This window comes from Mycobacterium sp. AZCC_0083 (assembly GCF_014202335.1).
GTDB lineage: Bacteria > Actinomycetota > Actinomycetes > Mycobacteriales > Mycobacteriaceae > Mycobacterium.
The window spans coordinates 1-56,727 of sequence record NZ_JACHGP010000015.1 but is presented as its reverse complement, the minus strand read 5'-3'; the positions used below and the strand labels follow the sequence as shown (position 1 = coordinate 56,727).

The window sequence follows — 56,727 nt, the reverse complement described above, 5'->3', positions numbered from 1 at the left end:
ACGGCCTGAACACCCTGCCACTACCCGGCACCGCCGGCGGCGGTCCTGGCGCCTTCACGATTCAGGCCCAGTTACCCAATGTCACGAACCTGCAACCCAATTCACGTGTCCGGGTGAACGACGTGACGGTCGGCAACGTCACCAAGGTCGAGATGCAGGGCTGGCATGCACTGCTGACCATGACGCTCGACCGCGACGTCGACCTGCCTGCCAACGCGACGGTGAAGCTGGGCCAGACGAGCCTGTTCGGCTCGCTGCACGTCGAGCTGGCTTCGCCGACCGACGCTCCGCCGCAAGGCAAATTGCACGACGGATCGCTGATCCCGCTGGCGGCCGCCAGCACCTACCCGAGCACCGAGCAGACCTTGGCGGCGATCTCGCTGGTCCTCAACGGCGGCGGGGTTGGCCAAGTGCAGGACATCACCGAAGCGCTCAGCACGGCGTTCGCCGGCCGCGCCGGCGACCTGCGCAGCCTGATCGTGCAGCTCGACAAGTACGTCGGTTACCTCAACGATCAAAAAGACGACATCATCGCCGCGGCAGACAGTCTCAACAACCTCGTCGGTCAGATCGCCGCGCAGAAGCCGGTCGTCGACAAGGCACTCAAGACGATTCCGGATGCGTTGGCCGTACTCAGCGACCAGCGCAAGACCATCTCCGACGCCATCACGCAGCTGGGCAACTTCTCCGCGCTGACCGCCGACACCGTCAACCAGACCAAGGGCGCGTTGGTGCGGGAGCTCACCGACGTCGGTTCTGTGCTGAAATCGTTGGCCGACGCCGGGCCGGCACTGACCAGGGCGCTGGGTGTGCTGCCGACGTATCCGTTCCCGAAGGACACGCTCACCAAGTGGAATCGCGGCGACTACGCCAACCTCACCGCGGTCATCGACCTCACGTTGAGCCGGCTCGACTCGTCGTTCTTCACGGGAACCAGATGGGAGGGCGACCTCACCGAGCTCGAACTGCAGTGGGGACGGACCATCGGGCAACTCCCCAGTCCCTACACCGCAGTGAACCCGCTGGTCGTGCCCTACAACTTCGACCAGGGGTCCTAGCATGTATCTGCCAAGACGCGTCGTCTCGCAGATGGCGATCTTCACGGTCGGCACGCTGATTGCGGTGTCGGTCATGGCGTTTCACTACATGCAGCTGCCGAACTACCTGTTTGGTGTTGGGCATTACCGCGTTACCTTGAAGCTGCCGACCGCGGCCGGTCTGTATTCCTCCGGCAACGTCACCTACCGTGGCACCGAAGTCGGTCGCGTCGAGAGTGTCGCGCTCACCGACACCGGCGTCGACGCGGTGCTGTCACTGAACTCGGATGTGGCCATCCCCGCCGACCTGGATGCCGAAGTGCACAGCCAAACCGCGGTCGGCGAACAGTTCGTGGCACTGCGCCCCCGCAGCGGCAACGGTCCGGTGCTGAAGAACGACGACGTCATCCCCCTCGACAGGGCATCGGTTCCCCCCGACATCAACTCGCTACTGGCCGCCACGAACCGGGGCATTCAGGCGATCCCGCACGACAATCTCAAGACCGTCATCGACGAGGGTTACACGGCCGTCGGCGGCCTTGGTCCCGAGCTGTCCCGGTTGGTGAAGGGGACGACGTCGCTGGCGATCGATGCGCGCGAGAACCTCGACGCGTTGATCACCTTGACCGACCAGTCCCAGCCGGTGCTGGATTCTCAGACCGACACCTCGGCCTCCATACAGGCCTGGGCGGCGAACATCGCGACGGTTACCGGAGGACTCAAGACGCAGGACTCCGCCGTGTCACGGCTGTTGGACATTGGCCCTGCGGCGGCCGACGAGACACGGGCGCTACTGGATCGGCTACAGCCGTCCCTGCCGATCCTGATGGCCAATCTGGCCAGCCTCGACCAAGTTGGCATCACCTACCAAAACGATCTCGAACAACTCCTCGTCCTTCTGCCGCCGGGCATCGCTATCCTCCAAGGTGCCGGTCTGGCCAACCGAAACACCAGGCAGGCTTACAAGGGTGGATATCTGAGCTTCAACCTGAACCTGAATCTGCCGCCTGCCTGCACCACCGGATTCCTGCCGCCCCAGCAGCAGCGGGTGCCGACCGACGTCGACTACCCGCCGCGCCCGCCGGGCAACGTGTACTGCCGAGTGCCCCAGGATGCGCCATTCAACGTCCGTGGCGCCCGCAACATCCCGTGCGAGACGAAGCCAGGCAAGCGCGGCCCGACTGCCGCGATGTGCGAAAGCGACGAGAATTACGTCCCGCTCAACGACGGCTACAATTGGAAGGGCGACCCGAACGCGACCATGTCCGGTCAAGCGATCCCGCAATTGCCGCCGGGCACACCAGATTCCGCCGCCTTACCGCCTGCGCCGCTCGCGGTGGCCGAATATGACCCGGCCACCGGTACCTACGTCGGGCCCGACGGCAAGACCTACACCCAAAGCGATCTGGCGCGCGGTGCGGACCAACACCGAACGTGGCAGGACATGCTGCTGCCGCCGAAGGGACAGTGATCGCGATGTCGTCGACGGTTGACATCGAAGCCGAGTTCGACCGATTCGCGGCTGCGATGACTTCGCTGGCCACGCGGCAAGCGGATGGGCGTGGTTGTGGCGCACCCGGCGACGGAAGGCGACGCGGTCCCCAACCGTCGATCTCCGCGGAGACCATTTACGCGCACACGCTCGTCCTCCTCGATGCGGAGGGTGCAGGGGCGGTGACCGTGCGACGTCTCGCCGCGGACCTCAAGATCTCGACACGGACTCTCTACAAGCGGATCGGCAGCCGCGACAACCTGATCCGAAACGTCGTCGAACTCCACCTTGCGAAACTCAGTCTGAACTTCAGTGAATGCGGGTCATGGGAGTCGACCGCATCGAACTGGTGTCTTGGACTGCATGGCACGTTGTGTGCTCATCCGCACCTCACCGATCTGATGACCGACGACGACGTGCTGATCCTTGGCGATTACGTCAACGCTCTCGCCAAAGCCACGGTTCAAGAAGGTATTTCACGAGATACCGCGGCTGAGTGCTGTCTGGCATTGGCCAACGTCACCGTCAGCGATGCCATCAGGGAGGTCCGCGGTACGCGCCGCTCCAATGGTGCCCCGCAGGCGGACCGCAAGGCGCTGGGGCCGTCGCGGAGTTTCCGTGAGTCTGTCAGGTTGATCCTCGCCGGCGTCCGCGCAGAAGCATCGGATCGCCGTCGGGTGGAGTGAGCAGAATTCATCCGCGGTGACGCCGAGAGTGGGCGCGACCCCTACGGGACGCTGAGCCGACGACGGGAATGAAGGAGCGCGCCTGTGCCACTAGGGCTTTGGCAACGCGGTCGAGATGTTGGTCACGGCCAGCAGCATCGCTGCGACGAGGTCGGCGAGGTGTTCGCGGCTGATGGCGTAGTCGCCCCGGAGCCAGGCGGCGACGAGTTCCAGGGTGCCGCTGACGAGGGTGAATGCGGCAAGGTCGGTGTCCAGTGGTGTGGGTGCGGAATCGCCAAGCAACTCTCGTGTCAGCCCCGCCATGGAATTGGCGATGGCACGGGTGCTCGTCAAGCGGGCATTGTGCAGGACTTCTGTGGTGTGCGAACCCAGGAGCAGCGCGCTCCTGCGGGGGTCGGCGATCAGGAAGTCGACGGCAGCGTCGGAGGCGGCGTGCACCTGGGCGCGGATGCCGGACGGAGCAGCCAAGGTGGCGGTGGTGACCGCGTGCAGGCCTTGGCCGGTGATCTGCTGGGCGGACCCGCCGCCACGACGTCGAATTCGCCATCGCGACCGCGGGCCTCCGCATTGCCTATCGGCGGCTCCCCGCCAGGCTCACCGACACGCCGCCGGCCCGCAATCGCCGTCAGTACGAACGAATCATGAACAAGTACAAGGGAATCGGGTTGACCTCCTTCGCCCCCGACCGGCCTGGAGGTACGCGGTAACCGTGAAGACAACAGATCGACGCAGAGCGGTCACCGAGGACCGCAACGTCGATTCCACTGCGTAGATGCCCAACGCGCGATCGCGACGGCCATATAATCGAATGGTGCCTAAAAAATTGCAGGCCGCGCCCACCGCGCGCCCCGAGGTCGCCGACTCGAAGTCTGCACGCACCCGGGCCCGCATCCTCGACGCCGCGGCGCACGTCCTGAGCGTCAAGGGCTACGCAGGCACACGACTCTCCGACGTCGCCGAGTACGCCGAAATTCAAGCGCCCGCCATCTACTACTACTTCCCCTCCCGGGAGGACCTCATCGAAGAGGTGATGTTCAGCGGCATTGCCGACATGCGCAAACATCTCGTGAAGGTCCTTGCCGCGTTGCCGCCCGAGTCGTCAGCGATGGACCGGATCATGGCCGCAGTCGAGGCGCACCTGCGCCACGAACTGGAGATCTCCGACTACACGACCGCGTCGATCCGCAACTCCGGACAGCTCCCCGAGCGGCTGCGCACCAGGCAACTCAAGGAGGAAGCCGGCTACAACGCGCTCTGGAGCCGACTCTTCGACGACGCCGCCGCCGATGGTCAGCTCCGCTCCGACCTTGATCCACGGATGGCTCAAGCGTTGGTGCTGGGATCGCTGAACTGGACGGTCGAATGGTGGAATCCCCGGCGGAGCTCAATCGAGCTGATCGTCGAGAATGCGCAATCCCTGGTGCGGAACGGGCTCAGCCCCGCCGTCGAGCCGCCGCGCGCACGGCGCAGCACCACACGACGGGCCTCCGTCCGGCGCTGACGGCCCATCGCAGGGACCGTGGCTCAGTAAGCGTCCGGATTCGCTTGGACGGCCGCGGGCACGGGATGCTGATAGAGCCGCGAGGCGTTCTCCCACGTCACCTTTCGGATGATGTCGTCGGGCAGCCCGTTGATCTCCTCGTGGATCTTGCGCTGGGTGTACGGCCACGTGGAGTCGCAGTGTGGGTAGTCCGCCTCCAGCAGGATGTTGTCCTCGCCGATCCGGTCGTACTGGATGAATGACGACTGGTCCTCCACCGCGCAGAACCAGAAATTCCGCTTGAAGACCTCGGCGGGGGTGAGCGTCTCGCCGAGATTGCGCCAGGTGCCATACATCTCGTGGTAGCTGAGCATGTGGTCGAGGCGATCGAGAAGCCCAGCCACCCAACCGATCCCGCCTTCCGACATACAGATCTTCAGGTCCGGGTACCGGGTGCACACCCCGGAGTACAGCCAGTCCACTGCGGCAGAGATGGCGTAGGCGAAGAACAACACGCCCTGCACGTCCGGCGGAGCGTCGTCGGTGGTCGACGGCGACGTGCCCGACGAACCGATGTGCAGGTTCACCACCGTCCCGGTCTCGGCACAGGCCGCCAACAGCGGTTCCCAGTACCCCGAGTGGATGGTCGGTAGGCCGAGCATCGCCGGGTTCTCACTGAACGTCACGGCGTGGAATCCGCGCTCGGCGTTGTCGTGGATCATCTTCGCGCCGACCTCGGGGTCGAGCAGCCACGGCAACTGACACGGAATGATCCGGTCGGGGTAGGCGCCCGCCCATGCCTCGATGTGCCAGTCGTTCCACGCCCTGACCGAGGCCATCGCGAGATCGTGGTCGGTCGTCACCTGTTGCAGCCGCTGGCCCGCGAAGCCCGGCAGGAACGACGGGAAGTTCAGCGATGCATACACACCGTTGAGGTCCATGTCCTTGACCCGCGCGTGGATGTCCCAAGCGCCGCGCCGCATTTCGTCGAACCGGGTCGGCTCGAATCCGTACTCGGACACCGGCCTCCCGACGACCGCGTTGAAGCCCACGTTGGGCAGCGACTGCCCGTCGTAGATCCAGGTCTGCCCACCGTCGTCGGTGTCGACCACCCGTGGCACGCGGTCGGCGAACTTCTGCGGGACGCGCCCTTCGAAGGTGTCGGGTGGTTCGACGATGTGGTCGTCGACGGAGATGACGGTGTACTTGCGTTCGGCCCGTTCGGGTTCGGGTAGGAACGTGACGGTGCGGTCGGCACCGGTCTTCGCAGTGGTGAAGCTCAGGTTCGCCGACATCTCGTCGATGGAAGCCATGGGTCCAATCTCCTTCTCTCGTCGTCGATTCAGTCAGTTCAGAACGCTGTGATCGGCCTTGATGGTCATGCGTGCCGCGCCGGCCCAGTACACGTCGGCGGCGCGTTCGATCAGCGACGCCTGCATGCCCACCATGTCGCCGCGGTTCATTGGCGACGGGGTCCGACCGGTGAGCATCACGTCGTAGGCCAGCCGGCACACCCGCTCTATCGACGCCGCGCGGTAGACCGCCTCGGCAAGGTTGCGCCCGGTGATGATGGCGCCGTGATTCGCCAGGATCGCCAGGTTGGCCGAGCCGATCTGGGTGGCGAGTTCGACTGCACGCCAGGGTGCGTCGATCTCACCGTCGTACTTGTCGAGTAGGTACATGTCGTCGAGGAACAGCGAGCCGGTCTGGTGCACCAGTTCGGGCAGCATGCCGAGGGCAGCGATCAGGCTGACGTAGTACGGGTGGTTGTGGATCACCACGCGGGCGTCTGGCCGAAGCCGGTGCAGTTCGGTGTGGAGGTGAATGGCGGGTGTGACGTCCCAGCGGCCACGGACGACCCTGGCGTCCTCGTCGACGACGCAGATGTCGGATGCCGTCAGTTCCTGCCACCACAGTCCCCACGGATTCACGAACATGTCAGTTTGCCCGTCGAGCTGCCAGGTGATGTGTCCTGCCATGTTCTCGGCGATGCCGTTGTCGGCGAGGTGGCGGAACGCCACCGCCAGCTTCTGTTCGTCGGTGAGGTCGACGCCGATGGGTGGCACCTTCGACGGCGCCCAGACTTCCAGGCCGCCGCGCCGCACTTCGCTTGTACTCATGATGGCTCCAATATCAATCGGATGTCTTCGCGTAGTTGGCCCTTGGCGACCTTGCCGCCGGACGAGCGGGGAAGTTCGTCGAGCACTTCGAGTCGTTCTGGCAGCAGTTCCTTGGAGACGCCTTGCTGCAGCAGGTGCTCGACGAGCGTGTCCAAGTCGATGGTGGTGCCCTGCTTCAACTCGACGAACGCACACACCCGCTCGCCGAACAAGGGGTCGGGCATCGCAACCACCGCCGCCACCGCCACGGCGGGATGCGTCGCCACGGCCTCTTCCACGGCGACGGCACTGATGTTCTTCCCACCGCGCAGGATGAAGTCCGACGTTCGACCCGTGAGGGTCAGATAACCATCGGCGTCCAGCTCGCAGACGTCGCCCATCCGCATCCAGCCGTCCTTGGTGAACAACTTGTCGTGGTCGGTGCCGCCGAGATAGCCAAGGCTGGTCGCCGGACCACGGCAAACAGGTCGTCCACGACCGGATTCCGTGACGTCCCGGTCGCCGTCGAACAGTCGCACGGCCATCTCCGGCACGATGCGCCCCGCGGTCCGAAGCCGGCGGTGCAACGTGTCGGCGACGGTGGTCGCACTCAACATGCCGGTCTCGTTGGACCCGTAGAACTGCAGGATCTTCACCCCGGTCAACTCTTCGAACTGCGCCGCCTGCGTGTACGGCAGCGGTTCACCGCCGGTGAAGACGACGCGCAAGCTGGCGAGGTCGAACTCCCTGGATGCGGGGCTCGCCAGGATCATCGCCAACTGCGTACTGACGCAACACAATACCGTCACCCGGTGCTGCGCTATCGCAGCGCACGTCGCAACGGGATCGAAGCGTTCGGTCCTGACCGTCGTAGCACCCAGGTAGATGGGCGTGGTGTGTGAAGTCCAGATGCCGAAGCCGAAGGGTGTCGGAATGACCGGAAGGAAGACGTCGTCGGCGGTGAGTTCGCCGTTGGCGACTGCCTTCTGGTGGAAGTAGTACCAGCGATTCTGAGTGTGGACAACGCATTTGGGCATGCCGGTGGTGCCCGACGTCGAGTTGATCAGAAAGGGGTCGTCGGGCCCGACGGGGGACAGGTCTGCCGCCGCGTCCGGGCGCGGAAGGGTGTCGATGAACAGTTCGTCGGAACGGTCCCCGAGCACGACGGCGCGCAGGGGTGGGTCCGAGTCGGCGGCTGCCTGGGCTGCCTGCTGGCGTCGCGCTACGTCGCTGACCACCAACGACGGTTGCGTCGTGCGCAGGATCTGGGTCACCTCGCGCACGCCCGCGCGCGCTCCGAGCCCCACCGCGACGGCGCCGCAGCGTTCGATCGCGACCAGGAGAACGTGAATCTCCGAGCTGTCGCGGTGCCACACGGCGACACACTGGCCGGGCGTCACCCCCAACCCCTGCAGCTGCGTGGTCAGGTTGGCGGCAGCGCGGTCGAACTCGGACCAGGTCAGCATGCGATCGGGGGAGTCGATGGCGAAGTCGACGTAGGCCGGCTTGTTGGGCGATGAGGTGGCATTGCGCCGAACGCAGTCGGACAGCGTGGTGTCCGACCACCAGCCAGCGGCCCGGTATCGAGCAGCCTCGGCACTCGTGAAGGCGGCTGCATCGACGTCCATTACCAAATCATATGAAAATGACGCCGTGCGTCAATGGTCTAAGTAGAGAGCCCGGTCAGCTCGGGCTTGACGGGTCGTGTGCCCAGTTGCGCACCATCGACGGATCGACGATCCCGGAGGATCCCGGGTAGTGCTGCGCGTCGATCAGGTGTGCCGCGGCGAGATCGCGAGCGCGCCGCGCGTCGCCGTCGTCGATCGCGTCGATGACCTGACGATGGTCCTCGAGGACCGTCAGGCGCTCGGCGACGGGGACGATGCTGTGATCCCTGACCCGCGCCGACCAGGCTTGTTCGTGCGCCGACCAGAGCATTTCGAGGGCACCCGCCAGCATGATCATGGTCTGGTTGCCGCAGAGGGAGACGAGCGCCTCGTGGTAGCGCCGGCTCGCCGACGTGGCGCGCTGAAGGTCGTCGACCGAATCGACCGACTCGGCGTGCAGTTGGCGCAACTCCGGCACGACGGCACTCTTGCGGTCGGCCCGCTCGGCGCACAGCGCCGCGCACGCCGGCTCGACCTGACGCAATGCGCTGCCGACGTCGGACAGGCCGACCTCCTGCGACCCCAGCACCAGGCCGATCGTGTAGGCCACGTTCGCGGCATTCGGCCGACGCACCACCGCGCCACCGAGCTTTCCGCGACGCACGCGCAGTAGCCCCTCGGCCTCGAGGATCCGCATGGCTTCGCGCAACGATGGCTTGCTGACGGGGAACTCGAGGAGAAGCTCGTCCTCCTTTGGCAGGATGCTGCCATCGGCCAGTTCGCCGAGCAGAATGCGCCGCCGGAGTTGGTCGGCGACCTGCTCGGCGAGACGGCGGAACTGGATGGTTGGCTCTGCCACGGACCGGCTCTCTATCGCGCTTCCAAATGATTTGCATCGTAGTGGCGCGACCGGCATCACCAATACCGCCAATGGCCTGGACCCCGTGCGTGAGGCTGTACGACATGGGGAGCCCCCGCGACACGTCTGCAGAGCTGGTGCCGGTCGACGACGTCGGCGTTGTCGTCACGGAGTCGGCAGAAGACGTCAGCCTGCCCGGCTCGACGTGTTCGAGCCGGGGCCGCTGGGCCGGGCGGCGTGCGCGGTCGTGGTGACGTTTCGGTCGGTGCGGAGCTGACCGGTTTTCGGGAGCAGGTGATCGACGCGCTGCATGACGCTCTGCGCAAGGAGCAGGTTCTCGAGCGGAGACTGATCGCGGCCAAGCAGGCGCTGGTTCAGATCGCCGACCTGGTCTCCGAGCAGCGAACACGTCTGGCGGAACGGCATGCCGACGAGTTCTTACTGGCGGAATTGGACGCGGAGCTCGGCTACAAGGCGCTGGTCTGGGTGCTCGGTGGCGGCGGGGGCGCGGGCTACGTCTACATCGGCGCGATGGACGAGATGGTCGAGCACGGCGCGATCCCGTCGTACCTAATCGGATCGTCGTTCGGGGCGATCGTGGCGGCAATCATTGCGCGGACCCTCCCGATTCCGACCGAGGAGTACATCACATCGCCTGGGCGAAGACCGTCACCTACGTTGGCATCCTCGGTCGCGAAACGCTGCGCCGCAGGCATGGTCTGCCTGGCCTGTTCTCGCTGAAGTTCGGCACGTTCGCCGACGAGTTGTTCCGCTGCGAGGACGGTGAGCGGATGCGCATGCAGGATCTGGCGATCCCGTGCGAGACCGTCGTGGCAGGCGTGCGCAAGCAGTCATTCGACCAGTTGCCGAGGCGTTTCCGAGGCGTCGCGACGTCTGCTCTGCAGCCGCGCACTCTGCCATTCCTGAGGATCGGGATCGGTCCGGTGGTGGCCGCCCGGCTGTGGCAGGTGGCCGCCTTCATCGACAGCCGCGTGGTCAAGCCGATCATCGTCGGTGGCGACGATTTGACTGAAGCGATGAACGTCGTTGACGCAGTAGCGTTTTCGTGCTCAATCCCCGGGGTGCTGCACCATGAGACCAACGACCGCACGATGGATCCCCTGCTCGACGATTTGATGCAGGTCAAGGACGTCGCGGCGCTGGACGACGGTGGCGCCGCGAGCAACGTGCCGGTGGAATTGGCGTGGAGACGGGTGCAGGACGGTCGGCTCGGCACACGCAATGCCTGCTACTTCGCGTGGGACTGCTTCCATCCGCAGTGGGATCCCAAGCATCTGTGGCTGCAACCGGTCACCCAGGCGGTCCAGATCCAGATGGTGCGCAATGCGCCGTTTGCGGATCGGATCGTGCAGTTCAGTCCGACCCTTTCGCCGGTGACCCTGGCCGCATCCGAGGGCGCGATCGACCGCGCGCTGGAGTGGGGTCGCAGGTCGGTCGAGCCTGCGCTTCCGATGATCAAGCGGTTGATGGAGCCGGTGTGGTGGGAGGGCGACGGGCCGCCGGTCGTCGAGCACGAGTCGAGGCCGTCGGCGAAGGCCGGCGCGAAGCCGATGAGTGCCATCATCGCCGCGGCCCGCAGCGCCGCCGCCCGGATGTCTCGCAGGCAACGGCTCGGTCAGGCAGCGGAGCGACTCGCCAGGAAGACGTGAGTCACCCGATCAGCCACCGGCAGACCACGGGATTCTGCATGCACGCGGCGTTGATGTCGGGCAGGGCACCCGAACACGGCATGCCGTTCTCCTGCACGCAGCCAGCTGGCATGGGCGGACATGGGGTCCCGTCGGGCCGCACGCACGCCTGGTCTAGTGGGCCTGCGTATGCCGGTATTGCGCTGGTGAATGCCATGCTCAGAGCAACGGTCGCCGCTGCGCACAGTAGTTGGCTGAACTTCATGATTTACTGCCCCTCTCAGCGAAGCAATCCTGGCCACCAGTTGCCTGATATTCACGGTTAGCTCGCTCAGCAAAAACTCGTTGATCAATCGAGGCTAACTCTCGGCAGGCCCCTTCGAAGCGGTATTCACGAGTTGATGCTCGGGACCTGTCACTGCCACCCACTACGTTCGACCCGCTGACGACGTTCGACGTCACCAATCTCCAGGAGGTTTCGAGTGGTCGAGAACATGGGCGACTTCCGCGCACTGGATCATCGAGGACGGCCTCGAGGGGCTCGTCGACGGTGAGCACTTCTTCGATCTGCTTGCCGAGGACGTGATCTTCGACTTCATCATCACGGTGCCGGACTACCCGCGCCACGTCGTGGGCCGCGACAACCTCGTCGAGCTCTACCGGGGTTACGGCTCGACGTTCTTCCTCGACCGCTGCTACGACCTTCGTGTGCACCGGTCGCCGTCGACGTCGACCGTGGTGCTCGAATACTCCTCGGAGGGAAGGATCGTGGCGACCGGGCAGCCGTACTCCAACCGGTACATCTCGGTGGTCGTCATCGAGGATCGCAAGATCGCCGAGTGGCGCGACTACCTCGATCCGCTGCGTGTCTTCGCCGCCCTCGAGGGGCGCCCCTTCGAACCCTGATCAGCCATCGTCGGACCGGCGGGCACGGGCGCGGCGCTTGCCCTCGTGCATGGCCGCCACGCGGGCGACCGGAATGGTGCGGCCCTGTTCGATCAGCTCGGTGGGCAGGCGCTGCGGGGCGGGCATCGACTCGGCCCACGGGTCGCGGCCGGCGAGTGCGTCGATCGCCGTGTGCACCGTGAAGTCGGCGGGCGTGATCCGGTCCAGGTCCGACCAGTCCAGCGGGAACGACACCGGCGTCCCCTTGCGCAGCCGCGGGCTGTAGGCAGCGGCGATCGTCGCGCCACCTGCCCTGGTGGAATCGACGAACACCTTGCCACCGCGGTCCTCCACGATGAACGCCGTCGTCGCGATGTCCGGGTCGAGCGCTTCGGCGCGGGCGGCGAGTGCGCGGGTGGCACCTGCGACGTCCTCGACCGGGGCGTGAGCGTCGATCGGCACGAACACGTGCACGCCCTTGGCGCCGCTGGTCTTGACCGCACCCGCAAGGCCGCAGTCGGCAAGCGCACGACGGACCAGGTGCGCGACGGCGACCACGGCGGCGAAGTCGTCGTCGGTGGGCGGGTCGAGATCCAGCACCAGATGCGTAGGGCGGTAGATGTTCTCGGCGAGGCCCAGCGTCGGGTGGTATTCGATGGCGCGTTGGTTGGCGAGCCACAGCAGAGTGCGCCGGTCGTCGCACAGCGCGTAGTGCACCTCGCGTTTGGACGCCTCGGCCCAGATCGGCACCGTACGTACCCAATCCGGCGTGTACTTGGGCACGTTCTTCTGCATGAACGGTGCCCGTCCGCGCAACACCCGCAGCACGGTGAGGGGGCGGCCGACGAGCCCGGGCAAGATCCGGTCGGCCACCGCGTCCAGGTAGTCGACAAGATCACGCTTCGTAGCGCCGGCGTCGGGCGCGAGCGGCTGGTCGAGGTTGGTCAGGTCGACTCCGTCGCGCTGCTCGGCCTTAGCGGAACTGCGGTTTGGGGTCATGTGCTCACGATAAGCACCTGACGATTCCGCGGCCTCGCTTCGGCCAGCGTTTAGCGGTTGAGCTTCTCGCGGATCGTGTCGGCGACGAAGCGGCCCATCGACACCGGCCGGAACGCGCGGGCAGCCTCGGTCAGTGCGTCGCGGGAATCCGTGCTCAGCTCGATGTCGGCGGCAGCGACGTTGAATTCGAGCTGGTCCACACTCGACGCGCCAGGAATCGCGACGACGCCGGGCAGGCTGATCAGCCAGGCCAGCGCCACCTGTGCCGGCTTGGCGTCGACCTCCGTTGCGACGTCGCGCAGCGTCTGCAACAGCGGCTCGACCCGGCGCAGGTTCTCGGTGCCGAACAACCGGTTCACCGCGCGGACGCCACCGGGCCGGTTGTCGAGGCCGTACTTGCCGCCCAGCAGCCCCTGCGCCAGTGGGCTGTAGGCGATCACGATCCGGTTCTCCCGCTCGGCGAACGGGACGAGGTCATCGAGCGGCTGTGGGTGGGCGAGGGAAAACTGCACCTGGTTGCTGATCACCGGCCGCCCGAGGGCGGCATCGGCCTTCTTCCAGCGGGCGAGCGAATAGTTCGATACCCCGGCCGCCCCGATGCGCCCTTCGTCGAGCAGGCTGCGCATCCCCGGCATGATCACCGAATCGGGGACGACGGGGTTCGGCTGGTGGACCTGGTAGAGGGGGATGCGGTCGAGCTGCAACCGGCGAGCACTGGCGAGGGCACGCTGCTTGACCACCGCAGGGAACGGTGCGATCGGGAAGATCTTGCTCGCCACCGCGACGTCGGCGCGCTTGTCGCCAAGAGCGTCGCCGAGGATGCGCTCACTCTTGCCCGTTCCGTACACCTCGGCCGTATCGAACAGCGTGACGCCAAGGTCAAGGGCGCGCTGCACGATGTCGCGCGCGGCGCCCGAGGCGTAGTCGTCTCCGTAACCCCACTCGCGTGAGCCGAACTGCCATGTGCCCAGACCGATCCGGCTGACCCGTCCTACTCCGTCGACATCGAGATACTTCATACACCCACGGTACTGCCGTCACGGGACGTGGCGAGGGTCGCGTTCAAGCCACATTCGTCGACAAGGGCGCAGCCGGGCCGACCATGACGAAAGCCGCCCCGGCTCGCACCGGGACGGCTTTCGTGCCCTTCGATCAAGGGCCGCCTACAGATCAGACGGTGGCGGTGTACGACCGTGCGCCGACGCCGGCGAGCGCGCCACCGTCGACGATCAGGTACTCGTCGCGGATCGGGGTGCCGGAGAAGTAGCTCTCCAGGATCTCCCGAGTGCCTGCCGCGTAACGGGTTTGCGCCGAGAGCGATGACCCCGAGATGTGCGGCGTCATGCCGTGATGCGGCATGGTGCGCCACGGGTGATCGGCCGGCGCCGGCTGCGGGAACCACACGTCACCCGCGTAGCCCGCCAGCTGACCGCTCTCCAGGGCGCGGACGATCGCATCGCGATCGCAGATGAGTGCGCGCGCGGTGTTGATGAGGTAGGCACCCCGCTTCATGGTCCCGATCAGTTCGTCGTTGAACAGTCCACGCGTCTCCGGGTGCAGCGGCGCGTTGATGGTCACCACGTCGAGCTCCGGCACCATGTCCTGCACCGACGGGTGATAGGTCAGGTTGAGCTCGGCCTCGACCTCGGCGGGCAACCGGTGCTTGTCGTAGTAGTGCAGGTGCACGTCGAACGGTGCCAGGCGGCGCAGCACGGCAAGGCCGATCCGGCCCGAGGCGATGGTGCCAACGTGCATGCCCTCGACGTCGTAGGACCGCTGCACGCAGTCGGCGATGTTCCAGCCACCGTTGAGTACCTGCTGATAGGACGGCAGGTAGTTGCGGACCTGCGAGAGAATCATCATCACGACGTGCTCGGCGACGCTGATGCTGTTGCAGAACGTCACCTCCGCCACGGTGATGCCCCGCTCGATCGCGGCGTCCAAATCGACGTGGTCCGAACCGATTCCGGCTGTCAGGGCGAGCTTGAGCTTGGGGGCACGCGCGATCCGCTCCGCGGTGAGGTAGGCGGGCCAGAACGGCTGCGAGATGACGACCTCGGCATCTTCGAGGTGCTGATCGAGTACGGAGTTGTCACCGTCCTTGTCCGACGTCACGACCAACTCGTGGCCGAGGCCCTCGAGGTACGCCCGGAGGCCGAGCTCTCCCGAGACACTGCCGAGCAGTGCGCCAGGCGTGAAGTCGATCGCCGACGGCGTCGGCAGGGATTGCCCGTCGGGGTAACCGTCGAGGTGGGGGAGACCGTCGCGCGCGTAGCTGGTGGGGTAACCGTCGATCGGATCGTCGTAGAGTACGCAAACCACTTTTGCCATGATTCTCGATTCCTTTTTCTCGTTTGCGCCCGACGGGTTCGGCCATGCGGTCATGGAAAGGCGCGGATAACCGACATTCGCCCTCTTGCGTGTGAAAGAGGTTCGTCACCAATCGTTTTGGCGGCTCGTCGTGTCGATGTAACCGACGCTACAACCGCTGCCAGCTCTGGACAATGGATTGGTCTTTGCGATCTGACATGCTGCGATAGTCTTTCACTATCGGGGTTGGCGATGGAGTGGGTGAATGCACGGCGAGGTGGTGATCCAGCAGCTGGAGTACCTGGTGGCGCTGGCCCGCGAGCGCCATTTCGGCCGAGCCGCCTTGGCATGCCACGTCAGTCAACCCACGCTCTCGGTGGCAATTCGCAAGCTCGAACACGAACTCGACGTCGTGATCGTGTTGCGGGGTCAACGATTCGAGGGGTTCACCGCCGAGGGGCAGCGCGTCGTCACCTGGGCCCACCGGATCCTCGCCGAACGCAACGAGCTCCTGGCTGACGTCGAGCGGATGCGCGGTGGGCTGACCGTGACGGCCCGCATCGGGGCGGTGCCGACCTCGGTTCCGACGAGCCCATTGGTCACCAGCCGGTTCCTCGAACGGTACCCGGGCGCACGAGTCCGCGTCGAGGCGTTGTCGTCTCGCGAGATAACCCGGCGGCTTGGCGAATTCGAGCTCGATGCCGGTCTGACGTATCTGGACAACGAGACACCTCCCGGCACCAAGCGGGTCGAGCTCTACCGGGAGCGCTACGTCCTGGTGGCGCCATCGGAGCACCCGCTGATGCAACAGTCCGAAGTGCGGTGGGGGGAGGCGGCACAGCTTCCGTTGTGTGCGTTGACCACCGCGATGCGAAACCGCCGCATCCTCGACGCGAACATGGCTGCCGATGGCGTCCAGTTCAACCCGGTCGTCGAGACCGACACGGTCGGTGCGCTGTACACGCACATGAAGACGCTGCGCATGGCGAGTGTGGTCGCACACACCTGGCTCGACGCATTCGGCATGCCCGACGGCCTGGCGATGCGGCCGATGGTCGAGCAGGGGCCAGGCCCTGCCGTCGGCCTCATCGTGTTGGACCGTGAGCCGAATTCCCTGGTGGCCCAAGCGCTTCTCGAAGCTGCCGCCGACGTGGGGCGCGCGAGCCCCTAGCGTTGCGCGGTCACAGTGCCTTGAGTTCTTCGATGACTCCACTGACGGACTTCTTGGCGTCGCCGAAGAGCATGGAGGTCTGGCCGAGGAAGAACAGCGGGTTCTCGATGCCGGCGTATCCGGAGGACATCGAGCGTTTGAGCACGATGACCGAACGGGACTTGTCGACGTCGAGGATCGGCATCCCATGGATCGGGGACGAGGGGTCGTTGCGGGCGGCGGGGTTGGTGACGTCGTTGGCGCCGATGACGATGGTGACGTCGGTACGGCCGAATTCGCCGTTGATGTCGTCCATTTCCTTCATCGCGTCGTAGTCGACGTCCGCCTCGGCAAGCAGCACGTTCATGTGCCCGGGCATCCGGCCGGCGACGGGGTGAATCGCGTACTTCACCTCGACCCCCTTGGCTTCGAGGAGGTCGGCCATTTCCTTGACGGTGTGCTGGGCCTGCGCGACGGCCAAACCGTAGCCGGGCACCACGATGACCTGGTTGGCATACGCCATCTGGATCGCGGCGTCCGCAGCGGAGGTCGCCTTCACGGTGCCCTGATCGGTGACGGTTGCTGCGGCGCCGGCAGATCCCGCGCCGAAGGAACCGAACACGATCGCGGGGATGGAGCGGTTCATCGCCACGGCCATCAGGTTGGTCAAGATGCTGCCGGAGGCGCCGACGATCATGCCGGCCACGATCATCGCGGTGTTGTTGAGCGCGAGACCGGCCGCGGCAGCGGACAATCCGGTCATCGCGTTGAGCAGGGAGATGACCACGGGCATGTCGGCGCCGCCGATGGGGAACACCACGAACAATCCCATGACCCCGGCGAGGACCAACACGACCACGATCAGCCAGATCGGGGTACCGGTGCCGGCGTGCAGGCCCAGGTACACCGAGACGGCGATCGCGGCGATCAGCAACACCACGTTGGAGGCCTGGAAGATCTTGGCGGACTTGACCAGTGCCTTCTCGATGTTCTTGGGGATCGATTCCTGAAGCTTGAGGAACGCCACCAGCGAGCCCCAGAACGAGACGGAGCCGATGATCGCGGCGAACAGCGATCCGACCACCAGGGCCACTGAGGGGGTTTCGGTGATGTGGGCGAAGCCGTCGGTTTCGATGAACTCCGCCCACGCGATCAGGGCGACGGTGCCACCACCGACGCCGTTGAACAGGGCGACCAGTTGCGGCATCGCGGTCATCTTGGTCTTCTTGGCCGGCGGCACCCCCAGCGCCACCCCGATGGCCAGGCCGGCGGCGATCAGGATCCAGTTGATCGACGCGGTATCGCGCACCGAGATCAACGTGGCGATCACGGCGATGCCCATGCCGGTGGCGGCGATCCAGTTGCCGCGCACCGCGGTCTTGGGTCCGGTCAGGCCGGACAGTCCGAGGATGAACAGGCCGAACGCCAGGATGTAGAGGCCGTTGACGAGATAGGTCACTTCCCGGCCTCGGCTTCCGCGCGCACAGGTTCGGGCTTCTTGCTCTTGAACATGCTCAGCATCCGGTCGGTGACCAGGAACCCGCCGATCACGTTCAGGGTGCCGAAGATCAGGGCGATGAACGCGATGATCCGCACGCCCCAGGAGGCGTCGGCGGGCAGGTTGCCAAGCACGATCAACGCGCCAAGGACGACGATGCCGTGGATGGCGTTGGTGCCCGACATCAACGGGGTGTGCAAGGTGTTGGGGACTTTGGAGATCACGGCGAATCCGACGAACCCGGCAAGGACCAGGATCGCGATATTGGCCAACAATTCGTCATACATCGGTCAGTTCACTCCCTCACGGGTGACACAGGAGGCCGCGACGACTTCGTCGTCGAAGTCGGGGGCCAGGGCGCCGTCGGTGATCAACAACTCCAACAGTGCGGTGATGTTCTTGGCGTACAACTCACTGGCATGCTCGGGCATCGTGGCAGGCAGGTTGAGCGGCGACGCGATCGTCACCCCATGTTTGACGACCGTCTGGCCGGGTTCGGTGAGCTCGCAGTTCCCGCCGGTCTCACCGGCCAGGTCGATCACCACACTGCCCGGCTTCATGCCTTCGACTGCGGCAGCAGTCACCAAACGCGGTGCGGGACGGCCGGGGACCAGCGCGGTCGTGATGACTACGTCGAACTTCGTAATCGCCTGTTCCAACGCCTCTTGTTGTTGGGCGCGTTCGGATTCGGTCAACTCCCGGGCGTAGCCGCCCTCGCCTGCCGCATTGATACCCAGGTCGAGCCACTGCGCACCGACCGAACGGACCTGATCGGCTACCTCCGGACGCACGTCGTAGCCGGTGGGTTTGGCACCGAGTCGTTTCGCCGTGGCCAGGGCTTGCAAGCCGGCGACACCGACACCCAACACCAACAGGGTGGCGGGTTTCACCGTGCCCGCCGCGGTGGTCATCATCGGGAAGAACCGGGTCGACTCCGAGGCGGCCAACAACACCGACTTGTAGCCCGCCACGTTCGCCTGCGAGGACAGCGCATCCATCACCTGCGCCCGCGAAATCCGCGGAATTGCCTCCACCGCAAACGCGGTGACGTTGGCTAGGCGCAGCCGCTCCACGATTTCCGGCTGCGCACGCGGCGCGAGGAAGCCGATGAGGACCGAACCTGGCTTCAGCAGGCTGGTTTCGTCGGCGGTCGGCGGGTTGACCTTGACGACGACGTCGGCGGGCCAGGGATCACCGATGGTGGCGCCCGCCTTCTCGTAGTCCTCGTCGCTGATCATCGTTCCGTCTCCGGCCCCGCTCTCGACGACGACCTCAAGACCGAGGGCTCGCAGCCGCTCGACGATCTTGGGGACCAGCGCGACGCGGCGTTCACCCTCCGCGGATTCCCGCGGCACTCCGATGAGCGTCATATTCCTCTTCCTGGCTGTTGCCGACCCGCACGTTTCGGCGGCTTTGGTCGGTGCCTCCGGCGGCCACGCCGTGCCGGGACGTGGTTCAGGATAGGTAGATCGCATATTGTATGCAACCCCCATTTGGGGGAGGCGGAAGAGGGGAGGCTTGCGTTACCGTCGGTCGGGCGCTGCGGTAGCGCCGCGAATTACGTTGGCGGCGGACCATTCTGCGGCCAAGGCGGGCGCCACCCGCACTCCCGTGCCCTGTCCGCAGGATCGACGCTCGGGGAGCAGTAGGCGCGCGCAATCGTCCGCTGGACCTAGACAGCAGACGGAATAGTTGCATACAGTATGCGATCAAAGGGAGGTTGCCGTGAAGATTGCAGTTGTTGGAGCCGGGGCGATTGGCGCCTACTGGGGCGCCGCGTTGCAGCGCGGTGGTGCCGACGTGCACCTCATCGCCAGGAACGCACACCTGCACGCGATGCGAGAGAACGGTGTGCGGGTCCTCAGTGACCGCGGTGACTTCGTGGCGTATCCGAATGCCACGGATGACCCAACCGAGATCGGACCCGTCGACTACGTCTTTCTCGGCCTGAAGGCGCACAGCTATCCGTCGTGCGGCCCCCTCGTGGAACCGCTACTCGGCCCGAACACCGCAGTGTTGGCCGCGCAGAACGGAATTCCGTGGTGGTACTTCCACGAACTGCCAGGGCCGTACCGTGGGCGTCGGATCGAAGCCGTCGATCCCGGCGGCGCCACCAGCGCCGTGTTGGCACCGGAGCGGGCGATCGGTTGTGTGGTGTATCCGGCCACGACCATCGAAGCCCCAGGTGTGATTCGACACCTGGAGGGCACCCGCTTCTCCATCGGCGAGCCGTCGGGGGAGATCTCCGATCGCTGTAAGGCGTTGAGCGAAGCCATGATCGCCGGGGGATTGAAGGCGCCGGTCGAGGCCGATCTACGCAGTGACATCTGGATCAAGCTCATGGGCAACGTCGCGTTCAACCCGCTCAGCGCACTCACCAGAGCGACGATGGTCGAGATTTGTCAGCATCCGCTCACCCGGCAACTGGTGATTCAGCTGATGGAGGAGACGCTCGACATCGCCGCCAAGGTCGGCTGTACCCCGGACATCTCCATCGAGAAGCGGCTGCGCGGAGCCGAGAACGTCGGCCACCACAAGACCTCCATGCTGCAAGACCTCGAGGCGGGCAAGCAGCTGGAACTCGACGCCATCGTGGCTGCGGTCGTGGAGATGGCAGATCTCACCGGCGCAGCCGCTCCAACGCTTCGCACCATCCACGCCGCCACCGACCTCCTCGCGCGCACGTGCGAGCCAGGAGCGTCGCATTTCGCTCGCATCCGCGAAGCGGAAACCCAACCGGCTCTGACGACCTAAGGAGAACACAGTGAACCGTCGCGCCAAGATCGTCTGCACGCTCGGACCCGCCACCAGCACCGCGCCACGCCTCGCCGAACTCATCGACGCCGGAATGGACGTGGCGCGCTTCAACTTCAGCCACGGCACCCGCGCCGACCATTCGGCGGTGTACGGCATGGTCCGCCAGATCGCCGCGGAGAGCGGTCGCGCGGTCGGCGTGCTCGCGGACCTCCAGGGCCCGAAGATCAGGCTGGGCGGCTTCGCCGCCGGACCGGTGGTCTGGGCGGACGGTGAGCAGATCGTGATCACCACCGCGGATTGTCCAGGTGACCACGACCGGGTCTCCACGACCTACGGCGGGCTGTCGAAGGACGTCCGGACCGGCGATCGGCTACTGATCGACGACGGCAAGGTCGACCTGCGGGTGCTCGACGTCAACGGCGACGACATCAGGTGCGAGGTCGTGCACGGCGGCCCGGTCAGCGACCACAAGGGCATATCCCTGCCAGGGATCGACGTGAGCGTTCCGCCCCTGTCCGAGAAGGACATCGAGGATCTCAAGTTCGCACTCGAGCTGGGTGTGGACATGGTCGCCATGTCCTTCGTTCGGGCCCCCGAGGAAGTGAAGCTCGCACACGCGATCATGGACGAGGTCGGGCGGCGGGTGCCCGTCATCGCGAAACTGGAGAAGCCCGAAGCGGTTTCGGACCTGCCTGCAATCGTCGAGGCCTTCGACGGTCTGATGGTCGCGCGCGGTGACCTCGGTGTGGAGATGCCGCTCGAGCAGATACCACTGGTGCAGAAGCGCGCCATCCGCTTGTGCCGTCAAGCGGCGAAGCCCGTCATCGTGGCGACCCAGATGCTCGACTCGATGATCACCGATCTGCGTCCCACCAGGGCCGAGGTCTCCGACGTGGCCAACGCGGTCTTCGACGGCGCGGACGCCGTGATGCTGTCCGCCGAGACCAGCGTCGGGGAGTATCCGGCGCACACCGTGGCCACGATGGCGCGCATCGTCGAGGCCGCCGAGGGCGGGGCGAGCCTCGGCGACACGTCGGACTGGACTACCTGCGAAGACGGCCAGGATGCCGTCTTCGGTGACGCGATCGCGGCCGCGGCGTGCGAAGTCGGCAGGCGACTCGGCGCCGCGGCGCTGTGCTGCTTCACGCGGACGGGCAACACCGCGCTGCGCCTGGCTCAGCAGCGATCCCCGTTGCCGCTGTTGGCCTTCGTGCACGACGAGTCCGTGCGCGCGCGGTTGGCCTACTCCTGGGGCATCGAGTCCGCCGTGGTGGCACCCGCCGCCAAGGCCGAGACCATGGCGACCGAGGTCAGCGAGGCGCTGGTGGCCATGGGGACCTGCCATCCCGGCGACGTGGTCGTCGTGGTGTCCGGAAGCCGGAGCGGCGTGGCCGGCTACACCGACTCGGTGCGCGTACTGCGCATCGAATGACGTTGCCAGGCGATCGGGTCGGTCACGCCGACCCGACGCGGGCTTCGAGCTCGGCGATCTTGGTACGCAACTCGCGCTCGGCGTTGCGGCGCTCGGTCACCTCGCGCATGATCGCCGAGATCCCGACGATGTCGCCGGCCTCACCCCGCAGCAGGGCCACGCTGAACTCGATCGACAGCCGATGCCCGTCACGGTGCAATGCGGGCACGGCCAACAACGAGTCCCCGTAGCGGGTGTACCCGGTTGCCATCGTCTGCTCGTACCCCTTGGAATGCCGCGCCCGCAGCTTCTCCGGGATGATCAAGTCGAGGTCGCGCCCCACCGCTTCATCGGCGGAATACCCGAACATGCGCGTCGCCCCGCCGTTCCACAGACGAATGATCCCGTCCGGATCGCTCACGACGATGGCCTCGGCCGATTCGGTCACGACCGCGTGGGCCAGCCACGCCTCGCTCATGGTGCCGGTGCTGTCAGCCACGTCGCTGCTCCTTCATCCAGTTGATTGTCCTGCGAAGATTGCGCTAGCGTACAGGATAACGCATACTGCATACACACAGGTTTGACGCGATGTGACGGTAAGGAGGAGTGCTCATGCTGCTACGTCAGCTGGAGTACTTCGTGGCCGTCGCAAGGGAACGACACTTCGCCCGCGCCGCGGAGGCGTGTTACGTCTCGCAGCCCGCGCTGTCGACGGCGATCGCCAAGCTGGAGCGCGAACTGAACGTCACGCTGATCTATCGCGGGCAGAACTTCGAAGGTCTGACGCTGGAGGGCGAACGCCTCGTCGTATGGGCCAAGCGGCTGCTCGCCGAGCACGACGGTCTCAAGGCCGAGGCGGCTGCCATGCGGGCAGGCATCTCCGGGACGTTGCGTCTCGGTACGGGGCCGACGGTATCGACGACGACGGCGCTACCCGTCGCCGCGTTCTGCGCGCTGCACCCCTTGGCGAAGGTGACCATCTGCTCACGGCTGTCGTCAACGGAGTTGCTCCGCCAACTGCGCGACTTCGAGCTGGACGCCGCCATCGCCCACTTCGGCCCCGACGACCAGTCGGGACTGGAGGTCGTGCCGCTGTACCGCGAGCGGTACGTGCTGCTCGTCTCCGGTGACCAGATCCTTCCCGGTGCGCGCACCATCACGTGGAACGAAGCGGCCCAGCTACCACTCGCATTGCTGATGCCGCACATGAGATTTCGCCAGTTCATCGACAAGGCGTTCGCGGAGAACGGCGCAGCCGCGCTACCTCAGATCGAGACGGATTCGGTCGCGTCGCTCTACGCCCACGTCGCCACCGGTGCATGGGCGAGCGTGGTGCCCCACACCTGGTTGCGCTCGATCCCGCTGACCGGGGCGGCGAGAGCGGTCCGCCTCGTCGAGCCCGAGACGACGGCGCAGATCTCCATGGCGATCCACGCCGGCTCCGGCTCGGTTGCGGCAAGAGCGTTCCTGAACGTCGCCGCAGGCGCGCGGCTCGACGAGGCCTTCGACCTGGAGCGGCGAGACTTCGCCGCTGACCTGAGCAGGCCCTAAATGTCCATCCAACGACGCGGGATGACGGCGCACCACGTGATAACTGGCGTTTATCGGCCGGTTGACGACAGGTCTTGGACGCGCCTGTCCGCAACGTGAAAAGTCGTCATACGTAAGGCAAATCATCATCGTCCAGGAAGGGTCCACATCATGACCGTCGCTCCCATGCGAGACACGGAGGCCGGGAGTACCGACGAGCCAGCTGCTCTCACCGATGGGATCCACCTGGTCGTCGATGCGCTGAAGCTCAACGGCGTAGAGACCATCTACGGGGTGGTCGGCATCCCGATCACGGATCTCGCCCGGCTCGCGCAGGCTTCGGGCATCCGCTACATCGGCTTCCGGCACGAGAGCGATGCCGGCCACGCGGCCGCCGCTGCCGGGTTCCTCACACAGAAGCCGGGCATCTGCCTGACCGTGTCCGCTCCTGGCTTCCTCAACGGGCTTGTCGCGCTGGCCAATGCCACCACGAACTGCTTCCCGATGGTCCAGATCTCCGGATCCAGCGAACGGCATCTCGTCGACCTTCAGCGGGGCGACTACGAGGAGATGGACCAGCTGCCTGCGGCCAAGATGTTCGCCAAGGCCGCTTATCGAGTATCGCGGGCCGAGGACATCGGCCGCGGTATCGCGCGGGCGATCCGCACCGCGGTATCCGGCCGCCCAGGAGGGGTCTACCTCGACATCCCGGCCGCCGTGCTCGGCGAGGTCATCGATGCCGAAGAGGCCAAGTCGACACTGTGGCGGCTCGTCAACCCCGCCCCGCGCCAGCTGCCCGAAATCGAAGCGGTCGACTCCGCAATCGACCTGCTCGCCAACGCCAAACGACCGTTGATCGTGCTCGGCAAGGGCGCCGCCTACTCCCAGTCCGACGAGCAGATCCGCGAGTTCGTCGAGACCACCGGCGCACCGTACGTGCCGATGTCCATGGCCAAGGGCCTGCTGCCCGACGACCACCCGCAGTCGGCGGCCACCGCCCGATCCCTTGCGCTGAAGAAGGCCGACGTCGTGATGCTCGTCGGTGCGCGCCTGAACTGGCTCCTCGGCCATGGCGATGCACCGCAGTGGAACCCCGACGCCAAGTTCATCCAGGTGGACATCGCCGCAGCCGAGATGGACAGCAACCAGCCCATCGCCGCCCCGCTCGTCGGCGACATCGGTTCGGTGATGGAATCCCTCCTCGAACGGGCCAAGCCAGGTCAGATCACGGTCCAGACCGAATGGCGCGAGGAGCTCGCGGCCAAGTCGGCGCAGAACGTCGCCAAGATGGAGGTCCGCCTCCAGGCGGCGCTGACCGCGCACCCGATGAAGTTCCTCGGCGCGCTGCAGGCGATCCGCGACGTCCTGCATGACAACCCCCAGGCCTATGTGGTCAACGAGGGCGCGAACGCGCTTGACTTGGCGCGCAACACGATTCCCATGCAGGTACCGCGCCATCGGTTGGACAGCGGGACCTGGGGCGTGATGGGCATCGGCATGGGCTACGCCATCGCCGCCGCCGTCGAGACCGGCGAACCCGTCGTCGCGATCGAGGGTGACAGCGCCTTCGGGTTCAGCGGAATGGAACTGGAGGCGATCTGCCGCTATGACCTGCCAATCGTCACCGTCATCCTCAACAACGGCGGCGTATACCGCGGTGACGACCCCTCCACCTCCAGTGACCCGGCGCCGACCGCGTTGCGGGCCCGCCACGAATACATGATCAAGGCCTTCGGCGGCAAGGGATATCAGGCCACCACGCCCGAGGAGGTCGCCGCCGCGCTTCGTGAGGCCCTGGCATCGGGCAGGCCCGCACTCATCGACTGCGTAATCGACCCGTCGGACGGCACCGAGAGCGGCAACATCGCGCACCTCAACCCCAAGGGCATCACCGTCAAGCAGTGAGTACGGCCGAAACATCCACTCCAAACGACAAACGCACAGAGTCACAAACAGAGGAAAGGAAACGTCACATGACTGAACTGCCGCTCTCCGGGATCAAGGTGATCGACTTCACCGGTGTCCAGGCGGGCCCGGCGTGCACTCAGATGCTCGCCTGGTTCGGAGCCGACGTCCTGAAGGTCGAGCGCCCGAAGGGGGGTGACGTCACGCGAAACCAGTTGCGCGACATCCCCGACGTGGACGCCCTCTACTTCACCATGCTCAACAGCAACAAGCGTTCGCTGGCGATCGACACGAAGTCGCCCGAGGGTGTCGAGGTGATGGAGAAGTTGGTTCGCGAGGCCGACGTGCTGGTGGAGAACTTCGCGCCCGGTGCCATGGACCGGATGGGGCTGTCGTGGGAGACGCTCCAGGAGTGGAACCCGCGGCTGATCTTCGGCTCGGTCAAGGGCTTCAACGACGACTCGACGTGGAACGACCTCAAGGTCTACGAGAACGTGGCCCAGTGCGCAGGCGGCGCAGCGTCCACGACCGGATTCTGGGACGGCCCGCCGACCGTCAGCGGGGCGGCCCTCGGTGACAGCAACACGGGCATGCACCTGCTGATCGGGATCCTGACCGCGATCATCCAGCGCGACAAGACCGGCAAGGGCCAGAGAGTGTCCGCGTCTATGCAGGACGCCGTGCTCAACCTCTGCCGCGTCAAGCTCCGCGACCAGCAGCGTCTGGACGCGATCGGCTACCTCGAGGAGTACCCGCAGTACCCGAATGGCGAGTTCGGCGAAGCCGTTCCGCGCGGCGGCAACGCCGGCGGCGGCGGCCAGCCGGGCTGGGTGGTCAAGTGCAAGGGCTGGGAGACCGACCCCAACGCCTACATCTACTTCACCATCCAGGAGCAGAACTGGAAGCGCACGGCGGAGGCCATCGGCCACCCCGAGTGGGTCGAGGATCCGGCGTACAGCACCGCGCGTGCTCGCCAAGACAAGATCTTCGACATCTTCGGTGAGATCGAGAAGTGGCTTGCCGACAAGACGAAGTGGGAGGCAGTCGACATCCTGCGCGTCTGGGAGGTGCCCTGCGCACCGGTCATGTCCATGAAGGATCTGGCCGCAGATCAGTCTCTGCGCAAGAGTGGCAGCATCGTCGAGGTCGATCAGAAGGGCCGCGGAACCTTCCTGACCGTCGGCAGCCCGATCAAGTTCTCGTCGTTCAAGCCCGAGATCAAGGGCGCACCGCTGCTCGGTGAGCACACCGACGAGGTCCTAACCCAACTCGGCTACGACGCGGACACGATCGAGGAGTTCCACAAGAAGAAGATCGTCGTCTAAATGGTGGAAGCCGGCCCCAGGACACCTTCCCGGGGCCGGCTTCGCCCCATTCTCCCGTCCGTTGACCCCAGGAGGAATGCCATGAGTCCCACCACGACGGGGGAAACGAGCACGACCGTCGAATCCGTGGTCCGAGGGATCGCAGCCGACCATCGCGCACACCGCGGCGCCCTGCTGCCCATCCTGCACGCAGTTCAGGAGGCCCTGGGTTGGGTTCCGCCCGAAGCGATTCCGGTCCTGGCCGACGAGCTCAACCTGTCCCGCGCCGACGTCCACGGTGTGGTGACCTTCTACCACGACTTCCGTTCCAAGCCCGCAGGCCGCACCGTCGTCCGCGTCTGCCGCGCCGAGGCGTGCCAGTCCGTCGGCGCCGGCCGACTGGTGGATCACCTGAAGGACACGTACGGCCTGTCGATGGGGGACACCCGTTACGACGATTCGGTGACCGTGGAACAGGTCTTCTGCCTTGGCAACTGCGCTCTTGGTCCGGCCGTGCAGGTCAACGATCGGCTGCTCGGCCGGGTGGACGAGGACCGATTGTCGGCGATTCTCGACACGGCGATCTCACGATGAACGCACCGGTCACCGTCTACGTGTCACGCGATTCCGCGGCGAAGTCAGTCGGCGCGGACGAGGTGGCGTACGCCCTGCAACGCGCCGCCGATCGCGTTGGGCAGCCGATCCGGCTGGTACGCAACGGGTCCCGAGGAATGTTGTGGCTCGAACCGTTGATCGAGGTGACGACACCGGACGGACGGATCGGCTACGGCCCGGTCACCCCCGGTCAGGTCGATGACCTCGTCGAGGCCGGCCTGTTCAATGCTGCCGAACACCCGTCGCGGGTGGGCGTGGTCGAGGAGCTGCCCTGGATGGCGACGCAGGATCGGGTCACCTTCGCGCGGGTGGGCGTCACCGATCCGTTGTCTCCCAACGACTACGTGAACCACGGCGGCCTCGCCGGGCTGCGCCGGGCATTGGCGATGTCACCGGAGGACGTGGTCGCCGAGGTCACCGACTCCGGCTTGCGCGGACGCGGCGGCGCGGGCTTCCCCGCCGGAATCAAGTGGAAGACGGTGCTCGGATGCACCGACGAGCTGAAGTTCGTCTGCTGCAACGCCGATGAAGGAGACAGCGGGACGTTCGCCGACCGGATGGTGATGGAAGGCGACCCGTTCCTGCTCATCGAGGGCATGACGATCGCGGCCCATGCCGTCGGCGCCACCGAGGGCTACGTCTACATCCGGTCCGAGTACCCCGACGCGGTGGCCACCATGCGATCGGCGATCGAAATCGCAAGGGCGCAAGGCTGGCTGGGGGAGGGCGTGCTCGGCTCGTCGCTGAACTTCGAGCTGCACGTGCGGGTCGGCGGCGGCGCCTACATCTGCGGCGAGGAGACCTCCATGCTGCAAAGCCTGGAGGGCAAGCGCGGCGAGGTCAGGGCGAAGCCGCCGATCCCGGCCATCAACGGCCTGTTCGGCAAGCCGACGGTGGTGAACAACGTGCTGACCCTGACCAGCGTGCCGACGATCCTCGCCGACGGTGCACAGGCCTATCAGCAGCTCGGCGTCGAGCGATCCCGTGGCACCCAGGTCTTCCAGCTCGCCGGCAACATCCGGCGCGGCGGCGTCGTCGAGAAGGCCTTCGGGGTGACGCTTGGCGAACTGGTCAACGACTATGGCGGAGGTTCGCTTTCGGGACGTCCGGTGCGTGCCGTCCAGGTCGGCGGCCCGCTTGGCGCATACCTGCCGACGTCGCGGTTCGACCTGCCGATGGACTATGAGGGCTTCATTGCAGCGGGTGCGATGGTCGGCCACGGTGGCATCGTCGTGTTCGACGACACCGTCGACATGGCCTCCCAGGCCAGGTTCGCGATGGAGTTCTGCGCTGCCGAATCGTGCGGCAAGTGCACGCCGTGCCGGGTGGGCTCGGTGCGCGGCGTCGAGGTGATCGACCGGATCACCGCGGGCGAGCACCGCGACGAGAACCTGGCGCTGCTCGAGGACCTCTGCGACGTCATGACCGAGGGATCACTGTGCGCCATGGGCGGCCTCACGCCAATGCCGGTACGCAGTGCCATCCAGCACTTCCCAGACGACTTCTATGCCAGGCACGCAAACGCGAAGGCGGAAGGTAAACCATGAGCCTGCTCAAGGAACCCGACTACGGCACCCCGGCCAAGAACGGTCCGGCGACGGTCTCGGTGGAGGTGGACGGGCTACGCGTCTCCGTTCCCGACGGCACGTCGGTGATGCGGGCGGCCGGGCTTGCCGGCGTCGACATCCCCAAGCTGTGCGCCACAGACACGCTCGACGCGTTCGGTTCCTGCCGGCTCTGTCTGGTGGAGATCGACGGCCGCCGAGGCACTCCCGCCTCCTGCACGACCCCGGTCGCCGACGGCATGGTCGTGCACACGCAGACGCCGAAGGTCGCCAAGCTCCGCGAGAGCGTCATGGAGCTCTACATCTCCGACCATCCGCTGGACTGCCTCACCTGCCCGGCCAACGGCGACTGCGAACTGCAGGACATGGCAGGCGTCGTCGGGCTGCGTCAGGTCAGGTACGGCTACGAGGGTGCCAACCACCTGGACGCGGTGAAAGACGTCAGCAACCCCTACTTCGACTTCGATCCGTCCAAGTGCATCGCCTGCTCACGCTGCGTGCGGGCCTGCGGTGAGGTCCAGGGCACGTTCGCGCTGACCATCGAGGGCAGGGGCTTCGATTCGAAGGTGTCGCCGGGTGCCGGTGAGTCGTTCATGGACTCGGAATGCGTGTCCTGCGGCGCATGTGTGCAGGCGTGCCCGACCTCGACGCTGCAGGAGCGTTCCGTCGTCGAGCTGGGGGTGCCGACCCGATCGGTGGTCACCACCTGTGCGTACTGCGGCGTCGGCTGCTCGTTCAAGGCGGAGTTGCGCGGCGACGAAGTGGTCCGCATGGTGCCCCTCAAGGACGGCGGCGCCAACGAGGGGCACTCCTGTGTCAAGGGACGCTTCGCCTTTGGTTACGCAACGCATCCGGACCGGGCGCTGCGCCCGATGGTTCGCGAGAAGATCACCGACCCGTGGCGCGAAGTCGAGTGGGACGAGGCGATCGGTACCGTCGCCCGCCGGATGCTGGAGATCAAGGCACGGTACGGCACGGGAGCGATCGGTGCGATCACCTCGTCGCGATGCACGAACGAAGAGGTCTACGTCGTCCAGAAGATGGTGCGCGCGGCCTTCGGCAACAACAACGTGGATACCTGTGCGCGAGTGTGCCACTCGCCGACGGGATATGGGCTCAAGCAGACTTTCGGGGAGTCGGCGGGCACGCAGGACTTCAAGTCCGTGGCGCAAGCCGACGTCATCATGGTGATCGGGGCCAATCCCACCGACGGCCACCCGGTCTTCGCGTCCAGGATGAAGCAACGGCTGCGCGAGGGCGCGAAGCTCATCGTGGCCGATCCACGTCGCATCGACCTGGTGCGCTCACCCCACGTCGAGGCCGATTACCATCTGCAGCTGAAGCCGGGAACGAACGTGGCGATCGTCAACGCGATGGCCCACGTGGTGGTGACCGAGGGTCTGGTCGACCAGGCTTTCGTGGCCGCCAGGTGCGAGGGATTCGACGAGTGGGCGGAGTTCATCTCACGCCCCGAGAACAGCCCAGAGGCCGTCGAGCCGATCACCGGCGTGCAAGCCGAGGACGTGCGCGCAGCTGCCCGGCTGTACGCGCAGGGCGGCAACGGGGCCATCTACTACGGCCTCGGGGTCACCGAACACAGCCAGGGCTCGACGATGGTGATGGGCATGGCCAACCTGGCGATGGCCTGCGGCAACATCGGCCACGAGGGTGTCGGCGTGAACCCGCTGCGCGGTCAGAACAACGTGCAGGGCTCCTGTGACATGGGGTCCTTCCCGCACGAGCTCCCCGGTTACCGGCACGTGTCGGACGACGCAGTGCGCCAGACCTTCGAAAACCTCTGGGGAACAGTTCTTTTGCCCGAACCCGGGTTGCGGATCCCGAACATGTTCGACGCCGCGATCGAGGGCACGTTCCGGGGGCTGTTCGTGCACGGTGAGGACATCGCGCAGTCCGACCCGAACTTCCACCACGTCTCGGCCGCGCTGAGCGCAATGGAGCTGGTGGTGGTGCAGGACCTGTTCCTCAACGAGACCGCGAAGTTCGCGCACGTGTTCCTGCCCGGTGCGTCGTTCCTCGAGAAGGACGGCACGTTCACCAACGCCGAACGCCGGATCAACCGCGTCCGTGCCGTGATGAAGCCCAAGAGCGCGAGGCACGAGTGGGAGATCGTCTGTCAGATCGCCACGGCGATGGGCTATCCGATGGGCTACGACCATCCGAGCCAGATCATGGACGAGATCGCCTCGCTCACACCGACATTCACTGGTGTGTCCTTCAAGAAGCTTGACGAAGTGGGCAGCATCCAATGGCCATGCAACGAGGGGTCTCCTGACGGCACCCCCATCATGCACACCGAGACGTTCACCAGGGGCAAGGGCAGGTTCGTCCCGACGATGTTCGTGCCGACCGACGAGCGCAGCACGCGCCGCTACCCACTGATCCTCACCACGGGCCGAATCTTGAGCCAGTACAACGTCGGAGCGCAGACCCGCCGCACGGCCAACATCGCCTGGCACCCCGAGGATCTGCTGGAGATTCATCCTCACGACGCCGAAGTGCGGGGCATCACCGACGGCGACGAGGTCACGCTGGCCAGCCGAGTCGGCGAGACGACGCTGCACGCGCAGCTATCCGACCGGATGCCCACCGGGGTGGTGTACACCACGTTCCATCACCCGATCTCGGGCACGAACGTCCTCACCACCGAGAACTCCGACTGGGCGACGAACTGCCCGGAGTACAAGGTGACGGCCGTCCAGGTCGCGCTCACCCACCCGACTGCCGCGATGCTGGGGGAGTCGGAGGCAGATCGTGTCCTGGCGTGGGGACTGGTGGACTGACATGTCGCACAACGAACCTGCCGAGATGAGGATGGTCAACGACATCGTCGTCAACCTCGGCTACCTGCCCACCGACCAGGTGGCAGCGGCGGTCGCCGATCACGTCAAGAGGTTCTGGGACCCACGCATGAAGCGGCGGCTGGTCGAACTGGTCGCCGCCGAAACGGAGCGTGTGGACCCCGTGGTGGTAGCCGCGGCAGCGCTGCTGCCGTAACTCGTTGCGCGGTGGTCCCGTAGGCCCGGATTGGGGACCGCAGCCAGTCGTGTACTGGCAATATCGCGTCGTGCTGTTGTCACTCATTGCGGTCTCGGGCGTCGTCGCCGGCTGGTCGCTGCTGGCCCGCCGGCTCGAGCAGTGGAGGATAACCGCCCCGATCTTCTTGGTGCTGGCCGGAGTGGCGGCCAGCTTCACCATCGAACGTGGGCTGGCGGACGCACTCGCCGAGCGCGTCGCCGAACTGATCCTCGCGGTGGCTCTGCTGGGGACGACGTTCTCCTGGCACGACCGGCTTCTCATCGGTTGGCTCGGACCCGCGGGGCACGACGTCGATCGTGTTCGGCCTGCTCGCGTTCAACGCCCTGGCCGACCACGAGCAAGCGGACTCGCTGACGATGGTGGTCGTCGTGGTGCTCGGCAGCGTCGTGCTGCACGGCCTCGGTGCGCCGGCGGCCGCGCACGCACGATCCCATCCTGGCCAAACCGGACCGCCTGTGTGAGGTCCTTGGCGGGTCAGCTGGCCCGCTGACCGCCGACGCCTTCGTGGTCGACGTCCCGCCAGAAACCGTGGTCGTAGTCGGTGTCCGGGATCTGGATCATCGCGGCGCGCCCCTTGGACAGGACGAGCCCACATGCCATCTCCAGCTCTTCGGTGTCGATGCCGAGGCGGTCGATGCCGTTGAGGATTCGTTCGGCGTCATTGACGATGCGACGCATGGCTGGGGCGTCACCGTACGTCGTCTCCAGCGATGCAACGCACCGCAGTAGGTTGCCGATCAGCTGGTGAAGTTCATCGAGTTCGGAAGTCGTGGACATCGAAATCTCCTTGGGCGTTGGGTGTTCGGTCACCGTGGCAAGCACACCTTTGGGAGCCCGGGGCGGTGGATGAGCCGCGTCATGACCGCGGCGAGCAGGCTGAGCAGACCGGCGGCGACGAATGGAGTCGCGAGCCCGTGCGATGACACCAGCAACGCGGGCAGGCCGACTCCGATGACGCCTCCGAAAAGCTTTGCACTGTAGACGAGTCCGAAGTTGCGCACGGCGTTGGGCTCGCCGAAGTAGTCGGCGACGAGGCTTGCGAACAGCGGGTAGAAGGCGCCGCCGGCCATCCCGCTCAGGGCCGCGAAGGCGACGAACGCCCATGCCTGGCCGATCGACGCGGAGTAGACGAGCCCCAGTTGGGCGCAGCCCTCGAGTAGCAGCGCGGCGCTCAAGGTCTGGCGTCGGCCGAACCGGTCGGAGATCCGGCCTGCGACGCTGCGGCCCGCGCCGTTGACGACGGCGAGCAGGCCAACGGCCAATGCGCCGATCCCCAGCGAAAAGCCTTGGTGCATGGCGACGATCGGAATGTAGGCGATGGCCAGCAGGGAGGCCGCGGCGGCGATGACCAGGATGAGGTACATGACCAGGAAAGCCGGCGTCCTGACGGCCTCACCGGGCGGGAACTGTCGTACTGCCCGGACGTTGTGGGCAAGGCTGCGGTTCAGCCGCTTGTCGACGGCCCACACCTTGGGGTCGATGTCCTGCGGCCACCAGCCCGTCGGCGGATCCCGCAGGAAGGCGCCACACGCGCCGACGCCGATGAGCATGCACAGACCGACTCCGACGAAGACCTCCGTACGGTTCGCCGGTGTGAGGAACGCGGCGAAGAGCGCAATGAACGGCACGGCGCCGAAGCCGAACGCCCCGGTGACGAATCCAACCCGGACGCCGCGCTGCTCCGGGTACCACTTCGCGACCGTGGAGGCGCATGTGGCGTACACGATTCCGGCGCCGGTACCCGACAGCACGGAGTAACCGAGCACCGCGAGCCCGAGGCTGTCGGTGTACGCGAGGGTCACGGGGCCTGCGGCACACAGGACGGCGCCGAGCAGGACTGCGCGCGGGGGAGACAGGGCCATGCGGTGGCTCAACGCGGCGGTGGGTGCGGCCGCACCGGCCTGGAACACCACCCAGAGGGCGAGCACCCAGAAGGCGCCGGCGGCAGTCGATCCGTTGGTGGCATCCAGCGCAGCGACGGCGACGCCGTAGCCGTACTGAAGGACGCCGATCCCAGCCATGGCGACCCAGGTCAGCCAGAGCATCCATCTGCGGGAGTGGCCCATGATGTCGTGCGGCCGTTCACCGACTCGGTACGAGCGGCCATGAAGATCTCGGACCTCGACCACTCCGACGTCGCTCTGAGTCATGACTGCCTCCTGATTGCATACAGTATGCGATCATGATAACTATGACTTGGATCACTTGTCTAGAGGAATGTAGGTTCTATTTTTCCGTGGCGGATGAATGGCGGATCCGCCATAAACTCTGGAATTGTCGGCGACCCCCGTTGGTTCCTCAGGTGGCCTGTACCGGTCGTATCCGCACATCCAACTCCGCGGCCACTGTGACCACGTGCCGCGGGCACGGTCGGTAGGGGAAACCGCACGCTTCCAGGTACTGCTGGAGCGGCATGAACCCCACCTGCCGCCAGGCCCGGATCAGGTTCGCCGCCTCAAACCCGGGCGTCTCTGCCATGCCCTCAAGCAGCAGGAGGTCGGCGATCGAGACGACAGTGGGCGTTAGCATCTTGCCCCCGTGCGCCGCCATCATCTCGCGAGCACTAAGCCCGACGAGCATCATCGACATCGGCGTGCTCGGTAGTCCGACATCTGGCACGACTACGAAGGGCGCGAACGTCGTATCAGTGAAAGATGCTCCGTCCCAGCCACGTTCGGTCAGGTGGTCGATCACGGACTCGAACTGATGGGCCTTCTTGCTCGTCAGGAACGCTTCGAGGTTGGAGGCGAAGTCCACTCCGCTGGCCACACCCTCAGCCAGCGGCGAGCGCAGCGGGCGGTGGGTCGCGTCGATGAGCAAGGTGAACCCTCTGTTGGTCGGCAGCATCCAGTCGCACGCCTTCGGTTGCTGTCCTTTCTTCACTGTCCACGCGGCCTGCATCTCCTCTTCGCCGACGATAGAGCCGAACACCGCACTGTTCGCGGCGATTCGGGCGACTATGCGACCGACGATCTGCTCGAACTGATGCTTGACCGCATCCTGGAATTGCTTCGCCCGCTCCGACTTTTCCTGCCCTACGAAGCCCTGCTGAACATCGAACTCGGGAGCGTTCCCGAAGAACCGGTCCATGCCCCACTGAGCCCGGAGCGCCAGCACGGTGCCGTCGCCGAGATCGAGGAAGGGGAACCGCGTGAACGTGTACCGCTGCGCTCGCACATCGCCGCGTCCCCGATCGTGCTGCGACATGGCGCGAAACTCGTCCAGGTCGCGGACCATGGTCCGCTGAATGTACTGCACCACCTCGTCGCTGACGCCGTGCTCGCGGAGTGTGCCCAGGCCGAAGCGTGCGCTCCCGGTCCGCAGCACCGACGTGATCACATCGCCCGCCCACAGGAACTCGTCCATGCCGATCCCCGTGGCTTCAAAGAAAGTGTCGGCGGGACTCGCACCGAGCTGATCTCCAACCTTCTCCGCCCACGGCTGGTACCAAAACTCATGGATCATGCACTTCATTTGCTCGGGTAGAGACGAAGCGTTGAACATCATCGACGCCGCCTCGTCCACCGCTACCTCGTTGGCGAACGCTATGAGCTTGTCTTCTGACATGGACCGCATCTCGGCGTCGACCTGGTGAATGTCCATCGCGTTGAACCGAGCAACCAAGCCGCTCTGGGTGTCGTGGTCCTCGTTCACCGACAACAACAGCTCGAGCAAAGCATCGTCGTCCTCGATATCGAGCCGGGACCCCTCGCCAGCTTCGATGATCTCCCGCATGAGCCGGACCATCGTCTGCGGCGGCGCTAGCCGATGCCCGGCTGCGAGGTGCTGCCGGACCGGCTCGTACCACTGCGAATCCACGATGCGCATCGCCTCGACCGGCAACGTCGGCGTACTGCTGAGCATCGCCGCATCGAGTTCGGCTTGCATCTCACCCAGCGCTACCAGCACGGCCGTGCTGTCGATACCGGAGAGCAGCGCAAGGCGCTGCTCTCGATCCAGCGGCACCAGGCCCACAGATGTCGCGGTGATCGTGTGCCGTGCCATCCCGTACATCGCCTCCACGACACGCTGGGTCCCGAGGGGGAGGTCACTCATGTCGGGCAGCTCCATCGCCGCGGGTTGAACGGGAGACCTGTCCGAAGGCGTAGCTGTATTGCTCCCCGATTGCCTTGTCCGCTGCGTGATGCGCCGTTGGCGCCGTGCATGTTTATCCTGCCGATTCCCCATAGCCGTTGATAATCGCACCAAAGACCGACAACCCCGCCCCGCTGAGACATGGCACGTACCGCTCCGCCCGGCGACGCAGAAACCCGTACCCATTCTTGGAGAGACTGAGTCGATCCCGACATTGATAGATCCGGACCGAGCGCTCGCCGTCGGAGCCAACTATTGCAGCCTCTATCAAGTTGCAACCCTGCAGTTTTCAAAACCGACATGCCAGTGCCTAAGCCAGATCGACGGGGCACTGCAGGTTTCGTATCACAGCGGGTCAGACTTCGGCGTTCACACCAACCAGTCGCGTCGTGACGATGTTCGACACGACTGTTTCGAAGTCCTTTCGGGGTCGGTGGGGTGTCGCCATCCAGGTCGACCTGACACAGAGGCGCCGATCTCAAAGACACAGATCGTTCGGCGGACGTTCGAGGAGAGGACTCCAGCGGGTCCCATGAGGGAGCAACCTTATCGATGCTCTCCGCCGCGACTCACGGGTGATTCCACAGAGCCGAGGCCACCGCATGCGCGGCCGGCCTGAACCAGGCCGCCGTGGCGAGCCAACAGCGGGGGCGCCTCACCTGTATCGACTGCCGCCGCCGAGCACTCGGTCGATGCAGTAGCCGCAATCGAGGAAGGTGGCGTCGCAGGTTCCGAAAGCGGTTAAGCCCTTCCCGCCGGCGGCCTCACCATGGGGCGCAAAGCGCACGTAGTTCTCGCACGCTAGACGTACGGGGTACTCGCGAGTGAGAGGTGCCAATAGTGGCCATCAGCGCAAGCGAAGCGCGGCAGCGCCTCTTCCCGCTCCTCGAGCAGGTCAACGCTGACTACGAACCCGTACGCATCACGTCGAAAGTCGGTGATGCCGTACTGATGTCGGCAGAGACTACGACGCATGGCAGGAAACGGTCTACCTCTTGCGTTCGCCGGAAAACGCACGCCACCTTATGGAATCGGTCGCCCGCGACAAGGTGTGCCAGCCACAGCCTCACCCGGCCGATTACACCAAATCGCGCCGCGGAAGGCACTAGGGCGACCGGGACCCATCCCGGAACGCTGCCGTGCAAACTACGTGACATGACTCACCAGGGTCCGAAATGTCGTCAGCGCGCAGGGGCGAGGGCAGCTCCCGCGATTGTGTTCGGAGATCGCGAAACTGGTAGCCAAATTGCTAAAAGCGTTGAAACACATTGCCTGCTGGCAGTCTGCGACGCTGGCCCGTCGCCCTTTACGCTGCCCATAGCGTGGCTTACGCCACACCGTATGTTGCGCCGTCGGCTCTTAGAAGGAGCCTTAGCCGGCTAACGCTCACAATTCTACTGGCTATGAGAGGCACTGTGTGACAGTAATTTCCGCACATGAACCCGTTCGCGGTGTCGTTGGTCGGAGATCGCCGAATCTTCCACAAAAGCGGTCTCGGCGGTGTCACGATGTCTACGCGGCGGTTAACGGCGTGGAGTAATCAGTGGCGGATGCGGTCAGAGTTGATTCGGATTCCGCGGTCGTTTCGTATCGGCCAGCGGCGGGAGAAGAACGCTCCGTGTCTGCGATGGACGCATCGCTAGCGGCATTGTTTGACGCGGTTCCGTGGCGCACGTTCCGTTGGTATTTTGGTCAGCCTCATTACTCGGGCACATATTGGGCGGCCACGGAACGCGACCATGTCATCTACGAGTCGCGCCTGGAGCTGGCGAATCTGCTGTTGGCCGATTTCGATCCAACGGTCCATCGCATCATGGCTCAGCCGTTCTCCTTGCGCGCCGAGGTTGACGGGCAGATGCGCAGACATGTCCCGGACTATCTATGCGACAGCGACGATGGACCCGTCGTGATCGATGTCGTCCGTGCTGAACGGATGGCTCACCCGAGAATCGTCTTGGTGCTTGGCTGGACGAAGTCGATCGTTGAATCGTTGAACTGGACTTACCCTCGTTGTGAACGAGCCACCGAAGATCCGTCTGGCGAACGTGCGCTTCCTGTCGGGCTATGGGCGTGAGTGGTTAGTCAATCAGGACGTTCTGGGTGAGATGTGCTCCTGTATTGGCCAATTCGCCGGGACGTCGATCGCCGACGCTGAGCGCAGCGTTCATGGGTATCAATGGCCATTGATACGCCCGGCGTTGATGCATCTGCTATGGCGTCACGACTACTTTGTGAATCTAAATGAATCACTGTGTACTTCAATGATATTGGAGATAGATCGATGAAACATGCTGGTGTGCGGGTAGGTATCGGAACACGGTTCGCGTACGACGGAGAAGTATTCGAAGTCGTCGAGCCCGACCAAGAAATGTATGAAGTTGTCGAGCTGCACGGTGTGGGCGGGATACCCGAAGTGCTGGCTCGCAACCTCCGGACCCAGACGGTCCGGAGGTTCAGTCTCAGCGAGGTGATGTCGGAGCGATCGCATCTGCTCAGCGAAGACCTCGTCGTCGACGTTGCGGACACGGGAGGTGACACTGCCGCGGTGAAATGGGCTGCTGTACCCGAGTCTGCGCGGTGCCGGGCGCGTGAGCGTGCAGCCCACGTGCGCGAGATTCTCACCGGGTATCGCTTCGGGGTCGCAGAGGCTGCGCTGCCTGGTGAGCCCCGGGCCCGTTACAAGGCCACGGTACCCAAGCAGGTCCGGGTGAAAGCCAAGGCGGAGGAACTCGGTAAGGGATTCCGGACTATTGAGCGATGGGTCAGTCTCTACGAAGCGGAGGGCGAAGTGGGGTTGATACCCGACAGAGCGGTTCAACCAGCCCTGGGCAGCAAGCATTTCCAAATCTTCAGGATGGCGGCGTTGGACGTCATGACCGAGTACGTCGAGATGTCTAAAAGGACCAAGGGATTTGTGATTCAACATGCGCGGGCGCGCGTTGTTGCCACCTATGGTGTCGGCGGGGCACCGTTGCCGGAACGGGCGATGGCGTATGAGATCGTCAACGCGCTCGAAGTGGAGTGTCCGACGCTCTCGTCGAAGAGTATGAAACGGATCCGAGACATCGCCGCTCGACCCGTACTTCCGTACGGGAAGCTGCATCCGTCGCGGCCCGGTGAGTACATGTTGATGGACACGACCCCTTTGGATGTGTTCGCGATGGATCCGCATACGTTGCGGTGGGTCGGTGTGGAGCTGACGGTCGGGATGGACTGGTACTCCCCGTGTATCACCGGGCTACGTCTGACTCCGGTGTCGACGAAGGCGATCGATGCGGCATCGGTGCTGTATCAGTCGTTTCGGCCGATGCCGGCGGGTCGGGATTGGCCGGCCAATGCTGTTTGGCCACCGCACGGGGTACCGCGGTCGGTTCTGGTCGAACAGGAGGTGCTCGATCCTGCGAGTGTCTTCGCGGCGACGCCGGCGGTCGTTCCCGACACGGTGGTGATCGATCACGGGAAGATTTGCCGCCCAACTCCATCGCCGAGCTCACGACCGTGCGTGCCGCGTGTGCCAACAGAGTCCGACCCACTTCGGTCGACTCGGTGAACGACACCTTCCGCACACGCTCGTCGTCGAGCAGCCGCGACGCGAGCGCATCCGAGCGGCGTGTAGGCACCACGTTGACGACGCCAGCTGGTACGCCGGCATCGCTCATTAGTGCAGCTATCGCCAGTGCCGTCAGTGGCGTCTCAGATGCAGGTTTGAGAACGACCGAGCAGCCCGCCGCCAGTGCTGGTCCGATCTTGCGGGTGGCCATGGCGGCGGGAAAGTCCCACGGTGTGATCAGGAGCGTCACCCCAATCGGCTTGCGTAGCACCACTATCCGGTTCGCTCCGGACGGTGATTCACCGATCTCGCCGGATAGCCGTACCGCTTCCTCTGAATACCAGCGGAAGAACTCCGCAGCGTAGCGGACCTCAGCTCGGGCGTCCCTCTGCGCCTTCCCGTTCTCCAACACGGTCAACTGGGCAAGCGCTTCGGCGCGGCTCACCATCAGATCGAACGCTCGCCGCAGGACGTCGCTGCGTTGACGCGGACTCCGCGTGGCCCACTCGGCCAGGGCTGACTACGCCGCACCCACGGCCGCCGGGGCGGTGTCGACGTCCCCAGCGGCGATTTCGGTGATGACGTCTTCGGTCGCGGGGTCGACGACTGCGATCGTGTCGGGTCCGCTGAGCACCTCGCCGCTGACGATCGGGCCCCGGTGCACCGCCCCCAACTGCTGCTCGAGATCTCGCAGGTAGGTCATGAAGGTTTCTCCGCTCGCTGATGGTCCGGGGACACGTCCTTCTCGGCGCACTCGGGGGTTGACGCCCGGGTTATCTGACCCGGGGCTTGCTGGCCGCCGAGTAGTACACCTGGACCGTGTAGGTTCCCTCGTTCAACATCCACTCGCGAACCGTGAACGCCCGTGCCCCACTGCCGTGCATCGGATCGGCCCCGGCGAACTGGCGCGCTTCGTCGATGGATTCGGCGCGGTACATGAACAGGCCCTCGCCCAGCCACTCGGTCAGGTCGTCACTGGCGAGGGGTCCTGCGGCGAACATGATGCCGTCGCGCTCGAGTTTGGTCTGGTAGGCGATGTGCTCCTCGAGATTCTGTAGAACCGGCCCCAGCCCGTTCGTTGGCTTCGATGAGATGACATAGAGGCGCATCCCGAGAAGGTCATGCCTGTCCGCGAATTCGACCATCTCGGACCACTTCATCGTGTGTTCTGTTGTCACTGATTCCTCCGTTGTTCGTTCTCTTGTCATCGAGGTCTCCTCGCCGTGCGACCCGTACCTGGGACCCAGCCAAAGAGACTGCTCTTGAGTCGTTCGGCTGCCGCGATCTGGCCACCGAAGGCGACCCGGTGAGAGTCACACTATGTCCGTGCCGTGCCGTGCCCAAGCCAGTTTGCGAACGAGTTGGGCCAGTTCTCGAACGCACAGCCCGCCGTTGCATCGATGCGCGCCACCGCGAGTAGTGACTTTGCGACGCCATCTTCATCGATACTCCGCGTCAGCCGTGCGCTAAACCGGTTCTCTGCCGCGCCTGAGACTTAGCCTGCGCCGGCGGAGACATCCGCGCAGCCGACGCGATGCCGCCCGGTGCCCGTCCGCTCGACCGGCAGCGGATTCAGGCGGGCCTTCGTCTCCCAGGATGGAGATCGGGGCGCCCCACGCCAATGCCTGTGCAAGCGACGCCTGGATCGGTCTCGGCGTGTCTTCGTCTTTCATTGTGTACCAAAATTTTCCCGTTGACCGCGTCGCTAAGGCACGGCGCCGGTCAGATCACTGCTTTGCTGATGCCGCCGTCAACGTCCAGCACACTGCCGGTCAAGTAGGACGCCTGGTCCGACGCTAAAAATACGACGGCGCTGGCGATTTCGGACGGCTCCGCCCAGCGTCCGGTGCGGATACCCAGGCTCGCGGTCATACCGTCGCGGACCTCGGTCGCGGTCTTGTTCTGCTCCTTGCCGATCGTCTCGTGCTTCTCCAGCCAGCCCTCGGTGAGGGTCATGCCCGGAGAGATGGCGTTCACCAGCACGTTTCGGCTGGCGGTCTCGGTTGCGAGGTAATTGGTCAGGGCGAGAACAGCGGCATTGGTGATCGCGGTGACCCCGGCGTGGGGGATCAGCGTACGCGCGGTTACGCCAGCTATGTTGATGATGCGTCCAGAACCGTTGTCGCTCAGCAGCGGCAGGGCCGCCGAGGCGACCCGGTGATAGCCCAGCAGCTTCGCGTCGAGGTAGCCGGCCAGCACGTCGGTCGAGGTCTCCGACAGTGCCGACGGCGTCAACCGCGGTCCCGCCGAGTTGACGATGATGTCCAGTTGCCCACCCCAGGAATGGGCCTTCTCGACGGCGCTATGCACCGACTGCGTGTCGGTGACGTCGGCGGCCAGTACCAGCACCCGGTCAGCGCCGGGCGCTGGCAGCGTTGCCGCCGCTGCCGTGAGCGTCTCTTCGTCGCGTGCCAGCACCGCGACACGTGCGCCGCTCTCCTGCAGCGCTTTTGCCGCTGCGAAGCCGATGCCTCGCGTTGCGCCGGTTATGAGCGCTACACGGTCTTGCAGTTGATTCGTCATATCTGTTGGTGTCCTATCGATGTCAATTGAGTGGTCGGAATTCGGTGCTGACTGGGTGCCAGGATTCTGCGCGGATGGGTGGTGGTCAATGCATGTCGGGCGCTTTTCGGGAGCCTGAAGGTTAAACGGGCTACATCTCCAACAGCCTTCTGATCAATGCCGTGACCTCGGCAGGTCGTTCCATGGACCAGAAGTGCCCTGCTTCGATGTATTCGACGGCCACGCTTCGTGCATTGGGAATGTATTCGCGGGAGTCCTCGTAGAATTCGCGCGGCTGAGTCTTGCTGTCGTAGCCCTGCATGATCATCACCGGGCATGTCCAAGCGCCGAGCAGATCGCGCCGACGGCGAAGCCACTCCTGTCGGAACGATTGGGAGTTGAAGTAGCGCGGCACAGCGTGGTTCGTACCTGGGTAGGAGAACTCCTGAATCGTGCGGCGCATCTCATCGTCGAGAATCGCATGTTTCGCGATCCAGGTGTACAGCCAGACGACGAAGTACCGCGGATCTTCCATCATGCCGGTGTGCGGTGCATTCGCGAATATCGGACCTTGCGGGGCCAGGTCGGGATGGAAGTGATACAAGTGCTGCTCGCCGCGCCCGTAGCGCAAGACGCGATCGGGATGCTTGGCGACGATGAAATCTGCTTGAACGGTGCCGCGGTCATGGGTCACGACATTGAATTTGTCGACGCCGGCCAAGTCGAGAGCCCTGAGCAGCTGCTCGGCAGCCGCTTCGTGCCGGAAGTCACCGAATCCCTTGTCGGACTGCCCATATCCCTTGAGGTCGACGCCTATACATCGGTGTGTCGCCGAAAGGGCCGCCATTTGGTGGTGCCACTGATACCAGGAGTCTGGGATTCCGTGCAGGAACACGATGGGTTCCCCATCTCCGGCCTCTACGTAGTGAAATCGCACGGTCTCCTCGTCACCGGGGGCATCGACGAAGTGGTGCGTGAACGTCGCACCGTCCAACGTCTCGGTGTCACCGTCCTGGTCGAACGGTCGCGGTTGCACATCGGCGAAGTGGGCCACGCGGGGAGCGATCTTGGCTTCGTCGGGGAGGAAACCCTCCAAGACCTTCCTCGCTCTGGCGGGAATCTCGGAGTAGTCAAGTGCTGTGCTAGCCGTCACGCCTTGTTCCTTACGATGTCGGGTTGAAAGTGCGGTCCGGGTCGCCGTGCCGGACGGGTCGGACTGCCTGTTGAACCAGCGCAATTCAAGCGGGTCGTCTCGTCGCGGCACATGGCGTCGCGATGTCGTGTCGACGTGTGGTGACGCCTTCGGCGTCAATGTCACGGTGACGGCCCGCAGTCGGCCGGCCCTTTTCTCGCTTCTTCTAGTTGTTGTCGGATTCAGACTCTAGGACGGCAACGACGGCACTTCGATCCACGAGCCGAAACACTGAGGTCCAAATTGCGAAAATTCCGTGGATTCCAAGACGGCGCATGCGTGCCGGCCAGGTACCGAGAGTGCCCGGCACCGGTGCTGAGCCAGGGACGTCGCGATGCGCGGGCTACGCAGACGTGAACGGCCGTTACGCCGGCCATCCATGCATGCGAAGGCCCGGCCGTATGTACGCGGCACTCTCTGTGGGAGCGGCGAACGTTAGCAGGCGCGAAGGGTCTGCGACGGTGCGGTGCCGTACGAACGCCGGTAGAGCGCCGCGAAGCGGCCGGTGTGGTTGAAGCCACAACGCAATGCCACGTCGGTGACCGTGGTTCCGTCGCTGGGGCAGGCGCGGCGCAGCTGCTGGTGCGCCTGCTGCAGGCGGAACTTCTGAATGTATTCGTGCGGTGTGCATCCCAGTTCTTTGCGGAAACCCAACTCAAGCGAGCGCACCGAAACCCCGACACCGGTGGCGATTTCGGTGACGGTTTTCTGCGCGTAGGAATCAGAGACGACGAGTTCGATGGCTTGTCTGACCGCTCGACTCGATATCGGGTGCGTGCTACGTAGCAGTTGATCCGACCGACTGTGTCGCATCGCGAGAAGGAACGTCGATATGACCTGCTCACGCAAGGTGTGAGCGACGCGGGAGGGAACGAGGGTGGGCGAACTGTACTGATCGACGACGTGGACGAGTAGGCCGCTGAGGCCGTACAATGTCTCGGCTAGCCAGCCGTTCTTGGCGACCACGCCGTCGAAGGACAGGCCTTCGGCGTCGACCTCTGGCGCAATCCCGCGTAGTCCGCCGGTCAGCGCTGCGATCTCTGCGGTCAATATCAACACCGAGAACGGGCTGCGGTAGTGGAACTCGACCCGTCGGCCGGCGGGCGCGACAACGCATGTGCCGCGCGGGACATCGACTATGTCACCGTCGTCGAAGGAGACACCCATGTCTGCTGAGATGGGCAACACCACAGCGACGTAGGACCGATGCGGCAGACAGCGAATGCTCAATGGGCTGCGATAGTCCATGTAGTACAGCGACGTGTCCTTGAGGTCCGCCCAGCGCAGTTGTGCGCCGAACCCTGCCCGATCACCGCGCAGATCAAGTTGATGCGGCGCGAGAACTTTGGTGGCCTCGTGAACGGCCTCATCGGGGTCGGTGGTCGAGAATTGCGGGCAAGCCTGCAGTGGGGTACGAGGAGACGTGGTCTCGCTGCGGTTTGCCGGCAACATTGTCCGCACGTGCACTCCGTTCCCTCGGTGGTGGGCATCGCCGCGTGGGGCGCTGTCCACCGCAATCGCATCAGGCGTGTTCCTCGCCTTCGCGGCCCGAGACGCTCGCCGTGTTTACTCTGACGCCGCGATGTCTGCGTTAGGCCACGCAGTTTACGCCTGCAACGCATACGGTCCTTCGCGGGCCGCTGGTCAAGGGGTCGAGCGTTCCCAGCTCGAGGAGATGACGGCAGCTCCGAAATGCACCTACGGGTAGTGGGTGATGGAGCCGCCGGAGCACGAAAGGCGCTGCCAGGACCGAAATCGCTTCTCGAACAACGGGTCAGCACCCGCCATCCCCATCACGTCACGGTCATGTTCGCACCGCACCTAGGTCAGCGAAGCGGGCTGGCGGCGCCTGCGCTCGTGTTGAATCGTCGGCGGCACCTTCGCTTAGAGCACTGTTTGCAGTGGATTTTCGATGGTATGGATGAACGCGCGCATCCACTCGGCGGCGGTCGAGCCGTCGATGGGGCGGTGGTCTACCCACAGCGTCACACGCATCAGCGTCGCCACCGCGAGGGCGCCGTCGGTCACGACCGGTTTGCTGCGCGCCGTCCCGACCGCCAGAATTGCCGCCTAAGGAGGATTGATGATCGCCGAGAATTCCTCGGTGCCATACATGGACTTCGCCGCCTCGACCACATCGGAATTACCGTGCCTGATCTCGAGCAGGCGACCAGGTTCTTCCTCGATGTACTTGGGTGCCAGTACATGTACACCCTTGGCCCCTTTCGCGACGACACCGGCGACTGGATGCGCGCACACCTCAATGTCGACCCACGCGCGGTGATGAACCGGTTGCACTTCTTCCGCTTTGGCGGTGCCGCCGTATTCGAAGTGTTCGAATACTCGTCGCCGGACCAGCGCGGCCTACCCCCACGCAACAGCGATGTCGGCGGCCATCACATCGCGCTCTACGTCGACGACCTCGACACCGCGGTGGCCTAACCTTCGCGCGCGGCGTGCGGGTGCTCGGTGAGCCCACGGCAAGTAGGGGTCCCAGCGAAGGGCCAGCGACGGGTGTACTTCCTCGCGCCGTGGGGCATACGATTCGAACTCGTGCCCTATCCCGGCGGTAAGGCCTTCGACCGACAGAGCCCCCGACGGGTCCGTAGTCGATTCGGGCCGGGTACGGTGACCTCGGCGTGCCCGGGGCCTCACGGCGCGGTGAAGACCGCGGTCCGCGTCAAATGTCCTTCACGCGCCGGTGCGAGGAAGAACTCCAGCTGTCGAGATTTCTGCAGACCGGCTGATGTCACGCCATGGACAGACGCGGATCATCGGGCAGTGCAAAGCGTCCGGCTGGACTGCATGATCCGCCGGGCAACATCGCGTTCCCGCCGGCCCAGCCCGCATGGTGCTGCGATGTCGACGCGTCGGCCTGCGGCGGATTCGACGAGCCTCAGCACTAGCCGTAGTTGCCCATCCGACAGCCCCTCGTGCACGAACCCGGCAACGACACGTGTGGTAGTCGGCACTCGTAGCCTCGCCAGTGGCGCATAGTAGGCGGGATCCAGTGTCGGCGGTTCGTCGCCAGCGGCTAACGGAAGGTGCAAGTACTGCAGGGATACTCCCGAAGGCCAGCGCGCTACGACGGCGTTGGCGAGGGCGACGGCCGCCGAGCAGTCGCGAAGTCCGCGTACCATCGCTTGATTGCCAAGGTCGCCAAAGCATAGGTGAACACCGAACTGAGTTGTCGGCTGGCTCATTCGGGGCAGTTCGACGAATATCCTTGCCGCCCAGGCCGCCATGATGCGACGCAGTACTCTCGGTGCTTGGGCGACCATGACCAGTTCGGCTGGCGCCTCGATCTGAAAGAGCACGTCACCGTCTGATGCTGTGGAGATGGTGTCGATCTCACGCGCAACAGCGGTGTTGAACGTCCCACGATGCCGAAGCGCTCCTGGTAGGCCCAGAGCGAATAGCGCTAGATCGAATCCGGACGCGACGCCCACTTGATGGGCGACGTCGGTGACGCCATGTTTACGCGTCACCGCTTCGACGACCATTCTGCTTTCGCGATAGGCGTCTGAGTAGCCGAGTTCCAGTGACGCGGGGTCGATTCCGAGCCCTCGCCGCACCTTGTACTTCGGTCGATCGTCGTAGCTGGACCAGGCGCCGTCCTTCTTCAAGACGACCGCGGGGTTCGTCCGTAAGCCCTCCACAATCGAGACCACCCACTGGCTGCGCGAGCCGGTCTCGCCATCAGGCACGGCCAGCAGCGTCGAGCCAAGTTCGCCCATCGCCAGTTCGACGGCCTGCTCGGTATCGTCGCCGGGAATGCTACCCACGAGCAGCGTCTTTCGGTCGGCCATGTCTCGCTCCTCTCTCTATGGTCCTGATTGATATGCGTTCGCGTTCAGGGCATTGGGGTACCTCCGGGATGGCCACCCGACCACGGAGAGCGTCCGGCGGTGGCCGAATCCGTTCGACGCCCTCAGGATTGACTCATCGCGTCATTAGATTTCCCCAAGTACTTAACGGTTCAACCCGGTGTTGCATTGCTATGAGGTTGGTCACCGGGGGATTCGGCGCCCGTGGAGCGAGAAACACCTACACTGAATTGCTCGGCGGTGCAGTGTAACTGAGCCGGAGCAACCCGACGACGCGCCGGTTCCTGAGAGCGCAACGCAAGGTGGGCGGGTTAGCCGGGCAGTTTCTGCCTAGACGCCACCCCACCCGACAATCAGCCGGTCCCGATCATTGACGCCACGCCGGTGTTCAGGTGAGACTGCGAGTCGCGTTTGGTGGGCAGCGGCCCCGACACGGTGAAGTAACGCCGTCCGGCCACCAGGAGCTCCTCGGCGGGGAACTTGGTGATCACCTCACAGCCGTCCGCGGTCACGACCAGCTCCTCCTCGATCCGCGCGGCACCCCATCCGTCGCTGGACGGCCAGTACGTCTCGAGCGCGAAGACCATTCCCTCCTCGATGACCTCCGGGTGCTCAAGGGAGACCAGCTTGGAGAACACCGGCTTCTCCCAAATGGACAAGCCGACTCCGTGGCCGTACTGCAGCGCAAACGCTGCCTCTTCGTCGGGAAAGCCGAACTCCTGGGCGGAGGGCCAAACCGCGACGATGTCAGCGGTGGTGGCTCCGGGTCGGACGAGGCTGATCGCTTCGTCCATGTACTCCCGACAGCGGGTGTAGGCATCGTGTTGGGCCGCGGATGCGCTGCCGACGGCGAACGTGCGGTAGTAGCAGGTGCGATACCCGTTGTAACTGTGCAGGATGTCGAAGAACGCGGGATCTCCCGGGCGCACGATGCGGTCGGAGAAGACATGCGGGTGTGGCGCGCAGCGTTCTCCGGAGATCGCGTTGACTCCTTCGACGAACTCCGAACCCAGGTCATACAGCGTCTTGGCGACGACGCCCACGCACTCGTTCTCCCGCACGCCCGGGCGTAGGAACTGGTAGAGGTTCTCGTATGCGGCGTCGACCATCGAGCACGCATGTGTCAGCAGCTTGATCTCGTCGTGCGTCTTTATGCGACGGGCATCTAGGAACACCTGCTGACCGTCGACCACGCTGATTCCGGCGGCCTGCAATGCCGCCAGGACGGGCATCTCGATCACGTCGACGCCGAGCGGTTCACCCAGCAGGCCATACAGTTCGAGCTCACGCTTGATCTTGGCAGCCACGTTCTCCGCCATCCCGACCAGCGGGTTGATCGCGCCACGCAGCGTCGAGATTCCGGCGCGGGCACCGCTGGGGTTGCGGGCATCGGCACCGTGGTGCGCGGCATGCGGATCGCCGTCGGGGTGCGCGTTGGAGTAGTCGAGCCACGGGTTGTAGAGCTGATGGTGCTTGGCGGCCGAGCCAAAGTCCCACACGATGGGGTCGCCGCCGCGGACCAGCAGCGCGAACCTGATCATCTTGTCGACCGCCCACGTCCCGATGTGGGTCGACGTCATGTAGCGGATGTTGGCGAAATCGAATGTCAATATGGCGCCCAGGTCCGAGCGCTCGAGAGACGCTCGCAGCCGGTCGAGTCGCTCCGTGCGCAGCCGGTCCATGTCGACTCGTGTCTCCCAGTCGACCGCATTGGGCCCATAGGTGGGAATCGCCATCGTTACGTCCTTTCGCCCGACGTCGGTAGCCGGAGGGTGTTAATTGATACTTAACACCCATGGTGTTGGGCCCGTCAAGCCGTCTGGCGGTCGACGCCGGGTTTCCGTCGTCGTCGTCGCGGCGGGGCCCAGCTACGGCAGTTGCGGCGTCGGCGTCGGGAGCGGAGCGATCAGTGAATTCCTGCCGACCACGTGCCACAACCCGCGGGCGGGTTCGGCGTCTTGGTTGACATAGGAGTGCGGCTCGGCGGAATCGAAACTGATAGACGAGCCTGGCTCGAGAACGAACGTCTCGAACCCGAGGTGAACCGTTAGACGGCCAGACAACAAGTAGGCATACTCACGACCGGCGTGGCACATCAGGCCACCGCCCGATGACGAGCTACTGCCCGGCGGATAGGTGACGAGCAGCGCGTCGACCAGGGGGTCTGGGCTAGCAGTCAGTCGCTCCCAGGTAACACCGGTGTCCATGACGAGGACCGCGCGGTCCGCCGCTGCGACGACCGGCCGCAGCGGGGGTTCGCCGGTGGGCCCGCGACTGCCATTGCTACCCGACAACAGCTCATCCAGCGATATCGACAGAGCCGACACCAGCGAATACAGGGTTGCTACCGACGGCTGCGCACGCCCATTTTCGATCTGCGAAAGCATGCTCGCAGAGATGCCCACCCGGCGGCCTAGCTCCCGCAGACTCACATTGGCGGCGACTCGGGCAGCGCGCAACCGTGCCCGTGCCTCATTCTCCACGCCCCTTGGCCCCCTCTTTCCGTCGGACCGCCAGCGTGTCCGGTGAATCGGTTCGATGCTTGCGAATCTCTGCTGTTCAGCATAACTGAACGGCAGAAATCCGGAGCGCAACGAGACCGACGTCGATGGATCGACTCAACCGAGGTTGGTCTGGCCGGTCCAGTCGTTGTGGAACACGAACGCGTTGCTGGCCGGTGGAAGGGGTGACTGCACCTCGATCCAGCACAGACGCTCACCGCCCAGCGGTGCGAAGCCGTGTGAGGCGCCGACCGGCGCGAAGATGAGGTCGCCGGCGGCGGCGAGCTGGTTTTCCCCGTCACAGAAGCTCTGCGTTCCGCCCGACAGCAGGTAGTAGGCCTCCTCGAACGGATGGAAGTGCTCGTTGGCGGTCTTGTTCACCGCCGTGGAAGCGGGCGTGAACTGCACGATGAACATGGCGTGGTGGCGGGCACCGAGCAGCTCGTCGACCATCATGCGGATCTGCACGTTCTGCACGTTGGCACCGTGGTAGCCCGGCATCGAGATCGATCCGGGTGGTGCCATGTCCGACTGTTCGAAGTGGCCGACGTAGGGCTTTGCCGGATCGAGCTCGTCGACGGGTTCGCCGTGGGTCGGCGGTGCTGTTTCGGCTGCCTCAAACACACCCCATTGCCCCTTGCCTCCGATCGGGCGCGGTTGCGGGGCGTGCACGCGCAATAGCCGGGCGCGCTGGTCGGACGGGTTCCTCCAGGCGTGGCCGGTGCCGTGCGGGATCAACCCGAAGTCGTTGGGGCGTAGCGCATAACGTTTGTCGGCGATCGCCACCAGGGGATTGCCCTCCAAGACGAAGAACGACTCTTCGAACGGGTGGCGGTGGCCCGAGACCTGGGCGTCGGGAGTGAGGTCGACCAGCGCGATCGACGTATTCTCCGCGCCGTGTTCGGGGGTCAGGATCGGCGCTACGGCCGCGCCGTGACCCGGCTCGCTCGGATGCTGGAGGAATTGGTGGCCGGCGCTGCGATGAACCACGTCAAGGCGTCGCGGGACATGTGGCAGGTGCAGGGAATGCGTCATGGTTCCAGCTTGACGCATCTACCCCCTGTTAATCAATACTGAACACCAAGGCCTCGCACGATCGGCGCGTGTCGGTCACGCACCCGCCAGTCGTCCGGCACAGGGCGCGAATTTGCAATGAAGGGTGAGTCGGTGAAAGTAAGCGTGCTTGGGCTCGGCCAGATGGGATCAGCAATTGCTGGACGCCTCGTCGATGCTGGTCACACGGTGGGCGTGTGGAACAGGACGAAGGGAAGGGCCGCCGAGCTGACCGGGAGAGGGGCCGTCGAATTCGACGCCCCGCAGGACGCCTGGACATCGGAGGTGTGCATCACCATGCTCGCCGACTCCGCGGCCCTGACCGGCCTGATACTGGCGCCGTGCGGGCTTGTCGAAAACTCAAGTGCTCGGGGCAAGTTCCTCATCGACATGAGCACCGTGTCGCCGGAGTCTTCCAGCGAGGTCGCGCGCGTCGCGACAAGCCGCGGCATCAGATACCTGCGAGCGCCCGTCAGCGGCAATCCCGGCGTCGTGCGAGCAGGAGATCTGACCGTGGTGGTCTCGGGTGCGGCTGACGATTACGCGGCAATGGAGGCGCTGCTGCGCGACATCGGCCCGCACGTCCATTACGCCGGAGCCGGTGAAGCGGCCCGCATCGTCAAACTCGGGCTGAACCTGATGGTCGCCGGCACCGCCGAACTGCTCGCGGAGTCGGTCGCGCTGGCTGAAGCCCACGGCGTCGATCGAAGCTCGTTTCTGGAGATCGTGGCTGCATCAGCGGTGGGCTCACCGTTGGTCAAGTACAAGGTTGGACCGCTGTTGGCCGACGACTACACCTCGACGTTCAGCACCCGGCTGATGCGCAAGGACGTCGACCTCATCCTGGCGACGGCGGCCGCCGGCGGGGTGCCGCTGCCAGTGACCGGGCTGGTGCAGCAACTGCTTCAGGCCTGCGTCTCCACCGGTTTGGGCGACCTGGACTTCACGTCGTTGCTCATCCGTCTGCAGCGCGAAGCCGGTCAGAAGACCGACTGATTGGGTCCGGCGGTCCCACCGGCACGGATGGAGCGGTCAGAGGAGCTCGTCCACCCCTGCCGGTGGCACGGGCATGTCTAGCTCGAAGGCCATCACCCGGTGGAACCGCGACAGGGCATTCCATAGGCTGATGCCCATCGTGAGCTCGACCAGTTCGCCTGGTCCGAACGACGTCCGGGCCACCTCCAGGATGGGCGCCGAGACACCGGTGGCGCTCTGATCGTAGGTCGTGACGGGGATCGTGGCCGTCATCTCGCCGGCGAGCTCCAACGCGATTCGCTCGCGCGCGGTGAAGCGAGCGAAGTCGCCCCGTGCCAGCGCCGTGAGCTCATCGGCGGTCACCCCGTTCGCCTGTGCCGACTTGCACCGGTGGCTAGTCGTGTAGCGGCAGTGATTGAGGACCGCGACACGGACCGCGGCCAGGTCCTTGATCCGGACGTCCAATTCGCCAGGCCCGTTGAGCTGACGCAGGAACGGCAAGTAGGCGGCGAACAGTCCGGGACTGTTGCCGATCGCCGCCCAGGTGTTCAACACCATTCCGTACGCTTTCTCGCCAAGTGCAAGGGCGTGGTGGTCGGCCTCGGAGAATTCCTTGCTCTCGAGGAGCGGTACCAGTGTCATGTGATTACCCTTCAACCGATCGAAACGTGTGGATGGTGCTCAATGGCTCGTGCTGCCGTCAGGCCCGGCCGACGTCCCCGGAACTGGCGACGGGCTGCCGTGGCGCAGTCCAATGGCGATCCCCATCGTGGCGTTGAGCCAAGGAACCACGAAGGTCAGCGCGATCTGAATGGCCAACATCGTGGTGAACGGCCCATTGCGCACGCTTGCGTACAGATTGACCATGAAGAGCGTGACTCCCACGATCGCGGCGGCAGGGATGGTCCGGTAAAGCGACCGACGGCGCAGTGCACCCAATAGCGCGTGACGCCACCCCGTCGGGGGCGCGACGGCCTGCGCCGGCCCGGCGTGACGGCTCACCTGGCGCCCTCCCGGAGGCAACGACGTCCCGCATGAGGCGCCCAGGCAGCTGACGGTTTCAAGGTCGCCCACGGGATACTCCTGACTGACGGATGCGATCCAACCGTCCCAGAAATGGATCCATATTTCAACTGTTCCCGACCTGAGGGCACACATCGGCGCCATCCTGGATCCATTATTGCTGCGGGATGTTTTCCGCGCCCGAAGGTCAGGCGGTCGTCCTGCAGCAGCGGCTCCGACAACCTAGAGGGCCGGGGGTTTTCTACACTGCGATGAACAGGCCGCGGGGATCGGCGCCCAACCCCGATGACGAGGGACGACGAATCGTGAACCAGTCGCCGACCAATGAGCCATCCACCAGCGAGCGCATAGCGGCCTACCTGCGGGAAGCCATCCTCAGCGGTGAGATGCCTCCCGGCAGCCGAATCCGTCAGGAAGAAATCGCCGAGCGCCTGGGCACCAGTCGGCTGCCCGTGCGCGAAGCCTTGCGAATGCTCGAGGTGGAGGGACTCACACAGCTCGAAGTGAACAAGAGTGCCCGCGTTCCCCTGTGGGACCGTGACGAACTGGAGGTGATCTACCAGATGCGCGAGCGGATCGAGCCGCTTGCCCTCCGGCTGAGCCTTCCCCAGCTGAGCACCGAGCACGAGTCAGAACTGCACCGCATCCAGGATCTGCTCGAAGACGATGCCGACGTCGGACAGTTCCTCGAACTCGATCGGCGTTTCCATCTGCTCACCTATGCCGGCTGCCCGGATGGCGAACTCTTGACGTCGGTGACGCGGCTGTGGAACTCGACACAGCATTTCCGGCGCGCCTTCATGACGAAGAACGGTGCGCAGCGACGCTGGATCGCCAACGCCGAACATCGGCTGCTGCTCGACGCGATCGCGCGACGCGACAGCGTCGATTGCGAGCGGTTCCTCAGTGGGCACATCCGACGCACCCGTGTCGCACTCGCCGAGCATCCCGAGATCTTTCACCGCTGACATCGGTTGGGAACGAAGCCTTTTCGCGATCAGCCGCCCGTACTAGTCAGTTTGCCTCGAATCGCACGCCGAAGGCGATCCCCGTGACTCGATCAAGGACAGGTTACCCCGATGTCATCGTCAACTATGAGATTCCGACACGGAGGTAGCCAATGCGCATCAGCCCCGTGCAGGACGCGTCGTGCGGTTCCACCAGTCAATCACTAGTGACGCGTAGGTGCGAGGCCGTTCTTCCCAGCAGAAGTGGCCGGCGGCGACGATGAAGTCAACGCTGCTGTTCGGCAGTCGCTGGCCCAAGTAGTTGGCGTTTGCTGCGGGCACGACCTCGTCCGCACTGCCCTGCACGATGCGGACCGGCGTTTGGATTCCGGTCAACAGCTCGCCCAGCACCGGGAGTTGTTCGGGATAGGCCTGGACATAGGCCATACTGTCGGCGAACTTGTCTCCCTGGTACGAGTTCACGTAGTCCTGGTAAATGGCATCGGATGGCGTGTACCCCTTGATGGAGCTCAACAGGATCTCGATGATCTTGCGTCCGCCGATCTGACGGTAGGGCTCCAAGTCCGTGGCCTCGACCCAGTCCTTGAGCGGCCCAGTCAACGACAGCGGTACCGCAGCTCCGCCGGATCCGATGACGAGACTTGCGAGTCGGTCGGGATGAGCCGCGGCGGCGAACAGCGAGGCCGATGTACCGATGTCTGGTGCGACGACGTGTGGTTTGTCCAGGCCGAATGCATCGGCGACGCGGACAACGAACTCGCCCATGGCTTTCGGGTTCATCAACGCTTCGCTCCGCTCTGAACCACCGAAGCCCGGTAGGTCCACGGCGATCAAACGGGTGTGCTCGCCCAGCAGGGCCCAGACCTGGTCGAATGCGAACAGGCTTTCTGGCCACGGGCTGAGCAGGAGGGCGTCGCGCAGCCCTGCCCCGCCCTCTGCGAAGCGGATTGACAGCCCGCCGACAATCGTCGACTTCGGTTGTATCGCTTCGCCCATCGGCTTCTCCTCGTATACGACTGGTGGTCCTTCCAGGACTGGAAACGCCGAGCCCCGTGCCGGGAATTCCGTCTCAGGCTGGCCCTATTTAGCCTGGGCTTGCGGGGAACAGCCTGGGGATGGCCAACGAAGTCGGTCTAGGCCCTGGATCACTCGGGCTTTCGGTATGGCCCGCGTCGCGTCGACGCCTGCTCGGAGTCGCCTTCAGGCTCAGCGCTGCGCAACTCGGCAATGGAGGCCGAAACGGGGGGCAGTGCTCCCGGTAGGACCGCGGCCTGGTTCGGATCTGCCATGGCGGACAACGAGGATCGTACGAGGTCAGACCCCGCCGGGACGCCACTTGCCTTATCCAGGACGACATTTCATGCCTGGCACGACGGCTGCGGTCACACCTCGCAGCGGTGACGGGAGTTTGTTACGGTGCTGAATCTGACGGTGGCCGGATGTGGCTCCGTCCTCGGTGGGACGGCGACTGCCGTTGAGGTCGTGGTCAGCACCAATGTCCGGGGCGATATTGCGAAACGGATTGGCGGCGAACAAGCCATTGTTCAAACGCCATCCTGTCAGACCCCACCGCGGATCCCCACGGGTACGAATCGGACGTGAAGACTGCTGCTGCACTGAGCAAGTCGGAGATCGCGATCGAAAATGGGTTGGGTTACCATCACGTGATGGACAAACTGCCGCCCCGATCGCCGTAAATGCCATGGGACTACTCATTGGCGCCAGCGGATTCCTCTCTGGGGTCATCGCAGCCATCTTGCACAACGCGTCATCGGTGGCCGTCGCTGCCAATAGCTCTTGGCTGACCCGTTACCAGCTGGAGGTCGGCTCGGGGACGTGAGATCTTCTGCGACGTCGCCTGGAACCGCGAACCCCGACACGTGCGATGGCCGCGGCGTGAGCTCACCTTCGGACACGTCCGCCAACTCGACGCCGTCGCCTCACGCCTGCTCGGCGACCTGGCCGCGCGGACACTCGTGCTCGCCGGCATCGACTCCGAACGAGTCCTGGTCGACATCGACGATTCGATCATCGAAGTCCGCGGCCACGACAAACAAGGCTCGAGCTACGGCTACTCCGGAGTTCGCGGGCTGAATGCGTTGATCACCACCGTCAGCACCGCCACGAGCGCCCCGGTGATCGTGGGACAACGCCTCCGGAAAGGGTCCTGCGGATCCTCGCGAGGAGCCGCCCGGATGATCGCCGACACCCTGACCACCGTCGGTCGTCTGCGCACCGCATCCACCGGGTCATCGGCCGCGTCCAGAATCGAAACTGGCAACGACGATGCGCCGCGGACCGTGTCCAAACCCCTGCTACGAGCCGATTCCGCGTTCTTCGGATATCCCACGATCGGCGCCGCGATCACCGGTGGAGCCGACGTGTCGGTCACGACCGGGTTGAACACGGTGATCAGAGCAGCGATCTCGGCCATCGCGGGCGATGCCTGGACCCCGATCGAATACACCAACGCGATCTACGACGAAGAATCGCAGCGGTGGACCTCGACCGCCGAGGTCGCCGAAATCTCGTTCACCGCGTTCGCCTCCCAGACCAAGACCCATCACGTTCCCGGCCGGTTGATCGTGCGCCGCATCCCCGACCTGCGACCCAACAAGGACCAAGGGCAACGTCAACTGTTCGACGTCTGGCGATTCCACGCGTTCTTCACCACCACCGCAGCGACCGATCTGGGCACCGTCGCCGCGGACAAGCTGCATCGTCACCACGCGATCATCGAACAAGTGCACGCGGATCTGAAGAACTCCGGTCTCGCGCACGTACCATCCGGAAAATTCTGCGCGAACGCCGCCTGGCTGGTCTGCGCAGTCATGGCATTCAACCTGACCCGCGCCGCAGCGACTCTGACCGCCGACCCGAAGTTGGTGAGAGCGACCACCGCAACCATCCGAGACCCATCGTCTCCGTCCCGGCCAGGGTCGCATCCTCAGCCCGGAAACTGACACTGCACCTCCCCACGAACTGGCAGTGGGAGACATCGTGGATGACATTGTTCGAGAAGACATTCCACCCGAAACGACCGATGTTCGTCTAATGGGAGTCGATCAGCGTGTCCTTGACGGGGATCTTGGTTCTCGAGCGGGAGGCTGATTACCGAGCCGCCGGCCGGTGAGCACTGTCGTCGC

General features: G+C 65.0%; 54 protein-coding genes and 3 pseudogenes (1 of these 57 only partly in view). 26 read left to right on the top strand and 31 right to left on the bottom strand.

The window, feature by feature from the left end; genetic code table 11:
• The 3 genes in view from HNP02_RS31085 to HNP02_RS31075 are tightly spaced (at most 5 nt apart) and all read left to right on the top strand, a layout consistent with a single transcriptional unit that may run on beyond the window.
• On the top strand, positions 1-1,058 hold the 3' portion of the coding sequence (locus HNP02_RS31085; protein WP_184444494.1) for an MCE family protein. The gene continues 76 nt to the left of window position 1, outside the view; the window shows 1,058 of its 1,134 coding nt (coding positions 77-1,134); the start codon falls outside the window, past its left edge; the stop codon is at positions 1,056-1,058.
• Position 1,059: 1 nt separating this feature from the next.
• Entirely contained in the window at positions 1,060-2,508 is a 1,449-nt protein-coding gene (locus tag HNP02_RS31080; RefSeq protein ID WP_184444493.1) for an MCE family protein, read from the top strand.
• A 5-nt stretch (positions 2,509-2,513) separates the two neighbouring features.
• A complete protein-coding gene (locus HNP02_RS31075; protein WP_184444491.1) occupies positions 2,514-3,215 on the top strand; it encodes a hypothetical protein in 702 nt (233 codons plus the stop codon).
• 90 nt (positions 3,216-3,305) lie between these two features.
• Here HNP02_RS31075 and HNP02_RS31070 read toward each other — a convergent pair whose 3' ends face one another.
• Positions 3,306-3,683 (bottom strand): hypothetical protein, encoded by a 378-nt coding sequence (locus tag HNP02_RS31070; RefSeq protein ID WP_184444489.1) that lies wholly within the window; start codon positions 3,681-3,683, stop codon positions 3,306-3,308.
• A gap of 343 nt (positions 3,684-4,026) precedes the next feature.
• Here HNP02_RS31070 and HNP02_RS31065 point away from each other — a divergent pair, with 343 nt between their 5' ends.
• Entirely contained in the window at positions 4,027-4,716 is a 690-nt protein-coding gene (locus HNP02_RS31065; RefSeq protein ID WP_309241753.1) for a TetR/AcrR family transcriptional regulator, read from the top strand.
• A gap of 23 nt (positions 4,717-4,739) precedes the next feature.
• On the opposite strand, the gene HNP02_RS31060 is transcribed toward HNP02_RS31065, so the two are convergent.
• Genes HNP02_RS31060 through HNP02_RS31045 form a run of 4 tightly spaced genes read right to left on the bottom strand, consistent with a single transcriptional unit; the run spans position 4,740 to position 9,260 of the window.
• Positions 4,740-6,008, bottom strand: a complete 1,269-nt coding sequence (locus HNP02_RS31060) for an amidohydrolase family protein (RefSeq protein WP_184444486.1) — start codon at positions 6,006-6,008, stop codon at positions 4,740-4,742.
• A 33-nt stretch (positions 6,009-6,041) separates the two neighbouring features.
• On the bottom strand, positions 6,042-6,815 hold the full coding sequence (locus tag HNP02_RS31055) for a class II aldolase/adducin family protein (RefSeq protein WP_184444485.1): 774 nt from the start codon (positions 6,813-6,815) through the stop codon (positions 6,042-6,044).
• Positions 6,812-8,422, bottom strand: coding sequence for a class I adenylate-forming enzyme family protein (locus tag HNP02_RS31050; protein WP_184444484.1), 1,611 nt, complete (start codon positions 8,420-8,422; stop codon positions 6,812-6,814). The genes HNP02_RS31055 and HNP02_RS31050 overlap by 4 nt, the downstream gene beginning before the upstream one ends.
• 55 nt (positions 8,423-8,477) lie before the next feature.
• Positions 8,478-9,260 carry a FadR/GntR family transcriptional regulator gene (locus tag HNP02_RS31045; protein ID WP_184444482.1) on the bottom strand — a complete coding sequence of 261 codons (783 nt, stop codon included), beginning with the start codon at positions 9,258-9,260 and terminating at the stop codon, positions 8,478-8,480.
• A 104-nt stretch (positions 9,261-9,364) separates the two neighbouring features.
• Between HNP02_RS31045 and HNP02_RS43075 the strand changes: the two genes are divergently transcribed.
• Genes HNP02_RS43075 through HNP02_RS44145 form a run of 3 tightly spaced genes read left to right on the top strand, consistent with a single transcriptional unit; the run spans position 9,365 to position 10,930 of the window.
• The gene (locus HNP02_RS43075) at positions 9,365-9,514 is read left to right on the top strand and encodes a hypothetical protein (protein WP_255507152.1); all 150 of its coding nucleotides are present in this window, start codon (positions 9,365-9,367) and stop codon (positions 9,512-9,514) included.
• Positions 9,498-10,001, top strand: coding sequence for a patatin-like phospholipase family protein (locus HNP02_RS44150; RefSeq protein WP_375373727.1), 504 nt, complete (start codon positions 9,498-9,500; stop codon positions 9,999-10,001). Before HNP02_RS43075 ends, HNP02_RS44150 begins: the two co-directional genes overlap by 17 nt.
• 50 nt (positions 10,002-10,051) lie before the next feature.
• The gene (locus HNP02_RS44145) at positions 10,052-10,930 is read left to right on the top strand and encodes a patatin-like phospholipase family protein (protein WP_255507150.1); all 879 of its coding nucleotides are present in this window, start codon (positions 10,052-10,054) and stop codon (positions 10,928-10,930) included.
• A gap of 1 nt (position 10,931) precedes the next feature.
• Here the strand turns inward: HNP02_RS44145 and HNP02_RS31035 are convergent, their stop codons facing one another.
• Positions 10,932-11,174: a hypothetical protein gene (locus HNP02_RS31035; RefSeq protein WP_184444481.1), complete on the bottom strand. Its 243-nt coding sequence runs from the start codon at positions 11,172-11,174 to the stop codon at positions 10,932-10,934.
• Between the two features lie 251 nt (positions 11,175-11,425).
• Between HNP02_RS31035 and HNP02_RS31030 the strand changes: the two genes are divergently transcribed.
• On the top strand, positions 11,426-11,815 hold the full coding sequence (locus HNP02_RS31030) for a nuclear transport factor 2 family protein (RefSeq protein ID WP_184444655.1): 390 nt from the start codon (positions 11,426-11,428) through the stop codon (positions 11,813-11,815).
• Here HNP02_RS31030 and HNP02_RS31025 read toward each other — a convergent pair whose 3' ends face one another.
• The 3 genes from HNP02_RS31025 to HNP02_RS31015 form a co-directional block, all read right to left on the bottom strand.
• Positions 11,816-12,793, bottom strand: a complete 978-nt coding sequence (locus HNP02_RS31025; RefSeq protein ID WP_184444480.1) for a DNA polymerase domain-containing protein — start codon at positions 12,791-12,793, stop codon at positions 11,816-11,818.
• Between the two features lie 50 nt (positions 12,794-12,843).
• Positions 12,844-13,812, bottom strand: coding sequence for an aldo/keto reductase (locus HNP02_RS31020; protein WP_184444479.1), 969 nt, complete (start codon positions 13,810-13,812; stop codon positions 12,844-12,846).
• 151 nt (positions 13,813-13,963) lie between these two features.
• Positions 13,964-15,124 carry an NAD-dependent formate dehydrogenase gene (locus tag HNP02_RS31015; protein ID WP_184444478.1) on the bottom strand — a complete coding sequence of 387 codons (1,161 nt, stop codon included), beginning with the start codon at positions 15,122-15,124 and terminating at the stop codon, positions 13,964-13,966.
• 244 nt (positions 15,125-15,368) lie between these two features.
• On the opposite strand from HNP02_RS31015, the gene HNP02_RS31010 reads away from it, so the two are divergent.
• Positions 15,369-16,274 (top strand): LysR family transcriptional regulator, encoded by a 906-nt coding sequence (locus HNP02_RS31010; protein ID WP_184444477.1) that lies wholly within the window; start codon positions 15,369-15,371, stop codon positions 16,272-16,274.
• A 10-nt stretch (positions 16,275-16,284) separates the two neighbouring features.
• On the opposite strand, the gene HNP02_RS31005 is transcribed toward HNP02_RS31010, so the two are convergent.
• The 3 genes from HNP02_RS31005 to HNP02_RS30995 are packed head-to-tail and all read right to left on the bottom strand — an operon-like array spanning position 16,285 to position 19,121.
• Entirely contained in the window at positions 16,285-17,712 is a 1,428-nt protein-coding gene (locus tag HNP02_RS31005) for an NAD(P)(+) transhydrogenase (Re/Si-specific) subunit beta (protein WP_184444476.1), read from the bottom strand.
• Entirely contained in the window at positions 17,709-18,038 is a 330-nt protein-coding gene (locus HNP02_RS31000) for an NAD(P) transhydrogenase subunit alpha (RefSeq protein WP_184444475.1), read from the bottom strand. The genes HNP02_RS31005 and HNP02_RS31000 overlap by 4 nt, the downstream gene beginning before the upstream one ends.
• Positions 18,039-18,041: 3 nt before the next feature.
• Positions 18,042-19,121, bottom strand: coding sequence for a Re/Si-specific NAD(P)(+) transhydrogenase subunit alpha (locus HNP02_RS30995; RefSeq protein ID WP_184444474.1), 1,080 nt, complete (start codon positions 19,119-19,121; stop codon positions 18,042-18,044).
• Between the two features lie 355 nt (positions 19,122-19,476).
• Between HNP02_RS30995 and HNP02_RS30990 the strand changes: the two genes are divergently transcribed.
• Together HNP02_RS30990 and pyk are read left to right on the top strand one after the other, a co-directional pair.
• Positions 19,477-20,505: a 2-dehydropantoate 2-reductase gene (locus tag HNP02_RS30990; RefSeq protein WP_184444473.1), complete on the top strand. Its 1,029-nt coding sequence runs from the start codon at positions 19,477-19,479 to the stop codon at positions 20,503-20,505.
• 10 nt (positions 20,506-20,515) lie between these two features.
• Complete coding sequence (pyk, locus tag HNP02_RS30985) at positions 20,516-21,940, top strand: pyruvate kinase (protein WP_184444472.1); 1,425 nt, start codon at positions 20,516-20,518, stop codon at positions 21,938-21,940.
• A gap of 22 nt (positions 21,941-21,962) precedes the next feature.
• Here pyk and HNP02_RS30980 read toward each other — a convergent pair whose 3' ends face one another.
• Positions 21,963-22,418 (bottom strand): PAS domain S-box protein, encoded by a 456-nt coding sequence (locus tag HNP02_RS30980; protein ID WP_309241751.1) that lies wholly within the window; start codon positions 22,416-22,418, stop codon positions 21,963-21,965.
• 113 nt (positions 22,419-22,531) lie between these two features.
• Here HNP02_RS30980 and HNP02_RS30975 point away from each other — a divergent pair, with 113 nt between their 5' ends.
• From HNP02_RS30975 to HNP02_RS30945, 7 genes are all read left to right on the top strand, one after another.
• Entirely contained in the window at positions 22,532-23,470 is a 939-nt protein-coding gene (locus HNP02_RS30975; RefSeq protein WP_184444471.1) for a LysR family transcriptional regulator, read from the top strand.
• A gap of 150 nt (positions 23,471-23,620) precedes the next feature.
• Positions 23,621-25,354, top strand: coding sequence for an oxalyl-CoA decarboxylase (gene oxc / locus HNP02_RS30970; protein ID WP_184444470.1), 1,734 nt, complete (start codon positions 23,621-23,623; stop codon positions 25,352-25,354).
• A 68-nt stretch (positions 25,355-25,422) separates the two neighbouring features.
• On the top strand, positions 25,423-26,679 hold the full coding sequence (gene frc, locus HNP02_RS30965; protein WP_184444469.1) for a formyl-CoA transferase: 1,257 nt from the start codon (positions 25,423-25,425) through the stop codon (positions 26,677-26,679).
• Between the two features lie 81 nt (positions 26,680-26,760).
• Positions 26,761-27,252 carry a formate dehydrogenase subunit gamma gene (locus HNP02_RS30960; RefSeq protein WP_184444468.1) on the top strand — a complete coding sequence of 164 codons (492 nt, stop codon included), beginning with the start codon at positions 26,761-26,763 and terminating at the stop codon, positions 27,250-27,252.
• Positions 27,249-28,820: an NADH-quinone oxidoreductase subunit NuoF gene (locus tag HNP02_RS30955; RefSeq protein WP_184444467.1), complete on the top strand. Its 1,572-nt coding sequence runs from the start codon at positions 27,249-27,251 to the stop codon at positions 28,818-28,820. Before HNP02_RS30960 ends, HNP02_RS30955 begins: the two co-directional genes overlap by 4 nt.
• Positions 28,817-31,639 carry a formate dehydrogenase subunit alpha gene (gene fdhF, locus HNP02_RS30950; RefSeq protein WP_184444466.1) on the top strand — a complete coding sequence of 941 codons (2,823 nt, stop codon included), beginning with the start codon at positions 28,817-28,819 and terminating at the stop codon, positions 31,637-31,639. Before HNP02_RS30955 ends, fdhF begins: the two co-directional genes overlap by 4 nt.
• 1 nt (position 31,640) lies before the next feature.
• Positions 31,641-31,853 (top strand): formate dehydrogenase subunit delta, encoded by a 213-nt coding sequence (locus HNP02_RS30945; RefSeq protein ID WP_221318256.1) that lies wholly within the window; start codon positions 31,641-31,643, stop codon positions 31,851-31,853.
• A 79-nt stretch (positions 31,854-31,932) separates the two neighbouring features.
• Here HNP02_RS30945 and HNP02_RS30940 read toward each other — a convergent pair whose 3' ends face one another.
• Entirely contained in the window at positions 31,933-32,181 is a 249-nt protein-coding gene (locus HNP02_RS30940) for a hypothetical protein (RefSeq protein WP_184444465.1), read from the bottom strand.
• A 10-nt stretch (positions 32,182-32,191) separates the two neighbouring features.
• Here HNP02_RS30940 and HNP02_RS30935 point away from each other — a divergent pair, with 10 nt between their 5' ends.
• Positions 32,192-32,356: a hypothetical protein gene (locus tag HNP02_RS30935; protein ID WP_184444464.1), complete on the top strand. Its 165-nt coding sequence runs from the start codon at positions 32,192-32,194 to the stop codon at positions 32,354-32,356.
• Between the two features lie 13 nt (positions 32,357-32,369).
• Here the strand turns inward: HNP02_RS30935 and HNP02_RS30930 are convergent, their stop codons facing one another.
• The 3 genes from HNP02_RS30930 to HNP02_RS30920 all read right to left on the bottom strand — a co-directional run bounded on the left by HNP02_RS30930 (position 32,370) and on the right by HNP02_RS30920 (position 35,951).
• On the bottom strand, positions 32,370-32,672 hold the full coding sequence (locus tag HNP02_RS30930) for a hypothetical protein (RefSeq protein WP_184444463.1): 303 nt from the start codon (positions 32,670-32,672) through the stop codon (positions 32,370-32,372).
• Positions 32,673-32,701: 29 nt separating this feature from the next.
• Entirely contained in the window at positions 32,702-34,045 is a 1,344-nt protein-coding gene (locus HNP02_RS30925) for an OFA family MFS transporter (RefSeq protein WP_184444462.1), read from the bottom strand.
• Between the two features lie 148 nt (positions 34,046-34,193).
• A complete protein-coding gene (locus tag HNP02_RS30920; RefSeq protein WP_184444461.1) occupies positions 34,194-35,951 on the bottom strand; it encodes a hypothetical protein in 1,758 nt (585 codons plus the stop codon).
• An 879-nt stretch (positions 35,952-36,830) separates the two neighbouring features.
• Here HNP02_RS30920 and HNP02_RS30915 point away from each other — a divergent pair.
• Positions 36,831-37,099 (top strand): annotated as a pseudogene (locus HNP02_RS30915) (type II toxin-antitoxin system Phd/YefM family antitoxin).
• Between the two features lie 434 nt (positions 37,100-37,533).
• The gene (locus HNP02_RS30910; RefSeq protein WP_309241750.1) at positions 37,534-38,064 is read left to right on the top strand and encodes a TnsA-like heteromeric transposase endonuclease subunit; all 531 of its coding nucleotides are present in this window, start codon (positions 37,534-37,536) and stop codon (positions 38,062-38,064) included.
• A gap of 1,156 nt (positions 38,065-39,220) precedes the next feature.
• Here HNP02_RS30910 and HNP02_RS30905 read toward each other — a convergent pair.
• The 7 genes from HNP02_RS30905 to HNP02_RS42285 form a co-directional block, all read right to left on the bottom strand.
• Positions 39,221-40,009 carry an aldehyde dehydrogenase family protein gene (locus HNP02_RS30905; RefSeq protein WP_255507167.1) on the bottom strand — a complete coding sequence of 263 codons (789 nt, stop codon included), beginning with the start codon at positions 40,007-40,009 and terminating at the stop codon, positions 39,221-39,223.
• Positions 40,010-40,060: 51 nt separating this feature from the next.
• Complete coding sequence (locus tag HNP02_RS43060; RefSeq protein WP_184444460.1) at positions 40,061-40,243, bottom strand: hypothetical protein; 183 nt, start codon at positions 40,241-40,243, stop codon at positions 40,061-40,063.
• Between the two features lie 70 nt (positions 40,244-40,313).
• Entirely contained in the window at positions 40,314-40,718 is a 405-nt protein-coding gene (locus tag HNP02_RS30895; RefSeq protein ID WP_309241749.1) for a YciI family protein, read from the bottom strand.
• Positions 40,719-41,262: 544 nt separating this feature from the next.
• Positions 41,263-42,063: an SDR family NAD(P)-dependent oxidoreductase gene (locus tag HNP02_RS30890; RefSeq protein ID WP_184444459.1), complete on the bottom strand. Its 801-nt coding sequence runs from the start codon at positions 42,061-42,063 to the stop codon at positions 41,263-41,265.
• A 130-nt stretch (positions 42,064-42,193) separates the two neighbouring features.
• On the bottom strand, positions 42,194-43,195 hold the full coding sequence (locus HNP02_RS30885) for an alpha/beta fold hydrolase (protein WP_184444458.1): 1,002 nt from the start codon (positions 43,193-43,195) through the stop codon (positions 42,194-42,196).
• 474 nt (positions 43,196-43,669) lie between these two features.
• Entirely contained in the window at positions 43,670-44,686 is a 1,017-nt protein-coding gene (locus HNP02_RS30880; RefSeq protein ID WP_255507164.1) for a helix-turn-helix transcriptional regulator, read from the bottom strand.
• 432 nt (positions 44,687-45,118) lie between these two features.
• Positions 45,119-45,295 carry a 2-oxo acid dehydrogenase subunit E2 gene (locus HNP02_RS42285; RefSeq protein ID WP_255507163.1) on the bottom strand — a complete coding sequence of 59 codons (177 nt, stop codon included), beginning with the start codon at positions 45,293-45,295 and terminating at the stop codon, positions 45,119-45,121.
• 18 nt (positions 45,296-45,313) lie between these two features.
• Here HNP02_RS42285 and HNP02_RS42280 point away from each other — a divergent pair, with 18 nt between their 5' ends.
• On the top strand, positions 45,314-45,676 hold the full coding sequence (locus HNP02_RS42280) for a VOC family protein (RefSeq protein WP_309241762.1): 363 nt from the start codon (positions 45,314-45,316) through the stop codon (positions 45,674-45,676).
• Positions 45,677-46,005: 329 nt separating this feature from the next.
• Here the strand turns inward: HNP02_RS42280 and HNP02_RS42275 are convergent, their stop codons facing one another.
• The 4 genes from HNP02_RS42275 to HNP02_RS30860 form a co-directional block, all read right to left on the bottom strand.
• On the bottom strand, positions 46,006-47,043 hold the full coding sequence (locus tag HNP02_RS42275; RefSeq protein WP_221318254.1) for a hypothetical protein: 1,038 nt from the start codon (positions 47,041-47,043) through the stop codon (positions 46,006-46,008).
• Between the two features lie 371 nt (positions 47,044-47,414).
• Positions 47,415-48,797, bottom strand: a complete 1,383-nt coding sequence (locus HNP02_RS30870; RefSeq protein ID WP_184444456.1) for a Xaa-Pro peptidase family protein — start codon at positions 48,795-48,797, stop codon at positions 47,415-47,417.
• Positions 48,798-48,929: 132 nt separating this feature from the next.
• The gene (locus HNP02_RS30865; RefSeq protein ID WP_221318253.1) at positions 48,930-49,544 is read right to left on the bottom strand and encodes a helix-turn-helix domain-containing protein; all 615 of its coding nucleotides are present in this window, start codon (positions 49,542-49,544) and stop codon (positions 48,930-48,932) included.
• A gap of 135 nt (positions 49,545-49,679) precedes the next feature.
• Positions 49,680-50,597 (bottom strand): cupin domain-containing protein, encoded by a 918-nt coding sequence (locus HNP02_RS30860; RefSeq protein WP_184444455.1) that lies wholly within the window; start codon positions 50,595-50,597, stop codon positions 49,680-49,682.
• A gap of 132 nt (positions 50,598-50,729) precedes the next feature.
• Between HNP02_RS30860 and HNP02_RS30855 the strand changes: the two genes are divergently transcribed.
• Positions 50,730-51,611 carry an NAD(P)-dependent oxidoreductase gene (locus tag HNP02_RS30855; protein WP_184444454.1) on the top strand — a complete coding sequence of 294 codons (882 nt, stop codon included), beginning with the start codon at positions 50,730-50,732 and terminating at the stop codon, positions 51,609-51,611.
• A gap of 36 nt (positions 51,612-51,647) precedes the next feature.
• Here the strand turns inward: HNP02_RS30855 and HNP02_RS30850 are convergent, their stop codons facing one another.
• Positions 51,648-52,232 carry a carboxymuconolactone decarboxylase family protein gene (locus tag HNP02_RS30850; RefSeq protein ID WP_184444453.1) on the bottom strand — a complete coding sequence of 195 codons (585 nt, stop codon included), beginning with the start codon at positions 52,230-52,232 and terminating at the stop codon, positions 51,648-51,650.
• Positions 52,233-52,271: 39 nt separating this feature from the next.
• Complete coding sequence (locus HNP02_RS30845) at positions 52,272-52,664, bottom strand: hypothetical protein (RefSeq protein WP_184444452.1); 393 nt, start codon at positions 52,662-52,664, stop codon at positions 52,272-52,274.
• Positions 52,665-52,918: 254 nt separating this feature from the next.
• Here HNP02_RS30845 and HNP02_RS30840 point away from each other — a divergent pair, with 254 nt between their 5' ends.
• Entirely contained in the window at positions 52,919-53,581 is a 663-nt protein-coding gene (locus HNP02_RS30840; RefSeq protein ID WP_309241748.1) for a GntR family transcriptional regulator, read from the top strand.
• A gap of 159 nt (positions 53,582-53,740) precedes the next feature.
• Here HNP02_RS30840 and HNP02_RS30835 read toward each other — a convergent pair whose 3' ends face one another.
• Positions 53,741-54,577 (bottom strand): alpha/beta fold hydrolase, encoded by an 837-nt coding sequence (locus HNP02_RS30835; protein WP_184444450.1) that lies wholly within the window; start codon positions 54,575-54,577, stop codon positions 53,741-53,743.
• Positions 54,578-55,268: 691 nt separating this feature from the next.
• Between HNP02_RS30835 and HNP02_RS30830 the strand changes: the two are divergent.
• Positions 55,269-55,421: pseudogene (locus HNP02_RS30830) on the top strand (hypothetical protein); the annotation flags it as partial.
• Positions 55,422-55,476: 55 nt separating this feature from the next.
• A pseudogene (locus HNP02_RS30825) lies at positions 55,477-56,636 on the top strand (IS1380 family transposase); the annotation flags it as partial.
• Positions 56,637-56,727 lie beyond the last annotated feature (91 nt).

Excerpts from the sequence above, each read along its gene's own strand:
- HNP02_RS30870 (WP_184444456.1), bottom strand. The coding sequence starts at position 48,797 with ATGGCGATTCCCACCTATGGGCCCAATGCGGTCGACTGGGAGACACGA.
- frc (WP_184444469.1), top strand. The coding sequence starts at position 25,423 with ATGACTGAACTGCCGCTCTCCGGGATCAAGGTGATCGACTTCACCGGT.
- HNP02_RS30945 (WP_221318256.1), top strand. The coding sequence starts at position 31,641 with ATGTCGCACAACGAACCTGCCGAGATGAGGATGGTCAACGACATCGTC.
- HNP02_RS31050 (WP_184444484.1), bottom strand. The coding sequence starts at position 8,422 with ATGGACGTCGATGCAGCCGCCTTCACGAGTGCCGAGGCTGCTCGATAC.
- HNP02_RS30995 (WP_184444474.1), bottom strand. The coding sequence starts at position 19,121 with ATGACGCTCATCGGAGTGCCGCGGGAATCCGCGGAGGGTGAACGCCGC.
- HNP02_RS43075 (WP_255507152.1), top strand. The coding sequence starts at position 9,365 with ATGGGGAGCCCCCGCGACACGTCTGCAGAGCTGGTGCCGGTCGACGAC.
- HNP02_RS30920 (WP_184444461.1), bottom strand. The coding sequence starts at position 35,951 with ATGAGTGACCTCCCCCTCGGGACCCAGCGTGTCGTGGAGGCGATGTAC.
- HNP02_RS31015 (WP_184444478.1), bottom strand. The coding sequence starts at position 15,124 with ATGGCAAAAGTGGTTTGCGTACTCTACGACGATCCGATCGACGGTTAC.
- HNP02_RS30930 (WP_184444463.1), bottom strand. The coding sequence starts at position 32,672 with ATGTCCACGACTTCCGAACTCGATGAACTTCACCAGCTGATCGGCAAC.
- HNP02_RS31025 (WP_184444480.1), bottom strand. The coding sequence starts at position 12,793 with ATGACCCCAAACCGCAGTTCCGCTAAGGCCGAGCAGCGCGACGGAGTC.
- HNP02_RS30835 (WP_184444450.1), bottom strand. The coding sequence starts at position 54,577 with ATGGGCGAAGCGATACAACCGAAGTCGACGATTGTCGGCGGGCTGTCA.
- HNP02_RS43060 (WP_184444460.1), bottom strand. The coding sequence starts at position 40,243 with ATGACCTACCTGCGAGATCTCGAGCAGCAGTTGGGGGCGGTGCACCGG.
- HNP02_RS31000 (WP_184444475.1), bottom strand. The coding sequence starts at position 18,038 with ATGTATGACGAATTGTTGGCCAATATCGCGATCCTGGTCCTTGCCGGG.
- HNP02_RS31075 (WP_184444491.1), top strand. The coding sequence starts at position 2,514 with ATGTCGTCGACGGTTGACATCGAAGCCGAGTTCGACCGATTCGCGGCT.
- HNP02_RS31010 (WP_184444477.1), top strand. The coding sequence starts at position 15,369 with ATGCACGGCGAGGTGGTGATCCAGCAGCTGGAGTACCTGGTGGCGCTG.
- HNP02_RS31020 (WP_184444479.1), bottom strand. The coding sequence starts at position 13,812 with ATGAAGTATCTCGATGTCGACGGAGTAGGACGGGTCAGCCGGATCGGT.
- HNP02_RS42275 (WP_221318254.1), bottom strand. The coding sequence starts at position 47,043 with ATGGCCGACCGAAAGACGCTGCTCGTGGGTAGCATTCCCGGCGACGAT.
- HNP02_RS44145 (WP_255507150.1), top strand. The coding sequence starts at position 10,052 with ATGCGCATGCAGGATCTGGCGATCCCGTGCGAGACCGTCGTGGCAGGC.
- HNP02_RS30860 (WP_184444455.1), bottom strand. The coding sequence starts at position 50,597 with ATGACGCATTCCCTGCACCTGCCACATGTCCCGCGACGCCTTGACGTG.
- HNP02_RS30955 (WP_184444467.1), top strand. The coding sequence starts at position 27,249 with ATGAACGCACCGGTCACCGTCTACGTGTCACGCGATTCCGCGGCGAAG.
- HNP02_RS30850 (WP_184444453.1), bottom strand. The coding sequence starts at position 52,232 with ATGACACTGGTACCGCTCCTCGAGAGCAAGGAATTCTCCGAGGCCGAC.
- HNP02_RS30925 (WP_184444462.1), bottom strand. The coding sequence starts at position 34,045 with ATGACTCAGAGCGACGTCGGAGTGGTCGAGGTCCGAGATCTTCATGGC.
- oxc (WP_184444470.1), top strand. The coding sequence starts at position 23,621 with ATGACCGTCGCTCCCATGCGAGACACGGAGGCCGGGAGTACCGACGAG.
- HNP02_RS31035 (WP_184444481.1), bottom strand. The coding sequence starts at position 11,174 with ATGAAGTTCAGCCAACTACTGTGCGCAGCGGCGACCGTTGCTCTGAGC.
- HNP02_RS31080 (WP_184444493.1), top strand. The coding sequence starts at position 1,060 with ATGTATCTGCCAAGACGCGTCGTCTCGCAGATGGCGATCTTCACGGTC.
- HNP02_RS30880 (WP_255507164.1), bottom strand. The coding sequence starts at position 44,686 with ATGTTGCCGGCAAACCGCAGCGAGACCACGTCTCCTCGTACCCCACTG.
- HNP02_RS30975 (WP_184444471.1), top strand. The coding sequence starts at position 22,532 with ATGCTGCTACGTCAGCTGGAGTACTTCGTGGCCGTCGCAAGGGAACGA.
- HNP02_RS30960 (WP_184444468.1), top strand. The coding sequence starts at position 26,761 with ATGAGTCCCACCACGACGGGGGAAACGAGCACGACCGTCGAATCCGTG.
- fdhF (WP_184444466.1), top strand. The coding sequence starts at position 28,817 with ATGAGCCTGCTCAAGGAACCCGACTACGGCACCCCGGCCAAGAACGGT.
- HNP02_RS31060 (WP_184444486.1), bottom strand. The coding sequence starts at position 6,008 with ATGGCTTCCATCGACGAGATGTCGGCGAACCTGAGCTTCACCACTGCG.
- HNP02_RS31055 (WP_184444485.1), bottom strand. The coding sequence starts at position 6,815 with ATGAGTACAAGCGAAGTGCGGCGCGGCGGCCTGGAAGTCTGGGCGCCG.
- HNP02_RS30890 (WP_184444459.1), bottom strand. The coding sequence starts at position 42,063 with ATGACGAATCAACTGCAAGACCGTGTAGCGCTCATAACCGGCGCAACG.